At 45.3% G+C, this 57,671-nt stretch carries 42 protein-coding genes, 3 tRNA genes and 6 rRNA genes (1 of these 51 only partly in view); 15 read left to right on the top strand and 36 right to left on the bottom strand.

The annotated features are described in order from the left end of the window. Window positions 1-443: 443 nt before the first annotated feature. Complete coding sequence (locus OCW38_RS00505; RefSeq protein WP_010438737.1) at window positions 444-818, bottom strand: hypothetical protein; 375 nt, start codon at window positions 816-818, stop codon at window positions 444-446. A 244-nt stretch (window positions 819-1,062) separates the two neighbouring features. On the opposite strand from OCW38_RS00505, the gene OCW38_RS00500 reads away from it, so the two are divergent. Beyond that, window positions 1,063-1,392, top strand: coding sequence for a DUF2500 domain-containing protein (locus OCW38_RS00500; RefSeq protein WP_261894756.1), 330 nt, complete (start codon window positions 1,063-1,065; stop codon window positions 1,390-1,392). 74 nt (window positions 1,393-1,466) lie between these two features. Here OCW38_RS00500 and OCW38_RS00495 read toward each other — a convergent pair whose 3' ends face one another. From OCW38_RS00495 to rhtB, 7 genes are all read right to left on the bottom strand, one after another. Then, a complete protein-coding gene (locus tag OCW38_RS00495) occupies window positions 1,467-2,480 on the bottom strand; it encodes an acyltransferase (protein WP_010438741.1) in 1,014 nt (337 codons plus the stop codon). Between the two features lie 169 nt (window positions 2,481-2,649). Continuing rightward, entirely contained in the window at window positions 2,650-3,870 is a 1,221-nt protein-coding gene (gene arsJ, locus OCW38_RS00490) for an organoarsenical effux MFS transporter ArsJ (RefSeq protein WP_010438743.1), read from the bottom strand. 97 nt (window positions 3,871-3,967) lie between these two features. Then, window positions 3,968-4,477, bottom strand: coding sequence for a cyclin-dependent kinase inhibitor 3 family protein (locus tag OCW38_RS00485; protein WP_016784001.1), 510 nt, complete (start codon window positions 4,475-4,477; stop codon window positions 3,968-3,970). Between the two features lie 23 nt (window positions 4,478-4,500). Next, window positions 4,501-5,502, bottom strand: a complete 1,002-nt coding sequence (locus OCW38_RS00480) for an ArsJ-associated glyceraldehyde-3-phosphate dehydrogenase (RefSeq protein WP_016768437.1) — start codon at window positions 5,500-5,502, stop codon at window positions 4,501-4,503. Between the two features lie 41 nt (window positions 5,503-5,543). After that, on the bottom strand, window positions 5,544-5,885 hold the full coding sequence (locus OCW38_RS00475) for a metalloregulator ArsR/SmtB family transcription factor (protein WP_010438748.1): 342 nt from the start codon (window positions 5,883-5,885) through the stop codon (window positions 5,544-5,546). A gap of 99 nt (window positions 5,886-5,984) precedes the next feature. After that, window positions 5,985-7,205 (bottom strand): EAL and HDOD domain-containing protein, encoded by a 1,221-nt coding sequence (locus tag OCW38_RS00470; protein ID WP_010438750.1) that lies wholly within the window; start codon window positions 7,203-7,205, stop codon window positions 5,985-5,987. A 45-nt stretch (window positions 7,206-7,250) separates the two neighbouring features. Further along, window positions 7,251-7,868, bottom strand: a complete 618-nt coding sequence (rhtB, locus tag OCW38_RS00465; RefSeq protein ID WP_016787982.1) for a homoserine/homoserine lactone efflux protein — start codon at window positions 7,866-7,868, stop codon at window positions 7,251-7,253. An 81-nt stretch (window positions 7,869-7,949) separates the two neighbouring features. Here rhtB and OCW38_RS00460 point away from each other — a divergent pair, with 81 nt between their 5' ends. From OCW38_RS00460 to OCW38_RS00450, 3 genes are all read left to right on the top strand, one after another. Continuing rightward, window positions 7,950-8,930, top strand: a complete 981-nt coding sequence (locus OCW38_RS00460; RefSeq protein WP_016784003.1) for an alpha/beta fold hydrolase — start codon at window positions 7,950-7,952, stop codon at window positions 8,928-8,930. A 186-nt stretch (window positions 8,931-9,116) separates the two neighbouring features. Further along, complete coding sequence (locus OCW38_RS00455; RefSeq protein ID WP_010438760.1) at window positions 9,117-9,944, top strand: Cof-type HAD-IIB family hydrolase; 828 nt, start codon at window positions 9,117-9,119, stop codon at window positions 9,942-9,944. Between the two features lie 143 nt (window positions 9,945-10,087). Continuing rightward, entirely contained in the window at window positions 10,088-11,425 is a 1,338-nt protein-coding gene (locus OCW38_RS00450; protein ID WP_261893540.1) for an IS4 family transposase, read from the top strand. Window positions 11,426-11,482: 57 nt separating this feature from the next. On the opposite strand, the gene OCW38_RS00445 is transcribed toward OCW38_RS00450, so the two are convergent. Then, window positions 11,483-11,950 carry an EVE domain-containing protein gene (locus tag OCW38_RS00445; protein WP_102297034.1) on the bottom strand — a complete coding sequence of 156 codons (468 nt, stop codon included), beginning with the start codon at window positions 11,948-11,950 and terminating at the stop codon, window positions 11,483-11,485. Between the two features lie 39 nt (window positions 11,951-11,989). Between OCW38_RS00445 and OCW38_RS00440 the strand changes: the two genes are divergently transcribed. Further along, window positions 11,990-13,534 (top strand): COG3650 family protein, encoded by a 1,545-nt coding sequence (locus OCW38_RS00440; protein ID WP_016793355.1) that lies wholly within the window; start codon window positions 11,990-11,992, stop codon window positions 13,532-13,534. A 2-nt stretch (window positions 13,535-13,536) separates the two neighbouring features. Beyond that, window positions 13,537-14,133, top strand: a complete 597-nt coding sequence (locus OCW38_RS00435) for a tRNA-uridine aminocarboxypropyltransferase (protein ID WP_010438769.1) — start codon at window positions 13,537-13,539, stop codon at window positions 14,131-14,133. Window positions 14,134-14,265: 132 nt separating this feature from the next. Here OCW38_RS00435 and OCW38_RS00430 read toward each other — a convergent pair whose 3' ends face one another. The 8 genes from OCW38_RS00430 to lptM all read right to left on the bottom strand — a co-directional run bounded on the left by OCW38_RS00430 (window position 14,266) and on the right by lptM (window position 24,237). After that, window positions 14,266-16,746 (bottom strand): bifunctional diguanylate cyclase/phosphodiesterase, encoded by a 2,481-nt coding sequence (locus OCW38_RS00430; RefSeq protein ID WP_016790200.1) that lies wholly within the window; start codon window positions 16,744-16,746, stop codon window positions 14,266-14,268. 192 nt (window positions 16,747-16,938) lie between these two features. Then, window positions 16,939-19,437, bottom strand: coding sequence for a bifunctional diguanylate cyclase/phosphodiesterase (locus OCW38_RS00425; RefSeq protein WP_016768431.1), 2,499 nt, complete (start codon window positions 19,435-19,437; stop codon window positions 16,939-16,941). A gap of 168 nt (window positions 19,438-19,605) precedes the next feature. Beyond that, window positions 19,606-20,322, bottom strand: coding sequence for a 5-amino-6-(5-phospho-D-ribitylamino)uracil phosphatase YigB (gene yigB / locus OCW38_RS00420; protein WP_016768430.1), 717 nt, complete (start codon window positions 20,320-20,322; stop codon window positions 19,606-19,608). 15 nt (window positions 20,323-20,337) lie between these two features. Further along, window positions 20,338-21,270 carry a tyrosine recombinase XerC gene (gene xerC / locus OCW38_RS00415; RefSeq protein WP_010438782.1) on the bottom strand — a complete coding sequence of 311 codons (933 nt, stop codon included), beginning with the start codon at window positions 21,268-21,270 and terminating at the stop codon, window positions 20,338-20,340. Further along, complete coding sequence (locus OCW38_RS00410; protein ID WP_010438784.1) at window positions 21,239-21,937, bottom strand: DUF484 family protein; 699 nt, start codon at window positions 21,935-21,937, stop codon at window positions 21,239-21,241. The genes xerC and OCW38_RS00410 overlap by 32 nt, the downstream gene beginning before the upstream one ends. A 45-nt stretch (window positions 21,938-21,982) precedes the next feature. After that, window positions 21,983-22,813, bottom strand: a complete 831-nt coding sequence (gene dapF / locus OCW38_RS00405) for a diaminopimelate epimerase (protein ID WP_016784009.1) — start codon at window positions 22,811-22,813, stop codon at window positions 21,983-21,985. Between the two features lie 11 nt (window positions 22,814-22,824). Further along, the gene (gene lysA, locus OCW38_RS00400; RefSeq protein ID WP_261894747.1) at window positions 22,825-24,078 is read right to left on the bottom strand and encodes a diaminopimelate decarboxylase; all 1,254 of its coding nucleotides are present in this window, start codon (window positions 24,076-24,078) and stop codon (window positions 22,825-22,827) included. A gap of 42 nt (window positions 24,079-24,120) precedes the next feature. After that, the gene (gene lptM / locus OCW38_RS23095) at window positions 24,121-24,237 is read right to left on the bottom strand and encodes an LPS translocon maturation chaperone LptM (protein ID WP_022570868.1); all 117 of its coding nucleotides are present in this window, start codon (window positions 24,235-24,237) and stop codon (window positions 24,121-24,123) included. Between the two features lie 75 nt (window positions 24,238-24,312). Between lptM and cyaY the strand changes: the two genes are divergently transcribed. Continuing rightward, a complete protein-coding gene (gene cyaY / locus OCW38_RS00390; RefSeq protein WP_010438796.1) occupies window positions 24,313-24,627 on the top strand; it encodes an iron donor protein CyaY in 315 nt (104 codons plus the stop codon). Window positions 24,628-24,695: 68 nt separating this feature from the next. On the opposite strand, the gene OCW38_RS00385 is transcribed toward cyaY, so the two are convergent. Next, on the bottom strand, window positions 24,696-27,224 hold the full coding sequence (locus OCW38_RS00385; RefSeq protein WP_010438799.1) for a class I adenylate cyclase: 2,529 nt from the start codon (window positions 27,222-27,224) through the stop codon (window positions 24,696-24,698). A 344-nt stretch (window positions 27,225-27,568) separates the two neighbouring features. On the opposite strand from OCW38_RS00385, the gene hemC reads away from it, so the two are divergent. Genes hemC through OCW38_RS00365 form a run of 4 tightly spaced genes read left to right on the top strand, consistent with a single transcriptional unit; the run spans window position 27,569 to window position 31,665 of the window. Then, on the top strand, window positions 27,569-28,507 hold the full coding sequence (hemC, locus tag OCW38_RS00380) for a hydroxymethylbilane synthase (RefSeq protein WP_010438801.1): 939 nt from the start codon (window positions 27,569-27,571) through the stop codon (window positions 28,505-28,507). A 2-nt stretch (window positions 28,508-28,509) separates the two neighbouring features. Continuing rightward, the gene (locus OCW38_RS00375; protein WP_010438803.1) at window positions 28,510-29,238 is read left to right on the top strand and encodes a uroporphyrinogen-III synthase; all 729 of its coding nucleotides are present in this window, start codon (window positions 28,510-28,512) and stop codon (window positions 29,236-29,238) included. Between the two features lie 19 nt (window positions 29,239-29,257). Next, window positions 29,258-30,484: a uroporphyrinogen-III C-methyltransferase gene (locus OCW38_RS00370; protein WP_010438805.1), complete on the top strand. Its 1,227-nt coding sequence runs from the start codon at window positions 29,258-29,260 to the stop codon at window positions 30,482-30,484. Then, window positions 30,484-31,665 (top strand): heme biosynthesis protein HemY, encoded by a 1,182-nt coding sequence (locus tag OCW38_RS00365; RefSeq protein ID WP_010438807.1) that lies wholly within the window; start codon window positions 30,484-30,486, stop codon window positions 31,663-31,665. The genes OCW38_RS00370 and OCW38_RS00365 overlap by 1 nt, the downstream gene beginning before the upstream one ends. A gap of 672 nt (window positions 31,666-32,337) precedes the next feature. Here OCW38_RS00365 and OCW38_RS00360 read toward each other — a convergent pair. The 15 genes from OCW38_RS00360 to trxA form a co-directional block, all read right to left on the bottom strand. Then, window positions 32,338-32,414, bottom strand: a tRNA-Asp gene (locus tag OCW38_RS00360). Between the two features lie 67 nt (window positions 32,415-32,481). Continuing rightward, a 5S ribosomal RNA gene (gene rrf / locus OCW38_RS00355) occupies window positions 32,482-32,597 on the bottom strand. A 127-nt stretch (window positions 32,598-32,724) separates the two neighbouring features. Next, window positions 32,725-35,618, bottom strand: a 23S ribosomal RNA gene (locus tag OCW38_RS00350). A 348-nt stretch (window positions 35,619-35,966) separates the two neighbouring features. Beyond that, a tRNA-Ala gene (locus OCW38_RS00345) sits at window positions 35,967-36,042 on the bottom strand. Between the two features lie 14 nt (window positions 36,043-36,056). Continuing rightward, window positions 36,057-36,133, bottom strand: a tRNA-Ile gene (locus OCW38_RS00340). A 66-nt stretch (window positions 36,134-36,199) separates the two neighbouring features. Then, window positions 36,200-37,754, bottom strand: a 16S ribosomal RNA gene (locus OCW38_RS00335). A 440-nt stretch (window positions 37,755-38,194) separates the two neighbouring features. Beyond that, window positions 38,195-38,310, bottom strand: a 5S ribosomal RNA gene (rrf, locus tag OCW38_RS00330). A 100-nt stretch (window positions 38,311-38,410) separates the two neighbouring features. After that, a 23S ribosomal RNA gene (locus tag OCW38_RS00325) occupies window positions 38,411-41,304 on the bottom strand. A 388-nt stretch (window positions 41,305-41,692) separates the two neighbouring features. Continuing rightward, window positions 41,693-43,247: ribosomal RNA gene (locus tag OCW38_RS00320) — 16S ribosomal RNA — on the bottom strand. The 16S, 23S and 5S rRNA genes sit together here with 3 tRNA genes alongside, the layout of an rRNA operon. 552 nt (window positions 43,248-43,799) lie before the next feature. Beyond that, window positions 43,800-44,513: an NAD(P)H-flavin reductase gene (fre, locus tag OCW38_RS00315; protein ID WP_010440710.1), complete on the bottom strand. Its 714-nt coding sequence runs from the start codon at window positions 44,511-44,513 to the stop codon at window positions 43,800-43,802. Between the two features lie 20 nt (window positions 44,514-44,533). Beyond that, on the bottom strand, window positions 44,534-44,803 hold the full coding sequence (locus OCW38_RS00310; RefSeq protein WP_016767813.1) for a 2Fe-2S iron-sulfur cluster-binding protein: 270 nt from the start codon (window positions 44,801-44,803) through the stop codon (window positions 44,534-44,536). After that, on the bottom strand, window positions 44,800-46,641 hold the full coding sequence (gene ubiD / locus OCW38_RS00305) for a 4-hydroxy-3-polyprenylbenzoate decarboxylase (RefSeq protein ID WP_261894743.1): 1,842 nt from the start codon (window positions 46,639-46,641) through the stop codon (window positions 44,800-44,802). Before ubiD ends, OCW38_RS00310 begins: the two co-directional genes overlap by 4 nt. Before the next feature lie 98 nt (window positions 46,642-46,739). Then, window positions 46,740-47,735 carry a hypothetical protein gene (locus tag OCW38_RS00300; protein WP_010440704.1) on the bottom strand — a complete coding sequence of 332 codons (996 nt, stop codon included), beginning with the start codon at window positions 47,733-47,735 and terminating at the stop codon, window positions 46,740-46,742. 110 nt (window positions 47,736-47,845) lie between these two features. After that, a complete protein-coding gene (gene rho / locus OCW38_RS00295; RefSeq protein WP_010440702.1) occupies window positions 47,846-49,105 on the bottom strand; it encodes a transcription termination factor Rho in 1,260 nt (419 codons plus the stop codon). Window positions 49,106-49,307: 202 nt separating this feature from the next. After that, window positions 49,308-49,634: a thioredoxin TrxA gene (gene trxA / locus OCW38_RS00290; protein WP_010440700.1), complete on the bottom strand. Its 327-nt coding sequence runs from the start codon at window positions 49,632-49,634 to the stop codon at window positions 49,308-49,310. 111 nt (window positions 49,635-49,745) lie between these two features. On the opposite strand from trxA, the gene rhlB reads away from it, so the two are divergent. Both rhlB and gppA read left to right on the top strand, forming a co-directional pair. Continuing rightward, window positions 49,746-51,056, top strand: a complete 1,311-nt coding sequence (rhlB, locus tag OCW38_RS00285) for an ATP-dependent RNA helicase RhlB (RefSeq protein WP_010440697.1) — start codon at window positions 49,746-49,748, stop codon at window positions 51,054-51,056. 6 nt (window positions 51,057-51,062) lie between these two features. Further along, window positions 51,063-52,556: a guanosine-5'-triphosphate,3'-diphosphate diphosphatase gene (gene gppA / locus OCW38_RS00280; RefSeq protein ID WP_261894740.1), complete on the top strand. Its 1,494-nt coding sequence runs from the start codon at window positions 51,063-51,065 to the stop codon at window positions 52,554-52,556. A gap of 102 nt (window positions 52,557-52,658) precedes the next feature. Here the strand turns inward: gppA and OCW38_RS00275 are convergent, their stop codons facing one another. The 3 genes from OCW38_RS00275 to recQ all read right to left on the bottom strand — a co-directional run bounded on the left by OCW38_RS00275 (window position 52,659) and on the right by recQ (window position 55,839). Then, on the bottom strand, window positions 52,659-53,330 hold the full coding sequence (locus OCW38_RS00275) for a 7-cyano-7-deazaguanine/7-aminomethyl-7-deazaguanine transporter (protein WP_102297791.1): 672 nt from the start codon (window positions 53,328-53,330) through the stop codon (window positions 52,659-52,661). A gap of 278 nt (window positions 53,331-53,608) precedes the next feature. Continuing rightward, window positions 53,609-53,920, bottom strand: coding sequence for a DUF3630 family protein (locus OCW38_RS00270; protein ID WP_010440691.1), 312 nt, complete (start codon window positions 53,918-53,920; stop codon window positions 53,609-53,611). Window positions 53,921-54,000: 80 nt separating this feature from the next. Beyond that, a complete protein-coding gene (gene recQ / locus OCW38_RS00265; protein WP_010440689.1) occupies window positions 54,001-55,839 on the bottom strand; it encodes an ATP-dependent DNA helicase RecQ in 1,839 nt (612 codons plus the stop codon). A gap of 179 nt (window positions 55,840-56,018) precedes the next feature. On the opposite strand from recQ, the gene rarD reads away from it, so the two are divergent. Then, window positions 56,019-56,933 carry an EamA family transporter RarD gene (gene rarD, locus OCW38_RS00260; protein ID WP_010440687.1) on the top strand — a complete coding sequence of 305 codons (915 nt, stop codon included), beginning with the start codon at window positions 56,019-56,021 and terminating at the stop codon, window positions 56,931-56,933. An 80-nt stretch (window positions 56,934-57,013) separates the two neighbouring features. Then, on the top strand, window positions 57,014-57,671 hold the 5' portion of the coding sequence (locus OCW38_RS00255) for a helix-turn-helix transcriptional regulator (protein ID WP_010440685.1). The gene runs 137 nt beyond the window's last position; 658 of the gene's 795 nt are visible here — the first part of the coding sequence; its start codon is at window positions 57,014-57,016; its stop codon lies off the right edge, out of view.

Here is a 57,671-nt window from a genome sequence, read left to right as displayed (position 1 = left end):
AACACAGCCAAAAACAACCTGGACATACCCAACCCCTATTAATACAGTTTAACAACTTTTAACAATATCAATTACACAATACACCACAACAAAAACAACAACTTAAATGTAATAAGAACAAACATGAATCACAACGAACAAAATAAGAACACACCAAAAAATACAGTTAAATCGAGATTTACAACTTAAAAACTGGCACTTTTCTTCTACTTTTAAAGCTTTCGAAAGTAATACTTGATCTAAAGCCATAAGTAGTGCTATTCTTTTAAACATAGCGAGAGACAACCAAATTTAGGAGTAGTGTTATGATTTCATCTTCGCAAAGACAAGGACTTGTAATGATCGCGGTAGTTGTAGGTCTAATGACACTACCGATGATGTACTAAGCAAGTTACAGATAAAAAAAGGGACGCCATGAGCGTCCCTTTTTTTGTTCAGATTTTTCACTTCGAAAACAAATGTAATGTTAATACATCCCAGTTCGCATAATAGAAACCAGCAGCAGCCAAAGTCATTACCATCATCAGTAAGATCGCAACTCGCCAAATAAAACGACCGCTACGAGGTGTCAGTTCCTTCTCACAGTCGTTACACATCATTATAAATTTTTGCTGGTCTTCCAGCTGAGCCTCATGTTCATTCACTACCTTGTTACGACACGTTGCGATATAACGCAGCTTGATTACCATATCGTGCGGTAGCCTTTCTTCACAGCTTGTTACAAGCTCATGCAATCCTTCGCCTTCAGCGTGATATTGAAGTCTCAATAATTTTTCTATATTGCGAGTTCTATTCACCACTTTTTCAATATCGGTCATCTTGGCCCTCCCACTCCACACTATAATTCTAGTCGAGCATTTCCTTATTCTTATACAAAATCATTGTTATTTACGAGAGAAAGAGACAATAAATAACAACGCTTTATCCCAAACTAGCCATTAAATGTGATATCAGCCGAAAAATAATCAGCTTGGCTTACAACACTTCACGAATAACGGCTTCAAACACATATCCCTATTGCTTGAAAGACTAGAATAACCATCACGACTACATGGAGGTTATATGCCTAATTCACTCTTTTTTGCCATCTTTGCACTCGCCGGTCTAGCAGCTTGGGTATTTCTTGGTTTCTATCGAAAACACACGCAAGGTGAAAATGCGCCAGAAAAGAAAGTGAATGCCACTGTGTTAGACAAACAATCCATCGATCTTCCTGACGCCGAACCGGGCCAAGAAGATCAAGAATACTGGATTTACGTTCAACGTGGGGTTGTTGGTCCGAAGCGAGAATTCCAAGTCGGTATCCACTATTTCCACGCACTTAATCCTGGTGATAAAGGAACCTTAACTTACCAAGGCGATAAATTTTTGCACTTTGCTTTGAAACGCTAGTCATAAACCGCCTCAACCATCTGTCATCAAAGCAAGCCAAGCACAGTTCGCAAGAATAGCCTTAGTACTAATCGCTAAGGTAAAAGCCAACGTGTCTTCTCTGACTTAGATACTAACCAGCTCATCCATAAAGCCCCTGCACCACTAACCACGATCCATAATGGAATCACCCAAGCAGGATGTCCTTGGAACCAACCGAACTCTTTCATTGGCCACAAAAAGATAGGATGCAGCAGGTAAATACCTAAACTGTGTTTACTGATAAAACCAACCACTTGATTGCTCTTATCAGATAAACCCTCTCCGTAATAACGACACAGCATGAACACCATGCTTGCAGCTAATACCGTATTCAATGTTTTGTAAGATAACCAACGACCTACCGTGTATTCCTCAGCTATCAGGCTTGCATCAACCACCATGTAGACCGTGGTTAGTAATGCTAACCCACCAAGTAAAACACTCACACCGACCGTCACCTTGTTAAGCGGAACGATTTTATACAGCATATACCCCAAAGGTAGGTACCCAGTGTAAAGCCACAGCTCGTGACTCCATGGGCCATCTATCCTGAGTAAGAACAACAAAGTGGTAAATAGCCACACTGCAGTGAAACCATAAACCGCTTTGTCCCCATACTTTCTAACCATGATCTGTAAGAAAGGAATCACAAAGTAGAGCGGGATAAAGTAATAGAAGAAACCAAGATGGTAGTACGTGTAGTGATGGTAACTATTGAGCAAAATATCCCAACTCACATCAGCATCAAAACCCATCGCAGACCAACCAGATAGGTAGGTATAGAAAAGCGACCAGACAATGAAAGGGATCAGTACCTTGCCCAATCGACGCTTAAGGTAGTATTTCGCATCAAACGGGCGTTGGTCACTGAGCATCAGGGCACCAGTAATCAAGATGAACACCGGCACCGCCCAGCGGCTGAAACTGTTCACCGTGATGGCGGTAAGCCATTCGCCGAAAGGAATGGTGTTCAATTCATTACGATAAGGAGCCAAAACATGAATCGCGATAACCGCTACGGCCGCGACACATCGTGCTAAATCAAAAAAGAGAATTCGCTGCTTCATGTAAATGCCTGATTAATATTCAATCATTCTACTATAGCAATAAAAAAGCTGACCGGAATAAATACCAAGTCAGCTTAGTGTTAAAGGAGAGGCTTATCGCGAATTAAGTTCATTCGACTTTAGGCTATACAAGCCTCGCTCTTACGACTAAGGCTCATGCGGCTGAAGCTTATGCCGCTGAGATTTGTGGCACTTTCGGTAAACGCAAAGAGATCAGTGTCGTTATCGCTAAGAACGCGAAGGAGACCCAAAGACACGCAGACAAGCCGGCCATTTGGAAAACCAAGCCTGATAATATCGTACCAATCAAACGGCCCATCGCATTCGCCATGTAGTAGAAGCCGACATCAAGCGACACACCATCGCCTTTCGCATAACTCACAATCAAGTATGAGTGCAATGATGAGTTCACCGCGAAAACGGCACCAAACACCATCAAGCCACCGATGATCACTAACTCTGGTTGCCAGCCAATTTGCACCGCATAGGCAATACCAGCGGTCACAATAGCCAACGCCCCCGCCCACAATAGCGCTGCATGGCCATCAGGTACCTTACCTTGCGCTTTACCGGTAATCTTTGGTGCAATGCCCTGTACAAAGCCGTAAGCGATGGTCCAAGCCGCTAAGAAGCCACCAACCCATGAGTGATCCCAACCAAACACGCTGCCTAGATAAATCGGCAGAGCAATCACAAACCACACATCACGAGCACCAAATAGGAACATACGTGCAGCCGATAAGATATTGATGGATTCAGATTTGGAGAAAATCTGTTTGAACTTGGGTTTAGTTTTCGCTTTCCCCATGTCCGCTTCTAAGCTCACCAAACTGCCAATGAAGACCAATGTCAGCACAGCAGCCATCGCGAGCACAGCGTACTGGAAACCAATCATCGAAAGCAGTAAACCACCGATAAAGAACCCGGCACCTTTCAGTGCATTCTTAGATCCGGTTAGAACCGCAATCCACTTATAAAGCGCACCTTGCTGTTCATCAGGGACTAAAGTTTTGATTGAGCTCTTGGCACTCATCTTATTGAGGTCTTTAGCGATACCAGACAACGCCTGCGCCGCCATTACCCAAGGGATGGTCAACATTGCGCTTGGCACCGCGAGCATACTCAAGGCGACAACCTGCATCCCTAAGCCGATATTCATGGTTTTATTGAGGCCAAGACGCGCCCCTAACCAACCACCGATTAGGTTAGTCACTACACCAAAGAATTCATAAAAAAGGAACAGTGAGGCGATCTCTAACGAACTGTAGCCAAGGTCATAGAAATACAGAACCACCAGCATACGAAGTGCACCATCCGTAATGGTGAAATTCCAATAGTTGAATGTCACCAACATATATTGGCGAACGCTCTTACTTAGGTTTGAAAACATAATGCTATCTCTGCAATCTAAACAAAAAGAGCTTTTGGATCATGATAAGTTCAACACTCCAGATACCAAAAGCTCCTTGTATAACAACCATGGCTTATTAGCCGTTCGCTACGCCATTAATGTACTCAATCTGGATCGGTTTAGTGAAGGCGCCCGGACGAAGTGATTGTACTTCTTGAACAATCTTACTCAGATCCCAACTCTTCTCTAACAGCAAGTGTGCAGCAAGCAAGCCAGTACGGCCAGAACCGCCCATGCAGTGCATTGCTACCTTGCCGCCGTTATCCACCACTTGGTGTAGCGCAGGGCTAGCCGCCTGCCATTTCGCAGCAAAATCAGCACCCGGAGCACAATCGTCTTCGATTTCGATTTGGAACCACTGCATGCCTAGTACTTGCGCTTTCTCGCCTAGCTCAGATACGTTCTTGCTCGCCAGTTCTTCACTGTCTAGAGCCGTCACAATCGCTTCCACGCCTTGTGCTTTCAGTTGCGCTAGAGATGCATCTAAGTCAGCACCTTTGGTACCTGGACATGGAGTAAGCACTAACGCACCAGTTTCTAAATCTAGTTGCCATGTTGGATGTACTTGAGAGTTTGTCATCGTCATCTATCTCTTAAAAATCTTGTAAATTAAGCCAGACCAACAGTACGAACTAGCTCAGCAGTACGTGTTGCGTAGCCCATCTCGTTGTCGTACCAAGCGTAAATCTTGACCATGCGCTTACCCACTAACATAGTTGATAGTGCATCCACGATGGTTGAGCGTTGGTCACCTTTGTAATCGATAGAAACCAGTGGACGCTCTTCAAAACCAAGAATGCCTTTAAGTTCATTCTCAGACGCTTCTTTCAGCATCGCGTTAACATCTTCGGCTGTGGTGTCTTGCTTCACTTCAAAGATGATATCTGTCAGAGAAGCATTCGCTAGTGGTACACGAACCGCGTGGCCGTTGATGCGGTTTTCAAGCTCTGGGAAGATCTCAACAATCGCTTTAGCGCTGCCTGTCGTTGTCGGGATAAGACTCATACCACATGCACGAGCACGACGTAGGTCTTTGTGCGGCGCATCTAATATAGTTTGTGTATTGGTTAGATCGTGAATAGTGGTAAAGGCTGCGTTCTCGATGCCTAACTTCTCGTTAATCACCTTCACAACAGGCGCAAGACAGTTAGTAGTACAAGATGCAGCTGTCACAATCTTATGTACCGCTGGATCGAAGATAGCGTCATTTACACCAACTACGATGTTGGCGACACCGTCTTCTTTCACTGGAGCCGATACCACAACACGCTTCACGCCTTGCTCAAGGTATTTATTAAGGAAAGAGGTTTTACGGTGAACACCAGTCGCTTCAAGAACAACATCACAACCTGACCAATCAACAGCATCAATATCGCGCTCTTGAGTCGTCTTGATACGCTGTCCATTGACGATCATCTCATCGCCTTCAACATTCACTGCGTGGTTCCAGCGGCCTTGAACAGAATCAAACTCAAGCAAGTGAGCCAATGTCGATGTATCGCCAGCAACATCGTTAATCTGAACAAACTCTAGCTCAGCCCAATCGAATGCGGCACGAAGTGCTAAACGGCCGATACGGCCAAAACCATTAATACCTACTTTAACTGTCATTGTGTGTTCTCTCAGTCAGTGGTGAATCTAAAAATATTCAATTAAACGCAACATTGAGGGCGTGAAGTTATTGCTTCTAAACGCTCAATATCTTGCTGGTATTCCGTTTTCAAACAGTTCGATGCGATAAGGTCATCAATTAACTTGAGCATCCAACCGGGTAAATCTTGTGACAGACGATAAAACACCCACTGCCCTTGGCGAACATCCGTCAAAATACCATTTGAGCGCAACTGCGCTAGGTGACGGGAAATCTTTGGCTGACTTTCTTGTAATGCTTGAGTCAACTCACCAACAGAAAGGCATTCATTGCGCACAATCAGCATTAAGCAACGCACTCGCGTTTCATCAGACAGTAATTTAAAAAATTGGTGAGGAAGCATAATTACATACTCATATATGGATATGCATATATCTTAATTATAAAAAAACGCACGTCAAGGCGTGCGTTTCAATTGTCATTAAAGTTTAACAAAGATAAATCAAAGCTGGTTAGTAACGGTATGGCTCCAGCGTCGCGCTTCGGTAAGCTCTGTTTTTACTTGCTCGACATTAAGTCCTAGATCAGCGCAATGCTCATCAATTTGTTGCCAATCTGCATGCTCAAAACTCTCTTCAAGTGCCAGTAGAGTCCCGTATGGCCCTTCTCTTCGAAGCAAAGCAACCTTGATACTTTTACACAACGGCAACTGCTCTACAAGATTCTCTAACGACAGATCAAGCAGCGCATCAAGCAATGAAAACAAACCAATCATAAACGCCTGCTCAGTGTGCCCTGCAAATGCTTGGTAACGAGACATGCGCTGGCAAAATTGAGCACGCTGTAAAGACAGGCCATACAACTCTTTTGGTTTTTTATCAGAGACATAAGATGCCACCGCCAACGAGACAAACATTTTCAGTTTCTCTTGCCCCAGATACACTAAGGCCTGACGGAACGAAGAAATAGTCACCTCAAGACGAGGCGACATGGTGTTTACAAACCGCAGTAACTTATAAGATAAAGCAACATCTTTCGCGACAATGCTTTCAACACGTTGGAAGTCGACGTCCGGTTTACACACCTCTTGAAATAACTCCATGGCAATCACTTGCTCTGGGCTAATATACTTGGTCTTGATGATTTGCGGTTTACTAAAGAAGTAGCCTTGGAAGAACTTAAAACCGGCCTCTTTCGCTTGCTTGAATTCTTGTTCGGTTTCAACGCGTTCAGCAAGAAAGCTAAACTTCTTCCCTTGATGGGCTTTAACCAAATCACACGCCTCATCCAAACCCATTTGCATGATGTCGAGCTTAACGATGTGCGTATATCTCAGGAAGCGTTCCCATTCAGGCGTCGATGTAAAATCATCAAGAGCAATCATGTAGCCAGCTTGGTAAAGCTCTTTTACCGCATCTAATAACTCATCGGTTGGTTTACAGGTCTCGAGGATCTCTACCACCACCTTGTCTTTCGGTAAACTTAAAGGAAGTCGACGAATCAGGCTTTGGTATGGGAAATTGATAAAGCAGCGCGAAGATGAGATCGAAGGGTTAAGCCCTACCGACAAAAAGTTTTCAACAATCAGACGATACGTTGCTCGATTAGACTCAATATGCGCTGGATAGGCATTCCTCTCTCCATCGCGAAACAACAGCTCATAACCGAGCGTGTTCTTGTTACGATTTAAGATAGGTTGTCGAGCAACGTACGTAGCGGTCATTTATTGATAACTCTAATTGATTTAACTATAACTCTATTACTTTCATTAAGCTTTGGCAGCAGCTAGCAAAGCGCCGCAACCCATGAACATACCACCAAATATTTTATTTATCTTACCCATTATGCGATCAGAGCGAATAAAACGTCCCATTTGTGAAGCTAATGAGGTGTAACCCAACATAACAACGCTATCAATGAATACCGTTGTCACACCGAGGACTAACAGTTGTGGTGCTTGAGGTTGTGTCGGGTCGATAAACTGAGGAAACAGAGCCACTAAAAACACGATAGATTTCGGGTTAGTTAGATTAATAAGCACAGCATTTCTAAGTAACTTACTACTCGATAGCGTAGAGCTCTCTTCTGAAGCCACCAAGTTAGAGTTATCACGCCATTTTTGAATGCCCAACCAAACCAGGTAAACTACACCAACCCATTTGATAATGGTGAATGCCAGCGCTGATTTTGCCACTAATGCACCGATACCCGCCCCCACCAACAAAATGTGGAATGCAAGGCCAAGCTGTAAGCCTGCGATCGACGCAAGTGACTTCTTAGTGCCATAACTAAGTCCATTACTGATCGAGTTAACGGTACCTGAGCCCGGAGCCAAACTAAACAATATCGCAGTGACGACATAAGCAAGCCAAACATGAGTATCCATTTGCATTTCCTTACTAGTTCTTTAATCTAACAACATTAGTAGCAATAAAGCTCTCACATGCATCAGTTCAGGTAATTTCCCATGGAAAACCACAGTGAAGCCCCGTTTTCTTACACGCAAGAACCTCAGTTCGAACAAGCGATTAAACACCCTATCCCCACCCTTTGGCAACAACGAAAAGATGGGTATCTAACAACATCTGGCAAAAAGAAGCTGTACTGGTGTAGCTTAACCTCACCAACGCACACCAAAGCCATTGTTATTTCAAATGGCCGCATTGAATGTTGCTTGAAATACCAAGAACTCTTTTATGATTTCTATCAGCAAGGCTATGACGTTTATTCATTTGACCACCAAGGTCAAGGCCAGTCTGAACGCATGGTAACAGACTCTGACATTGGTCACATTCATGAGTTTGATGATTACGTTTCAGATATGTCTGACGTCATTGCCAGTTTTGATCTAAGCCGATATTCCAATCGCTACCTGCTCGCACACTCAATGGGTAGCACTATAGCTACTCGATACTTGCAAACTCATCCAGCTCACCCGTTTGACAAAGTCACCCTGTGCGCTCCAATGTTTGGTATCAACACCGAGTGGTATTTTAAACCTATCGCGATGCTCGTTGGACAAGCGTTAACGGCTTTTCACGCTAAACCAACGTATGCTCCGGGCCAACAGGCCTATTATTCAAAGCCTTTTGAAAACAACCTACTAAGCCACAGTAAGGTGCGTTATCAGTGGTTTCGTTGCCTGTATGACGGCTCCCCCTCTTTGCAGGTTGGCGGACCAAGCACACGCTGGGTATGGCAAGGGTTAATGGCCGCTAAACAGGCGATACAACAAACTCGTCAAATAAAAATCCCGCTGTTATTGATTCAGGCAGGGGAAGAAAAAATTGTCAGTAACGATGCTCAAGTAAAATTCATCAATAAATTGAAGAAAACCAACTCAGATTGCATGTTTAAGGTCATTGAAGGATCTAGGCATGAAGTATTGTTTGAACAAGATGAATACCGTAATCAAACACTAGACGCCATCAATCAATTCTTTGCTTAACGAGGACGATTAAGAGGGCAAGCCTTTAAGAATTGAGGTGCTAAAGAGGAAGAGAAGTAGGCGAGCTTTGCCCTCTTTTCTTACGCAAATTTGGCATACAATTTCCAAGTACAGATATTGTAGTTAAAGAGAATACTAGCGTTAGCTAGTGTCGATTTTAGTTAAGCATTTTGCAATGAGGGTTAAATGACTATTCCTGCACTAAAAGATTCCGTGAAAATTGTTGCCTCCGATTTAGATGGTACGCTGTTAGCGCCAAACCATCAGCTCAGCGACTTTACTAAGCAGACACTCACGAAGTTACATGGACAAGGTTATACCTTTATCTTCGCTACTGGCCGACACCATGTTGATGTTGCAGGCATTCGTAAACAAACAGGCATCCCCGCTTACATGATCACCTCGAACGGCGCGCGTGTGCATGATCAAGACGACAACCTGATGTATGCCAAAAACCTGCCAGTGGATCTTGTACAAAGCGTAGTTGATGTTCTCAAACAAGACCCTGAGATCTTTATTCATATCTACATGAACGACGAATGGTTGCTAAACCGTGAAGACGAAACCATGAAGAATTTCCACGATCAAACTGGTTTTACATACCGACTGTATGACGTCGACAATGCGCCGACCGAAGGCATTGCTAAAATCTTCTGTACTCACCCAAATCAAGAACATGAACACCTTGTTCCGTTCGAAGATAAATTGAACGAGCAGTTTGGTGACAAGCTGAATATCGCATTCTCAACGCCTTGGTGTTTAGAAGTGATGGCAGCAGAAGTGTCTAAGGGTGATGCGCTACAAGCCGTTGCACAATCTATAGACCTAGAACTTGAGAACTGTATTGCCTTTGGTGATGGCATGAACGATGTCGAACTCCTTTCAATGGCTGGAAAAGGCTTAGTGATGGGTACATCGCATGAGAAGGTCCTCAAAGCTTTGCCACACAATGAAGTGATTGGCAGCAACGCCGACGATGCGGTTGCACACTACTTAGAAAAACATCTGCTCTAACCTTGTCTCGTCGAAGCCATCTTAATAAATAAAAAGGCAGCCAACTGGCTAACACTGATCATTTAAGCATTTTCCTGATCAGTTGAACGATCCTGCAGATGGTTGACAATACCCTTAAGCACTTCTGTTTAAGGGTATTTTTTATGCTGTCACACTGGTTAATCGATGTTGACGATTTTGCTAATCCAGAATCTCTTTCTTTGTTCCAAAAAGACCTTCCGCTAGATTGGATAAACCAAGCTTTATCTGAAACGAACAAAGCGAGTATGCGTCGTAGAAAGTTACCTGCCGAACTTGTTGTATGGTTAGTCGTTGGTATTGGTCTCTATCGAGATAGACCGATTACCGATGTACTCGATAAACTCGACCTCAAATTGTCTAACTCATTGGGTGAGTCTATTGCACCTAGTGCGATTCCCCAGGCGAGAAAGCGCCTCACCGCTAAACCTTTAGAGTCATTATTCTCAATCACAGCAAAGCACTGGACACAGTCGGAAGATGCGGGTGATAAATGGAATGGTTTGAGCCTATTTTCAATTGATGGCACACAGTTTAGAACGCACGATAACCCAAGCTTAGCTGAGCATTATCAATATGTTTACTACCGAAAAGACAGGCACACTGAATATCCAATCGTTCGAATGTGCGCACTCACATCCCTACGGAGTCGACTTATTCATGATGTGGCTTTTGGGGAAAGTTCTAAAGGTGAAATTAGCTATGCAAAAGATTTAATTTCATCAGCTGTCCCGAATTCATTGACCATTTTTGACCGTTGCTACCTGAGCGCAGAGCTTATGCTTAACTGGCAACGAGAGCATGGGACAAGTCACTGGATGACGCCCATAAAGTCGAATGTGAAGTATGAAACCATCGAGCAACTCGATGATGATGGGCGAGATCTGATTGTAGAGATGAAAGTCTCTCCACAAGCTAGAAAGCAAGACCCGAGCCTCCCGGAAACGTGGAAAGCGAGGCTGGCTCTATACCCCGATGATGGTGAACAACAACCCAATCATATACAAGGGCTGCTGACTTCTCTAACAGATAGAAAATACAGTTTAAAATCATTATTAGACGTGTACTTCGAAAGGTGGGAAATCGAGAAGAGTTATGGCGAGATTAAGCATGACATGCTTGAAGATGAAATTCTGCTCCGCAGTCAATCTGTAGAGGGTGTAAAGCAAGAGGTATGGGGTATCCTTATCGCGTATAACTTAATCCGTCTGGAGATTAGCCGAATAGCAAAAGAGGCAGAAGTCTCACCACTTAGGATAAGCTTTACGATGGCACTTCGAGATATTCAAGATGAGCTAATGTGGTGTGCTATCGCTTCTCCAGGTTCTATTCCCAAAAAGCTGCGAGCTATGAGAGAGCGAGTGAAACGTTATATTTTGCCCGAAAAACAAAAACGGCCCAAAGGTAGGACCGTTCGTTTTAGTAAGACTCGCTACACTGTGCGATCTAAACACCTTAAATGATAGGTGTTGGCCAACTGGCTGCCTTTTTGAACCTTACGTAAAAAGCTCTCTCTAATGCTATCGAGAATCTAGCACTTCTTTGCTTAAGATTGCCTGCCACTCTTGTTCGGTAACCGGCATGATAGATAAGCGATTACCGCGCTTCACCAATGACATCTCTGATAGTTCAGGCATGGCTTTAAGCGTTGCTAAGGGAATCAAGCGTTCAGTCACTCGAACAAACTCGACATCCACCATTATCCAGCGCGGGTTATCTGGTGAAGACTTAGGATCGTAGTAATCACTCTCTGGGTCGAACTGAAAGTGGTCTGGGTAGGCTTCTCTGGTTACTTTGGCGATCCCTGCTACGCCAACTTTCTTACATGATGAATGGTATATCATCACTAGGTCTCCAAGCTTAACTTCATCGCGCATCATGTTTCGAGCCTGATAGTTGCGTACACCCTCCCAACAAGAGGTTTTTTGTACTCTCAGAGTCTGAATAGAAAAGGTGTCAGGTTCTGTTTTAAATAACCAATATGCCATAATAAATCCAATTAACGGTTGCTCCGAGGAAGATATAACATGAAGGTAATAAAAAACCCAGTGACATGGCTAGTCGCATTCGCTCTACAAGGCTGTGTCACAGCGCCAGATGTCCCCCAAAAGCCAGAACTACCACCAGCAACCTTGGATGAGCCACTGAGCATCCAACCGCAAACCTTCATCATGCGTGGTCAGGTTGTGGTTGGCCATGAAAGCCGAACCTTCACTCCTTGCGGTAGCCAACAACAATACTGGTTAGATTTATCACCAGAATTAGCACTGGAAGCTCAAGGGCTAGCAACCCGACCTTACCAAGCTTTATATGGCGAGCTGATTGGATACCTAACTGTGCCGAGCCAAACGGGTTATAACGCAGATTTCACGGCACGTTTCGTGGTTGATCAAGTGAATATCCTAACCGCAGAAAACCCTAACCGTTGTGACCAACCCCTACGTTCAACACGCGTATTTGGCAATGAACCTTTCTGGTCCGCAGCCTTCGATAAAGACCAACTCAAATACGCTCAGATGGGCGAAGAACCACAACGCCTAAATATTGAATCAAGCCGCACCACACCAAACAGTCGTGATTACCAATTAGAAGGTAAAACGGCGCAAGGAAAACTCAATCTCAAAAAAGAAAGCTGTAGCGATGGCATGAGCGACTCAATCTACGGCTTGGAAGCCAAGCTCAATCTCAATGACAGTAGCTACAGTGGCTGTGCGACATTATCAAATCAAGATCCAACGCTGAACTGGAGCGGGCTCTACTTCGCAAGTTCAACGAAGAACACAGGGTTCTCTATCAACCTTGAACTCAACGATGATCACAGCGCTGTGACCACATACTCGTACAGCAATGGCGACCCTTCAATTGTTGAACAAGGCTTCTGGCAGCAACTGAACCAAAATCAAGTACAAGTGGTAATGACTCGCCACCAGCAACAATACTTAATCTCTGAACGTATCTTCACGCTCGACAACGGCAAGCTGGTCGCTGAAAAAGAGAAAGTAGGCAACGTTGTCTACCCGATTGCCAATGGCGGTTTGGTGTTATTTGAAGCCAAGAGTGAACAGGCGCAAGTAAACACGACCACGGCCGTGGATCTAACCGCAAAACAGGTTAACTCGAGCGATCAACTTGATCAAAAAGTCGACCAAGCGATCCGTGAGTATTTCAAGATCAATAACACCTCACCGGACAACACTAAGTATCGTTGGCTGACTTACGATCTTAACGGTGACGGTAAAGAAGAGTTACTCGCTCAACTCAACTGGTGTGGCTCTGGAGGCTGTACTTTACTCATTTTTGAAAACCATCAAGACAACTGGCGTTTCAACAGCCGGGTAACATTGGTCAAAGGGGATATCCGCCTTGGCAAATCACAAAGCCACGGCTGGCACGATCTTATCTTCAATGTCAGCGGAGGTGGGGCAACACCGGCGAAACATACACTGTCTTACTCTGGTGTCAGCTACCCACTTAACCCAAGCGTAGCGCCAGTCGCAGATAATGCTAATATCAGCGATGTGGTTTTGTTCGCGGATGGTATCTCACCAGCAAAAATCGGAGTTAAGTTATAAACATGAGTAACCAACAAGCTTGTGGTGGTTGTGGTTTTACTCACCAATGCGTTTGTCATTTAATACCAAGTATTAAGAGCCAAGTCGACCTTGTACTGTTGACTCACGAGAATGAGTTTTCGCGAGACACTAATACAGGGAAACTGCTGCAACAATCGCTTGAGAAGTGCGAGGCGTTCGTGTGGCAACGAAAGACACCACCTGCCGATCTAATGGCATTACTTGAAGATGAAACACGACAGCCTTTTCTATTGTTTCCAAGTGATAAAAGCATCGAATGTCAGCAAGCCGTGTCATCTGTAGCTGGAGATCGTAAGCCGCTATTCATTATTTTGGATGGAACATGGCAAGAAGCGAAGAAAATACTCAACAAGAGTGTTTGGTTACAAGCGATTCCACAAGCTCACCTCAACATTACCAGTGAATCCTCATACACTCTGCGCCGCAACCAAGACAGTGGTCATTTGTGTACCTGTGAGGTTGGCGTTGAACTGCTCAAGGCATTAGGTGAAGAAGAGCAAGCGCGACAGATTGATGACTATTTCCAACATTATCTAAAAGTATTCCAAGCCGATAAGTGTGGCCACTCACTCAAATAGTTGAGTGCAGATGCTGGAGATAAATAGCTAAAAACAAAGGGTGAGCCATAAGCTCACCCTTTTTACATCGCACTTTAGTTTTTGAACCAATGAGTGTTTCACGTGAAACGATCGGCTACGTCAATCGCCCCATCAAAACAGACGCTTGGGTTCACCAAAATGATACCCCTGCAAGTAATCAACCCCCATATCCTCTGCTATTCGACATACCTGTTCATTATGTACGAACTCCGCTACCGTCTTAGCGTTTAAGATATGACACAGACTGACGAGTTGTTGAGCTATTTTGCGTTGCTTCTTATCTTTATCGATATTGCGAATCAAGCTGCCATCGAGCTTTATCACTTGTGGTTCCAGTTTCAATATTTCATCGATGTTCGAATAGCCAGAACCAAAGTCATCGACAATGATATTCACCCCAAGATCGCGAAAGTGATTACACACCTCGATCAAGCGACCGTAATCCTGAATTTGCTCAGTTTCTAACACCTCTAAACCAATACGCTGTGGGTGGCTAATTTTTTTGATGGCTTGCTCAAGGTGTAAAATGGTTTTCTCATTGCTGAAATCTTGTGGCGCTAAGTTAATTGAGAACGAATCGGTTCTCTGGCTCATGAAATCAAAGGTGCGCGTTATCATTTGGCGACTTAAGCGTGTATAGAGGTGGGTACCCTCAATAATAGGTAAGAACTTACCCGGTGCGATCAGCTGGCCATCTTCTTCGATTCGAACCAAGCACTCGTAGCTTTCTAATTGATGACTATGTGCCGACACAATGGGTTGCGAGCAAGCAACAATATTTTGGTTGAGCACCGCGCGGCTGACACACGATAGCCAACCGAGTTGTTCTTGGCGATGCTTCTCTAATTGGATTAACGCCTTAGCACTCACCAGATGTTTATTCTGACTCACCGCGCTGCGTCGAGCTTCAATCGCTTTCAGTAATAAATCATCAATGGAGGTCGTAGGGAAATCGCGACGACTCGCGACACCAGCACAGACTGAAACCGAAAGATAATCGATATCCGGTAACCCCATTGGCTCAAAGTTGACATGCTCGGTTTGATCTGCAAATTCAGAGAAACGCTGGTGGATTTGCTCTTGACTAGCCCAACTGTCAAAAACCACGGCCCACTCGCCAATGCCAATACTATAAAGTTGGCAACTCTCATCAAAGAACTTCAAAAGTGCTTTTTGAAGGTATTCACTCAAATCATGCAGAAGCTTATCACCTACTCGATAACCGTACTTCTCATTGATTTGACCAAAGGTGGTGACCTTCAGCGTTAATAAATGGCTATAAAAACTCATTGTCGACAATGCTTCACGCAGAACACTTCGATTGGGTAAGCCAGTACGGCGATCAATTCGGTAGCTCGCAGTCAATGCAGTCGCTTGCTGTTGAATCTTACTGGCCATACTGTTGTTCATATCATCGACATCAAGCAGTGCGTTTCGAATCAGTGAAAATAGCGGGGATATATTGGTTGCTGGTTGTGTTTCGAGTGGCAACGCAGCCTTACCTTCCCCTTCTCTTAGGGCGAGATAAGTTAAGCTATGATGCAAGATTCTTTGTTGACCCGTATCTTGATAAAGCTCGCCCATACAATAAACACCGTAAGTATCCGCCAGCTTTTGGAAAACCTCTACCTCTTGGTTACCATCGATAAAGTCGATTCGAGAAGTGCAGTTATAGATAAAGAGCTGTTCTGGTTTATGTGAGGCAATTTGTTGAACGCCAAGCCTAACTTGCTCTAAAGTCAATGAGGGGTGGTCATAACAAAATCTGACCTCATCGCCCACCTGAAACTGACCACTGAACTCTATCTCTCCGCACTCCATGACCTCAAGTGGCAGGTGAATATTTTGCTCTTTTGGGTCGCCAACCATCAAAGGGAAGTTGTGCAACTGTTCAAAAGGGACCTCCAGACCATCAGCAAGGTAACGATTATAAAGATCACGAATCGGCATTCCATCCAATTCTGCTAACCGATTATCTTGAGCGCCCGTCACTCGAAAGGTTCGACCGATTGGATTCCACTCAGTGTAATAACCTTTGGTAATGGCAAGCTTTGAGCTGTGCAACGCCACCATCACATAGGCATTTTCATAACAGACACCATTGAGCATTACCCATCGGCCCCCCTCTGTAATGGTAGAGGCACCACCACAAATAGGTAATGAGTATCTCGATTGCTCAAACGCTGCAAACAGAGCTCGGTTGTTTATCTGCAAGCGATCTGCGAAACAGATGATACTTTGAGTTTCGGCATGACACTGCAGTTGCTCCGCCATCATTCCACTATCGAGTAGAGGCTGCTCACTGTACTCCACAATACCGCAAGTGTAAGACGTCGCGTCAAAGCGAGTGACAATAAGATAAAGGCCTTGATGCAGGATGACACCTTGGCTGATGTAGTGGTTTGCACTACAACCAATGAGTTTGGCGTTGGGGAAAATCGATTTAATCACTTGGCAGGCAGCCAAAACCGAACCTTTCTCGAAAGAAGAAAACACCTGAATCAGCAAACTTTCATGTTTATGAAAATCTATCTTGTCCAATTCATGTTGGGTTTGTTCTATGTCTTGTATCAGGAGAGAGGTCGACTGCATATTCACATTAATCGTTACGTTAATGATTCGTCATTGTGCTTAGTATAAATACAGCTTGCACGGAATAATTACGATCGTCGTACTAATAATGTGACGTTAGTTAAACATCATTCATTTCAATAAAACCAGGCGGTGAGCTGTGATTGCGCGCCGTTCAATAGATATATCGTATAACAGCCTGACCTTTGTATTTTAAAACAATCGCTTAGGCTCACCAAAGTGATAACCTTGTAGGTAGTCGACACCCATTTGCTCCGCGATATCACAAACCTGTTGGTTATGAACAAATTCAGCGACTGTTTTAGCATTAAACACCTGACATAAACGCACCAGTTGAGAGGTGATATTTCTCTGTTTTTCGTCCTTATCAATGTTGCGAATCAAACTGCCGTCCAACTTAATGACTTGCGGTTCAAGCTTGATGATTTCATCAATATTGGAATAGCCTGAGCCAAAGTCATCGACAATGATTCTCGTCCCTAGAGCACGGAAGTGATCACATACCTCAATCATTCGGCCATAGTCTTTAATCTGCTCTGATTCTAAAACCTCTAAACCAAGTCGAGTCGGATCATTCATACCGCTAATCGCCGCCTCAAGAACCTCAAGCGTCTTATCGCTCAATAAATCTTGCGGGGATAGATTGATAGAGAACGAGCTCTGCTTATCCGCCATATAACCGATGGTGCTTTTAATCATATGTCGGCTAAGACGAGTATAAAGATGCGTATCAGCAATGATAGGTAAGAACTTACCAGGAGGGATAATCGAGCCATCTGATTCCATGATTCTGACCAAGCACTCTTGAGCGATCATTTCATGAGTCCCCGCCGCTACAATAGGTTGTGAGTAGGTAATTATGTTCTGATCTAAGATCGCTCGGCTTACACAACTCAACCAACCAAGTTGCTCCTTACGATCTTCTTCGCTGACTTGAATATTCTTAGCATTAGTAATGTGAGTATTATTTCGCACACCATAACGACGAGCTTCAATGGCCTTTAATAAGATCTGATCACCGCTGTCGCTTAAGAAATCACAACGGCTCGCAAAACCACCGCATAACGATACTGAGAGATAATCAATATCAGTGAGTCCATAGGGTTCAAAGTTGGTGTGTTCGATATCATCAGCGAACTCGACGAAACGTTGCTCTATCTTTGTACTATCAACACTTGCATTAAAGATGATAGCCCACTCACCAACACCAATACTGAACAGCTCTACCTTTACCTTGGATTCCTTAACCACGCGAAGGTGCAATCGCTCTACAAAGTAATTAGAGAGATCCTGTAATAACTGATCCCCTACTTGGTAGCCATATTTCTCGTTCACTTGGTGGAAATTGGTCAGTTTGAGCGTCAACAGGTGCTCAGTGAAGAGAATCATATTGAGGCGTTCTTTTAATACAATGCGATTAGGCAGCCCGGTACGAGAGTCAATACGATAACTTTCCGTTAAACGACGTGCCTGTTGATGAAGTTTTTCCTCCATCTGAATATTCATGCGATCGAGATCAGCAACGGCATTTCTTACTAAATTAAGCAATGGTGATACTGTAGAGTCACGCTGATAACCCCCACAGCGAAACTCATCGATCTCGTCCGACTCTCTCATCGCAATATAAGTAAGACTATGATGAAGTATCTCTTGGCGATCTTCATTGCGATATAGCTCACCCATGCAGTATGCTCCGCACGTATTCACGATTCCTTCGAATGGCTTCAGTTCAAGTTTACTATCGATGAATTCAAGTCGAGAGACGCAGTTATAGATAATCACAGACTCAGGCTGATGGATGGCCAGCATCTCGGCACCGTGGCGCACCTTTTCCGCGGTCAAAGAGGGGTGGTTATAACAAAACTGCGCCTCTTCACCGACATGCCAAGGGCTATCAAACTCTATACTGCCATCATCATTAATACGTAGCGGCGTTGAGATACCCTTCTTTCTGCCAAGTTCTCGATAAAGTGGAAAGCTCATCAGTTGACTAAAGGGAAGATCTTTTCCATCGGCAAGGTAATGTTTGAAAACCTCGATGGCAGGCTTATCATTTAATGCATATAAGCGATGACCCTCAGCGCGCGTTACTCGCAGCTTCATCCCGATCGGGTTCCACTCAGAATAAGCATCTGACCAAACTTTTAATTTAGGGTTACTCAAAGCAACAGCGACACAAGCGTGCTGATAAATTTCTTCGTTGTGCATCACCCAACGACCAAATTCATTCTCATGACATAACCCACCAGCCACCGGCAAAGCGTAAGGCAGATTCTCAAAGGCGTTATAGATAGGGTAATCACGACCTTCAACCTGATCACATAGACTGATCACGGTCTTGGTATCTTCAGATAGGTTTAACTGAGCAGTTAACGCTTGGCTGTCATGACTAGGGTTGCCAGTAAAAGGCTGAACAGCAGTAGATAAACGAGTTTCGTTAAATTCACTGATAATGATTAACGTACACGTACTTTCAAGGCAGTTGTCACAAATAACATGGCGTGCACTTTGCCCAATTAGCGTCGCACGATTTAAACGCTTTAAGGCAATACTCGCGATTCCACGAGCGACATCAGAAGATTGAGCAGAAAAGAGCTGGATAAGGTATTGTTTGTTGTCACTCCACTCTCGCAGATTAAATTGAGACTTAAATAACTCCTCAGTATTTGCGAGAAATGTAAATGTTTGCATGCCAACCCTTGTTCAAAATCGAGTGAATTGAATAACCCGCAACCTCTGCTTGACTGAAATGAATCTATAAAAATAGCCGCCAATTATCCTAGCCTAAACCGGCTTTTAATGGCGCCTACTGTAACAATTCATTATCATAAATGCGACACGATAAGCTTATAGTGGCGATTAAATGAGTCGCATAAGGTCGCTGAGCTGATCTATTTCAACATCAGGTAACACACTTGCCTTAGAAGATAGATATAAATTGGAACCCGTATCATTAAACCAGCATGCTTGGAAGCCATTTCGCTTCGCCCCATAGACGTCAGTTCTGAGATGATCACCAACATGAAGGATATTCTCAGCATCGAACCCTAAGTACTGCTGAGCGGTATCAAACATATCAGGGTAAGGCTTTGCTTTACCGTCAGGACCAGCTTTGAGGATTAACTGAAAGTACTGTCCTAACCCTATTTTATGCGGATCGACGTTACCATTAGTAATCGCAACGAGCGAAATACGCTGGCTGAGTTCTGTCATCACTCGGTGTGTTTCTTGAGGCACATCGACTTGATTACGCAACCACAAGGCATGCTCAATACCCTCTCGAGCCGCTTGTTCTGCTTGCCGCAGAGAATAGCCCAATTGCAGCAAACCAATTTTAATCTGAGTTTCACGCCACACAGTGACATCATGTTTTAAGGTTGGATTTTCAGATGCGACTTGCTGCTTGATGCCCTGCCACTCTTCGAGCGATAAAGAAGCCGACACTGGGTGCTTTTGATAAAGCCACTGTGCCATCTCCTTCTCAACCTTCATGATCACAGGCCAGTTGTCATACAAGGTGTCATCTAAGTCAAAGGTCATGGCTTTGATGGGCTTTAACCCTCGATAAATTCGCATAGTAAACCCTTTAATCTAATCTCTATTCTTCTTACGAGCTCTCGGATGAGCCTGATCATAAGCTTGTGCCAGGTGCTGGAAATCTAAGTGGGTATACACTTGGGTCGTCGAGATATTTTCATGTCCAAGTAACTCTTGAACTGCGCGAAGATTTTGGCTCGACTCAAGCACATGTGTTGCAAAAGAGTGACGCAATTTATGTGGGCTAATGTGACTCGCGACGGATTGCTTCTTACCCCACTCTTCCATACGCTTTTGTACGCTGCGATGAGAGATACGGGTCCCTAGTTTTGACACAAACAGGGCGGTTTCACCCGGTGAAGCCAATTCACCACGAACTTTAAGCCATTTATCGACCCACTCTTTAGCTAAACCAGAAAACGGCGCTTTACGTTCTTTGTCACCTTTACCAATCACTCGGATTTCACCCTGCCGGCCTAATACATCTTTAAGGTTGATTCCGACTAATTCAGCGAGTCGCAAGCCTGCACCATACATCACTTCCATCATCGCTCGATCACGAATCGATAATGGGTCATCTCCGTTCACTTCAAGCAGTTGACCCACTTCATCAACATCGAGGTTCTTAGGTAAAGGGCGTTGTTTACGTGGAGCTGAAACCCCTTTTGCTGGGTTAGCGTTCATTTCACCACGTAACACAAGGAAATCAAAGAAGCTGCGCAGTGAAGATAAGCGCGTCGCAATACTGCTCGCCTTCATTCCCTCTCGCATGCCTTTACTGGCAAGTTGTCTTACCCACGCCGCATCGACTTGGCCCCAGTCTTTTAGGCCAAGAGTTACTAAATGAGCGGCCATGGTTTCAAGCTGTTGTTTGTAATTACGTTGGGTGTGTAGGCTGAGTCCCTTCTCGCTTCTGAGATATTCATAGAAGCGAGAAAGTGGCTTTTGAAGGCTGCTAGGAAGAGGTGTTTTGGGCTCTAGGCTCATTATTTATCTGCCAAGGTAAGGTATCCGCCAAATGAGCTACTACCAGCGCTAAATGGCGTAAAAAGAGCGTGTCCATATGGGGTTGGAAATGTCCGCCATCTTCACTAGAAAAGGCGAGCAAACCCAATGGAGACAGCTTAGCGAGCGGTAGTACTACATAAGAGCCTAGCTCTGGAACGGGAAAATCACCAAACAAATCGTGTCTGTCGGTTTTTCTCAAACGCCCTAAGTAAGCATCTTTACCATTGAAATGGTTAAGTGAGAACTTAGAGTAACGCTCTTCATTGAGCTGATAAAAACCTGATTGCGAAAGGATTCGAACATGAGCCTTAAGCCCTAGATCTAACGCTTTTTGCTCAACAGCTTTTATCACCTGCATGAAGTCACTGCATTTCAGCACCTGCGCTTGCAGATCCATAAATTCATAGAAGGTCTTATCGTTATTTGCAGCCAACGACATCAAACCGGTGATCTCTTCTTCGAGCTCTTCGATTCTGTGGCGTTGGCGTTTTAGCTGAACCTCAACCAGAGAAACAGCCCCCTGCTCAACGTTATTGATAGCAAGGCGATCAACCAAATCTTTCCTGTCTTGAAAAAAATCTGGGTTATCACGTAAATATTCCGCGACCACTTCTGCGGTGAGTGCGTCGGCTTCAACGTAAGACAAAACCTATCCTTTATGTTTTATGAATCGATGAGTGATGAATCGTTCTTAGCAAGAAAGTTGACCATCAAACACATGCGTTGCAGGGCCAGTCATAAACAAAGGCTTACCCGGACCTTGCCAGCTGATCTGTAAATCACCTCCAGGCAGACGAACTTTCACATTCTCAGCCAATAAGCCTTGAGTGATACCAACCGCAACGGCGCCACATGCACCGCTACCGCATGCTTGAGTTTCACCCGCACCACGTTCGTAAACACGCAAACGAATTTCATCACGGCTGATCACTTGCATAAAGCCAGCATTCACTCGCTCTGGGAAACGCTCATGCGATTCAAGAAGTGGGCCCAAGGTGTCTACGTCAGCGGTATCAACATCATCAACAACGGTAACCACATGTGGATTACCCATGCTAACGGCACCACAGAATAAAGTGTGGGCATCCGTTCTTAAGATGTATGTCTTCTCTGACTGTTTCGCCTTGAATGGAATCTTGCCTGGTTCGAACTCAGGAACACCCATGTTTACGGTGATCTGGTCATTGTCTTCAATCTTAAGAACCATTTTACCTTTCTTAGTGCTTACGTTGATGCTGTACTTATTCGTTAAGCCTTTCATGCGAACGAATCGTGCAAAACAACGAGCACCATTGCCACACTGCTCCACTTCACTGCCATCCGCATTGAATATGCGGTAATGGAAGTCAGTTTCTGGGTCATAAGGAGCCTCAACCACAAGTAGCTGATCAAACCCCACACCAGTGTGACGATCCGCCAAACGACGGATCAAATCTGGAGAAAAGAAAATATTTTGAGTAATGCAGTCCACGACCATGAAATCATTGCCCAAACCATGCATTTTAGAAAAATGGAAGTGCATAACGCTTAAAATTACTCCGGAAGAATGTTTTCAAGTTCCCACAAACTCGTAAGCTCTTCACGCTGACGAACCAAGTGAGTTTTATCGCCATCCACCATCACTTCAGCCGCACGCGAACGAGTGTTGTAGTTAGATGACATCGCGAAGCCATAAGCACCAGCTGAACGAACTGCTAGTAGGTCGCCTTCTTCGAGAACAAGGTCACGATCTTTACCTAAGAAGTCACCCGTTTCACAGATCGGACCAACCAAGTCGTAAGTCACGGCTTCACCCTGACGAGGGCTGACTGGCACAATATCTTGCCAAGCTTGATAAAGTGCTGGGCGCATCAGGTCGCTCATTGCCGCATCGATGATGGCAAAGTTCTTATGCTCTGTTGGCTTGAGGAACTCGACTTTCGTCAATAATACACCAGCGTTAGCAGCAATCGCTCTTCCAGGCTCGAAAATCAGCTCTAGATCAGAATGATTGTCTAAGCGAGCCAATAAAGCTTTTGCGTAATCTGAAGGCTGTGGTGGTAATTCATCACGATAAACCACACCAAGGCCGCCGCCGACATCAAGGTGTTTGATGTTAATCCCATCAGAACGCAGCTGATCAATCAGCGCGAGCAGGCGATCAGTGGCATCGATAAAAGGTTCGATATCGGTTAACTGAGAACCGATGTGACAATCAATACCATGGATAGACAAGTTATCGAGTGTTTTTGCAAAAGCATAGACGGCAGGGGCACGGTCGAACGCAATACCAAACTTGTTGTCACGCAGACCTGTAGAAATGTAAGGGTGAGTGTTCGCATCAACGTCTGGGTTGATACGCAGAGAAATCGGCGCTTTAACACCAAGTTCACCTGCCACTTTATTTAGTCGCTCTAGTTCTGGCTCAGACTCTACATTGAAACACTTAATGTTTAACTCAAGCGCACGCTTCATTTCTGCGGCTGTCTTACCAACACCAGAGAACACAACTTTAGCTGGATCGCCACCTGCAGCAACCACACGCTCTAACTCACCACCAGAAACAATATCAAAACCAGAGCCCAAACGAGCCAAAGTATTCAATACGCCGAGGTTTGAGTTAGCTTTAACGGCATAACACACTAAGTGTGGGTGCTCACCAACCGATGAATCAAACGCATTCCAGTGGCGTTCTAATGTTGCACGAGAATATACATACAGCGGCGTACCATATTGCTCTGCTAGTTGTGAAAGTGCGACGTCCTCAGCCCAAAGCTGGCCATCTTCCTGATAGTTGAAGTAATCCAAAGTTCTTATCCCTTATAAATAACGATTTCTGCGTGTTTTCACTTATTGTGGTTGTTCGGTCTGTTGAACATCTTCAGGATCGTACAACGGACCCGTTTGACCACAACCAGAAAGTCCAATAACGGACACCATAAACAGAGCGGTAATTAATTTTTTCATTTTGCATATCGTGATTATTAACTCAATGCCCCCTATAATCGCACCACACTCAGGAAAAGCAATAGGATAGAAAGGATGAACGATACTGAATTTCATCAACTGGTCGATATACAGATGCAAAACATCGAAGAAGCTATCGATGAATCAGAGGCAGATGTTGATTACGAAGTGACTGGTAACGTGATGACACTAGAGTTTGAAAACCGCAGCCAAATTATTATCAACCGCCAAGAACCAATGCGTGAAATCTGGTTAGCCTCTAAATCTGGTGGCTTTCACTTCAAGTTAATTGATGACAAATGGACATGCTCAAAAACAGGCATGGAATTGTTTGAGATGGTGAAAGAAGAATGCGTGAAACATGCAGGTGAAGAGATCAATTGGGTCTAATCATTTGTAAGCGAAAGGAAAAAGGAGTGAATCAATCACTCCTTTTTAATATCTGTCGGCTCAAAAACTTAGATATTGACTATCTTCGAGCTACGAGAAGACAAAGTAGCATCGTTACGATAAGGCACGACATAAGAGTTGCCTTCTTCCGGATGAACAATTTGATAGTACTGAGGTAGATTGAAATTAATCAACCTAGAGGACACCTTCGTTTCATCTTTTACTGAAGTGTAGAAAGAGTTCACGCTTGCGATCATCTCATCTTTTTCACCACTGTATTGGTGGTACACCTCAACTTGATTCGATTCATCCAATACATAAATATTGAAGCCTTTATCCGTGTCTTCAAAAAAGAACTGGATTAAACCCTCACTAGCAAAACCATCAACCACTTCGGGTAATTGATACTCTTGCTCTTTATCTAGCATCTGTAAAGGCGAGCCCTTCAGCTTGTTGGTTGAAATACTACGATAGAAATCAACCGAGTTTTCCAGCATCTGTACCGAGACACCACGACGTTCAAAGAACAGACCAAACATTTTGTTAGCTAAACGGATAGCCTTAAAACGACGACGCTTTTCAGGCTCAATCGGTTTCAATCGCAAATCAATGCACTCAGCCAACAACTGATACACCATGTTACGCATCACACCACGTAGGTTTTTGCTGTAACAGAACACATCAACTGATTCTGGCGGTAAAGCATCTTGGTGCATTTTACCCAGTACAGTTTTAAGGGCGTCCAACATCGCGGTATCACCTTGAAAATGAAGCGTACGCACTTCATGCCAAGAATTACGATAAACCAGATCAACACTCCCAACCAAGCTCTTACCTTCTTCACCAAAACTGAAGATATCGGCATTCTTAAGATCAAGCTTCAATTCACGAGGACTCAACTCAGAAGTCGGATCATTCTCAAAGTTGATGAACATCGCCAGCTGGCTTATTTCACATGGACTGGCCAGCGCTTGCATGCTTGGGCGGCGCTTACGCAAAGAAAAAGTATTTCTCAGGTCACTGACCATTTGATAGAACTTATCAATATCAATATGAGCATCACGAACAACAGAATGTAAACGAGTCGATTCGGTAATCAAACCATTAAAGAATGACCAAGCAACCAACTTACTCAAGTACTCATGATGCTCTAAAGATGGCTGACCAAGAATGCGGTGTGCAATCAATGGTTGTTTATACAAGTACCAGCCCGCTTTGTTCGCCTGGCCTTGGCGCACCTCAATAAAACTCAAATCCGATTCATGTAAATCAGGGGAAATTTGAGGGTTCAATAGCGTCACTTTGCCAGGTAAAACTTCAAACGCAGCATAGAGCTTGCGAGCTAAAATACTGATGTCTTGTGGGCTGATAGCTGAAGTAATGTCATTGCGACGTGCAAATTGAATCAGGTTACGGTAGCTCAACATCAAGGCATCAAGCAGTGCATGGTGCACCACTTTAACTTGCTCAACTTTCCAGTTACGGCGGTTGTCGAGCTCAGCGATCGTTTCATGTCCCCAATTCCAAGATTTAGTCATCTCGGTCAAGGCTTCACGACGCCATGCAACAGAACCATTACCTGCTTCGCGCGACAACTTTTCGTGGGTCTTGAGGTAGAAACAACGTCTAACTAAATCCAATCGAGTATGGTCGTTAATGCGTTCTAAATAGCGCGTTACCTTCTCAAGCATCAGATAATAGCTATCCATGCCGTAAAGATCAGGTTCGTCCGCAAAGAAGCGACGCTTGGTATCAATGCTAAGCAGTTGAGTATGTGGGTACTCCCATGAATAAGCTTCTAACAGAATAGCCTTCAAAACCGATTTATACGGTGAGTCGATACTCTTATAAAGTTGCCATAGGTTTGAACCAAAGTACTCTTCGGCAGGAATGCGATTCAACTTACCAAAGTCGATCCACTGCGAGCAATCAAGATAACCATCCTGACATAAACCTTGAACATATTGGTCGTAACACTCCTCCATTTCTGGTGGAATGATCTGCCATAACAAACGCTGGCCAGCCAAACGAACTGCAGAGCGATAAAACTCATCAAGTAATAGCAAATGTTGTGAAGAACCACAGTTATCGCCAGTCATCTCTTCAGAATGATTTGAACGAAAACGTTCTCCATCCATTAAGAAGAAGTTTGCTTCAACCCCTAAGGTTTCAGCCCAATCGGTAATAAGCAAACATTTGTTAGTCAGGCTATCGCGCGATGCACCGTCCATATCTGGAGAAACACAAACCCAGATATCGAGGTCGCTTGAGGTACTTTGGCCAATAGAAGAAGTGCTACCCATGGTGTAAAGACCAAGAATTGCAGGTTCAGCCGCTTTGGTCAGCTTGCCACCAAGTGTTAATTCAGTATCTGAGACAAATTGCTTTTGGAATGAGTTAAGCGTGAAGCTATGAATTCCAAAAGGAACTTGCTGGTCGTAATAACCAGGCATCATGGGATGATTGAAATGAAGCAGTGTGGGAATAAGGTTAAAAACTCGCTGACCTTGGACATTCATCAACGCCAACGCACGATCAATGCGCTGCTGATTTAGATTGTCTAATCGTTGAATCAAAGTCTGAGTGTAAGCCTGCAAGGTAAGTCCTTGGTTTGAGATTAAATGCACTTCTGTTTAGTTACTGAACGAAAGGAGCAACAAAACGTGATCAATTTAACACTTTTACCCCTAATGGTAAAGCAAAGGAGCTTGTCATGCTGGCCAATTCTTTAATGACAAAAAGTTAAACTCACGGCGCCGTAGTGTCCTCTGTATTGACTATTTCTAATAATAGCCCATGTTTCAAATGAGATACCAATCACACTATTTTGGTGAACTAGTGAAAATCCCTCAGCTATAAAAGGGGGAAGCGATCAAACAGTAAGAATTTTCGCCTCACAATGGTAGGATTAGGTTATTACAGAACCTATATCGGAAACACCATGACAAATTCAGCACCAATCCGTATCGCAACCAGAAAAAGCCCTCTTGCCCTTTGGCAGGCATACTTTGTAAGGGATGCACTGCAAGCTGCTCACCCTGGTTTAGAGGTTGAGTTGGTAACTATGGTGACCAAAGGTGACATCATCCTAGACACTCCTCTTGCGAAAGTAGGTGGTAAAGGGTTGTTCGTTAAAGAACTCGAAGTAGCCATGCTAGAAGGTCGTGCTGACCTAGCGGTTCACTCAATGAAAGATGTGCCTGTCGACTTCCCTGAAGGTCTAGGTCTGGTGACGATTTGTGAACGTGAAGATCCTCGTGACGCTTTCGTATCAAACACATACAACAACATTGATGAATTGCCACAAGGCGCTGTCGTTGGTACGTGCAGCCTGCGTCGTCAATGTCAGCTACTGGAATACCGCCCTGACTTGATCATCAAAGAACTACGCGGCAACGTAGGAACTCGTCTAGGTAAACTCGATGACGGCCAATACGATGCTATCGTCCTAGCGGCAGCTGGTCTTAAGCGACTAGAGCTAGAAGAGCGTATCCGTAGCTTTATCGAACCAGAGCAGTCTTTACCAGCAGTGGGCCAAGGCGCTGTCGGTATTGAATGCCGTCTTGATGATGAACGTCTAATTAAGCTTCTTGAACCACTAAACCACAAAGATACCGCTGATCGCGTGCTATGCGAACGTGCAATGAACCTTACCCTAGAAGGTGGTTGTCAGGTTCCTATTGGCAGCTACTCACTACTAGATGGCGATAATATCTGGCTACGTGCGTTAGTTGGCGAACCGGATGGTTCTAAAATGGTTCGTGGTGAGATCTCTGGCCTTCGCAAAGATGCAGAAGCACTTGGCGTTACTCTGGCAAATCAATTGCTGGATGACGGTGCGAGAGAAATCTTAACCAAACTATACGCAGACCAAGATTAGCCATGACAGTGTTGGTAACTCGTCCCGGCCCAGAGGGACAATCGCTTTGCCAACAACTAGCGGATGAAGGGATTCAAGCAATCCACCATCCGCTTATTCGCATCGTTGATAATCCACCCTCATCGAATTTAAGCACCCTGCTTAAGAACAGCGATATTATCATCGCCGTCAGCTATCACGCTGTGACCGCGGCCCAAAACATCCTTTCTAAAACTGCATCTATTTGGCCATCTTCGCCGCTTTATCTTGGCGTTGGTCAAAAAACTGCGCACGTTTTAAGCAAAGTCTGTAAACAAAAAGTAAACTATCCTCAAGTTAGTGATAGTGAACATCTTCTTAAACTTACTGAACTTAATGATGTAAATAATAAATCCATTTTGATACTGCGTGGTAATGGTGGACGCGAGCTCATTAGAGACTCTTTACTTAACAGAGGCGCACAAGTCTCTTATTGTGAGACCTACCGTAGAGAATATATTCCTATTAGCGACCACAATACCTATCAAGCATGGATAAACGAAAAAACATCCAAAGTTGTCATCACTAGTCAGGAGCAATTGGAATATCTCCGCTCAATTACTCCTGATGAGTATTTGGCTTGGCTTTCAACAAGACAACTATTTGTCCCAAGCCAGCGCATAGTGGAACGAGCACAACAACTCGGTTTCGCTGACGTAACTAATACTCACAGTGCTACGAACCAAATATTACTGGCTGCTCTCCGGCCTTAGCTAGAAACAGGAAATAAGCATGACAAGCAAAAAAAATAACGAGCATATTGAACCTGAAAAGAAACAAGAGACTCAGACAGTAGTTGTTGAAAACGAAAAAGCTGAATCTGAAGAGACAAAACAGCCAGAAGATAAGCTTGATGGCTCAGTGTCAAATGTAGCTCAAAATGATGAGACTCAAGCAGAGCACCAAGAGCAAATAGAAAAAGCCGAGAAACAAGGTAAGCGCGGTGTCAAATTAGGCGCAATTGCGATCGCTATTTCTATTATTTTCAGTGGCGGTATCGCATTTCAAATGCAGCAAAAGAGTGCTGAATACTCGGCGGAAATTGCAGCCCTACAAGTTGAACTGAAAAATACTCAGTCTGCAGTAAATAAAGATCTCCAAACTATCAAGCAAGAGACCATCCAAGAAGCATCACATGCAGTAGAGAAAACTCAGGTAGTGCAATCCCAACAGCAAAAGAGCATTCAAAGCCTTCAACTAGCCGTTGCTGATGTAAAAGGCCGTCGCCCTAATGACTGGTTACTTGCCGAAGCCGATTACCTTGTGAAACTTGCTGGCCGCAAGTTGTTTCTCGAACATGATGCCGTTAGCGCAACCAAACTCATGGAAAGTGCCGATCAACGTATCGCAGCGTTAAATGACCCTAGCTTAGTATCTCTCCGTCAATCAATGACTAATGACATTACCAAGCTTCGTACGATCCCTCTGATCGATCGTGATGGCCTAGTATTGCGAATTACAAGTCTTCAACAACAAGTCGACCACCTACCGCTTGCCAATGCAATCCTGCCTGAGGCTGCCGTTGTTAAGAAAAAAGCGGTATCAGGTGATATTAATGATTGGCAAAACAACCTAATGACGTCGATGAAAGACTTCTCAGAAAACTTTATTACGTTTCGTAGCCGTGATGGCGAAGTAATACCACTACTGTCTCCAGAACAACACTTCTACCTACGTGAAAACATTAAAGGCAAACTCGAAACCGCTATTCGTGCTGTGTACAAAGAACAAGGTGATGTTTATAACGCAGCGCTTAAAACGGCTAACGAATGGTCGACGGCTTACCTAAACCAAGACAACCAGTCGGTAATCGAGTTTGAGAAGGCTATCAAACAGTTAAGCGAACAAAACATCTCTGTAAAATACCCAGTGAAACTTGAGTCTCAAAATGAGTTGTCAGATGTAATACGCGAACGTCTGCGTCGTGAAATGACCGTTATGACCACGGAGGAAAAATAATGATTCGTTGGATTTTTCTTTTTCTCATACTGGGTGCAGGTCTGTTTGTTGGTACCCAGTTCTCAGGTCAACAAGGTTATGTATTGATCTCGATTGCTAATAAGACTATCGAGATGAGTGTAACGACCCTGGTTATTTTTGTGATTGCTCTTTTAGCCGCTTTATTCGGCCTAGAGTACCTATTTAAAAAGCTAATTTACGCAAGCTCAACAACTTGGAACTGGTTCAGCGTACGCAAGCTAAAACGCTCTCGTCGTTATACCAATGAAGGAATCATCAAACTTCTGGAAGGTGACTGGAAAGGCGCAGAGAAAAAAGTGACTCGTTGGGCTAACCATCACGACATGCCTCTGCTTTGTTATTTAGTCGCATCTCAAGCTGCTCATGAACAAGGTAATACCAGTGACCGTGATAAGTATATCGAACTTGCTAGCCAACAAGAGGACTCTCTACTAGCCGTTGAGCTAACTAAAGCAAAACAACAGATCAGTGAGTCGAACTACGAAGCCGCATTCGATACACTTTCTACCCTAAAAGGCTCCTACCCAAACAACACGGCTGTACTTGGCCTACTAAAAGCCACTTACACGCAGCTTAAACTCTGGCAGCCATTACTAGAGTTAACGCCTAAGCTAGCTAAAAACAAGCTTCTTACGGCTGATGAGCAAGTTGAGTTAGAACAGAAAGCTCAGTGTGGTTTGCTTCACGATGTCGCACAACAACAAGGCAGCGAAGGTTTAATCAGCCATTGGAATAGGCTTTCTAGAAAACAGAAACAAAGCTCACACTTAGTGTCATGTTTTGTTAAACAACTGATAGCTCGTAAAGCTGACTCAGAAGCGTTCACAGTGATTAAAGAGAACATTGCGAAGAATGGTTCAAATGAGCTTTACATGCTTTTACCTGAGCTTAACCTGGCCGATCACCACCCAATAGTAGTGATGTTAGAACGTGCTATCAGTAAGGATGATAGCAATGCTGAAGCGCATAGCGCATTAGCTCAATTCTACCTCAGAGAACAGAAATGGGCGGAAGCACAAAACCATTTTGAAAAGGCATTGGCACTTCGCTCAAACGTATCAGATTACGGATACCTATCCGACGCGTTAGAAAAACAGAACTTAACGAAAGCAGCCCACGAAGTTTCTCGTAAAGCTCTGACTTTAGTTCAACCATCTTAAGCTAATAATAACTAACACGAAGCCGATGCCTAGCATCGGCTTTTTTGTATCTTCTGTTTATCCCAAGATCGCCTCTACACTATCTATAAACCACCTCCCTACACACCCAAAATAACCAAAACAAGTATTATTCAATAGAGGCACCTAAACACACGGAAAGCTACTTTAGCTGTGTCTCGGTTTTTTTGAGCAAGCTCTTTAAAAGAGATTCAAGAAGCTTAGTTGATGAAGTGATACCTATACCCCCACAGTGAATGACGTTCATTTCGAGAGTAACAGAAGATGTTTAAAGATATTTACCAGTAAATTCAAACCACGGTAAGTTAGCCATTAAGTAACTATCCATATCCAGCTATAGAACGTTAAAAGCTTGTTATTTTTATCGACGCTCAGCTTAATAATAAGTAAGCCGTTCTTAGACACTCTGAAAGGTTAACCAATGAAAGGTCATGATCAGCGAACAACACTTCGACAGAACTCGGAAACGAATATTCAAACTCATACGTCGTAAACGACGAAAGCCTAGTCGTCAGACTAGGCTTTCTAATATGTGCCGGCATAGCGTTAAGTGCAGGGGCTCGATGCCTTTACCGCACCCATACAATCTAAAAGCAAAACACTTTCTTCAAATGTAAAAAAGCCCTGCTATTACTAGCAGGGCTTTCTAATAAGTGGCGGAGTGGACGGGACTCGAACCCGCGACCCCCGGCGTGACAGGCCGGTATTCTAACCAACTGAACTACCACTCCGCAGTGGTCAACTCACTAAGTGAGCGTCCATATCTCCAGGTTGGTCAACCTAAAGATTTAATTTAAAGCCTGGCGATGTCCTACTCTCACATGGGGAAGCCCCACACTACCATCGGCGCTATTGTGTTTCACTTCTGAGTTCGGCATGGAATCAGGTGGGTCCACAATGCTATGGTCGCCAAGCAAATTTTGTTTAATTGACGCGTTAGCGACAATTAATAATTCGGAAAACTGATTTAAAAGTTATGTCTCTTCAAACGCATTCAAGGTCTGTCTTTCTATTGAGTCCACAAAACCCCTTGGGTGTTGTATGGTTAAGCCTCACGGGCAATTAGTACAGGTTAGCTCAATGCCTCGCAGCACTTACACACCCTGCCTATCAACGTCGTAGTCTACGACAACCCTTTAGGACACTTATAGTGCCAGGGAAAACTCATCTCAAGGCTCGCTTCCCGCTTAGATGCTTTCAGCGGTTATCGATTCCGAACTTAGCTACCGGGCAATGCCATTGGCATGACAACCCGAACACCAGAGGTTCGTCCACTCCGGTCCTCTCGTACTAGGAGCAGCCCCTTTCAATTTTCCAACGCCCACGGCAGATAGGGACCGAACTGTCTCACGACGTTCTAAACCCAGCTCGCGTACCACTTTAAATGGCGAACAGCCATACCCTTGGGACCGACTTCAGCCCCAGGATGTGATGAGCCGACATCGAGGTGCCAAACACCGCCGTCGATATGAACTCTTGGGCGGTATCAGCCTGTTATCCCCGGAGTACCTTTTATCCGTTGAGCGATGGCCCTTCCATTCAGAACCACCGGATCACTATGACCTGCTTTCGCACCTGCTCGAATTGTCATTCTCGCAGTCAAGCGGGCTTATGCCATTGCACTAACCACACGATGTCCAACCGTGTTTAGCCCACCTTCGTGCTCCTCCGTTACTCTTTGGGAGGAGACCGCCCCAGTCAAACTACCCACCAGGCACTGTCCGTAATCCCGATTCAGGGACCAACGTTAGAACATCAAAACTACAAGGGTGGTATTTCAAGGACGACTCCATCACATCTAGCGACGCAATTTCATAGTCTCCCACCTATCCTACACATGTAGGTTCAATGTTCAGTGCCAAGCTGTAGTAAAGGTTCACGGGGTCTTTCCGTCTAGCCGCGGGTACACTGCATCTTCACAGCGATTTCAATTTCACTGAGTCTCGGGTGGAGACAGCGTGGCCATCATTACGCCATTCGTGCAGGTCGGAACTTACCCGACAAGGAATTTCGCTACCTTAGGACCGTTATAGTTACGGCCGCCGTTTACCGGGGCTTCGATCAAGAGCTTCGACCGAAGTCTAACCCCATCAATTAACCTTCCGGCACCGGGCAGGCGTCACACCGTATACGTCATCTTACGATTTTGCACAGTGCTGTGTTTTTAATAAACAGTTGCAGCCACCTGGTATCTGCGACTCTCGTCTGCTCCATCCGCAAGGGACTTCACTGATAAGAGCGTACCTTCTCCCGAAGTTACGGTACCATTTTGCCTAGTTCCTTCACCCGAGTTCTCTCAAGCGCCTTGGTATTCTCTACCCGACCACCTGTGTCGGTTTGGGGTACGATTCCTTACAATCTGAAGCTTAGAGGCTTTTCCTGGAAGCATGGCATCAATGACTTCACTACCGTAGTAGCTCGACATCGTATCTCAGCGTTAGTAGCGGTCCGGATTTACCTAAACCACCCGCCTACATACTTGAACCTGGACAACCGTCGCCAGGCCCACCTAGCCTTCTCCGTCCCCCCATCGCAATTGTAAGAAGTACGGGAATATTAACCCGTTTCCCATCGACTACGCCTTTCGGCCTCGCCTTAGGAGTCGACTTACCCTGCCCCGATTAACGTTGGACAGGAACCCTTGGTCTTCCGGCGAGGGAGTTTTTCACTCCCTTTATCGTTACTCATGTCAGCATTCGCACTTCTGATACCTCCAGCAGCCCTTACAGACCACCTTCAACGGCTTACAGAACGCTCCCCTACCCCACATACCCTAAGGTACGTAGCCGCAGCTTCGGTGTATAGCTTAGCCCCGTTACATCTTCCGCGCAGGCCGACTCGACCAGTGAGCTATTACGCTTTCTTTAAATGATGGCTGCTTCTAAGCCAACATCCTGGCTGTCTGAGCCTTCCCACATCGTTTCCCACTTAGCTATACTTTGGGACCTTAGCTGGCGGTCTGGGTTGTTTCCCTCTCCACGACGGACGTTAGCACCCGCCGTGTGTCTCCCGGATAGTACTTACTGGTATTCGGAGTTTGCAAAGGGTTGGTAAGTCGGGATGACCCCCTAGCCTTAACAGTGCTCTACCCCCAGTAGTATTCGTCCGAGGCGCTACCTAAATAGCTTTCGGGGAGAACCAGCTATCTCCAGGTTTGATTGGCCTTTCACCCCTAGCCACAAGTCATCCGCTAATTTTTCAACATTAGTCGGTTCGGTCCTCCAGTTGATGTTACTCAACCTTCAACCTGCCCATGGCTAGATCACCTGGTTTCGGGTCTAATCCTAGCAACTGTACGCCCAGTTAAGACTCGGTTTCCCTACGGCTCCCCTAAACGGTTAACCTTGCTACTAAAATTAAGTCGCTGACCCATTATACAAAAGGTACGCAGTCACACCACGAAGGTGCTCCTACTGCTTGTACGTACACGGTTTCAGGTTCTATTTCACTCCCCTCACAGGGGTTCTTTTCGCCTTTCCCTCACGGTACTGGTTCACTATCGGTCAGTCAGTAGTATTTAGCCTTGGAGGATGGTCCCCCCATATTCAGACAGGATATCACGTGTCCCGCCCTACTCGTTTTCACTGATTATGATGTGTCGGTTACGGGGCTATCACCCTTTGTTGCGAGACTTTCCAGACTCTTCACCTGCATCATTAAAAGCTTAAGGGCTAATCCAATTTCGCTCGCCGCTACTTTCGGAATCTCGGTTGATTTCTCTTCCTCGGGGTACTTAGATGTTTCAGTTCCCCCGGTTTGCCTCCTGTTGCTATGTATTCACAACAGGATACGTGCTTATGCACGTGGGTTTCCCCATTCAGGAATCCCAGACTCAAAAGGTTATTACTACCTAATCTGGGCTTATCGCAAGTTATTACGCCTTTCATCGCCTCTGACTGCCAAGGCATCCACCGTGTACGCTTAGTCACTTAACCATACAACCCGAAAGGGTTTCTATTTGCTTTCACTTTAAAAAATGAAGACAAATAAGCGTATGGCAACTAACCAAGGTTTTTGGTTGTCATCAAGAAGGGTTAATTCTTGATAACTGTTTGCCGGACTCAATTGTGATTCAAACAAGTTTGAATCGAATACAAGACACTTGAATGTGTTTGTTGTGTTTATACCGTTCTTATTAAATAAGAGCAGATAAACATTGAGAACTTTTAAATTTGATTGAATTACTCGTAAGTAATCAATCAGTCAGCTTTCCAAATTGTTAAAGAGCTTGATTCAATAAAATGAACCATTTTTAAAGACTCTCTTAAGAGAATACTTAAAGATGGTGGAGCTATGCGGGATCGAACCGCAGACCTCCTGCGTGCAAGGCAGGCGCTCTCCCAGCTGAGCTATAGCCCCATCTAGGTCGATATTGGTGGGTCTGAGTGGACTTGAACCACCGACCTCCCGCTTATCAGGCGAGCGCTCTAACCAGCTGAGCTACAGACCCAATATCGTCTCTTAACTTTTCTAAACCTAATCAATCTGTGTGGACACTCATCGTGGTATCTTCGTATAAGGAGGTGATCCAGCCCCAGGTTCCCCTAGGGCTACCTTGTTACGACTTCACCCCAGTCATGAACCACAAAGTGGTGAGCGTCCTCCCCGAAAGGTTAAACTACCCACTTCTTTTGCAGCCCACTCCCATGGTGTGACGGGCGGTGTGTACAAGGCCCGGGAACGTATTCACCGTGACATTCTGATTCACGATTACTAGCGATTCCGACTTCATGGAGTCGAGTTGCAGACTCCAATCCGGACTACGACGCACTTTTTGGGATTCGCTCACTATCGCTAGCTTGCTGCCCTCTGTATGCGCCATTGTAGCACGTGTGTAGCCCTACTCGTAAGGGCCATGATGACTTGACGTCGTCCCCACCTTCCTCCGGTTTATCACCGGCAGTCTCCCTGGAGTTCCCGACATGACTCGCTGGCAAACAAGGATAAGGGTTGCGCTCGTTGCGGGACTTAACCCAACATTTCACAACACGAGCTGACGACAGCCATGCAGCACCTGTCTCAGAGCTCCCGAAGGCACACCTGCGTCTCCGCTGGCTTCTCTGGATGTCAAGAGTAGGTAAGGTTCTTCGCGTTGCATCGAATTAAACCACATGCTCCACCGCTTGTGCGGGCCCCCGTCAATTCATTTGAGTTTTAATCTTGCGACCGTACTCCCCAGGCGGTCTACTTAACGCGTTAGCTCCGAAAGCCACGGCTCAAGGCCACAACCTCCAAGTAGACATCGTTTACGGCGTGGACTACCAGGGTATCTAATCCTGTTTGCTCCCCACGCTTTCGCATCTGAGTGTCAGTATCTGTCCAGGGGGCCGCCTTCGCCACTGGTATTCCTTCAGATCTCTACGCATTTCACCGCTACACCTGAAATTCTACCCCCCTCTACAGTACTCTAGTTCACCAGTTTCAAATGCAGTTCCGAGGTTGAGCCCCGGGCTTTCACATCTGACTTAATGAACCACCTGCATGCGCTTTACGCCCAGTAATTCCGATTAACGCTCGCACCCTCCGTATTACCGCGGCTGCTGGCACGGAGTTAGCCGGTGCTTCTTCTGTTGCTAACGTCAAGATGCGCAGCTATTAACTACACACCCTTCCTCACAACTGAAAGTACTTTACAACCCGAAGGCCTTCTTCATACACGCGGCATGGCTGCATCAGGCTTTCGCCCATTGTGCAATATTCCCCACTGCTGCCTCCCGTAGGAGTCTGGACCGTGTCTCAGTTCCAGTGTGGCTGATCATCCTCTCAGACCAGCTAGGGATCGTCGCCTTGGTGAGCCATTACCTCACCAACTAGCTAATCCCACCTAGGCATATCTTGACGCGAGAGGCCCGAAGGTCCCCCTCTTTGGCCCGTAGGCATCATGCGGTATTAGCCATCGTTTCCAATGGTTATCCCCCACATCAAGGCAATTTCCTAGGCATTACTCACCCGTCCGCCGCTCGACGCCCATTAACGCACCCGAAGGATTGTTAGTGTCGTTTCCGCTCGACTTGCATGTGTTAGGCCTGCCGCCAGCGTTCAATCTGAGCCATGATCAAACTCTTCAATTTAAGATTTTGTGACTCAACGAATACTGACTTCAAAACTAATATTCATTGCTCTTTCGAAAAAGATTGATGAACATGTAATTCTAAAGCTATTACCATTCCAACAGAATGGTAATGAATTGACTGTGCCGAATAATTTCTTTCTACAAGAGAAAGTAGTTAAACGTATTGGTCACTCAGTTCATTGAAATCATTGTGTTACCGAAGTAACTGTTTTATCCAAAGGATAAAACGTTTTGATATTCATCAACGAGTGCCCACACAGATTGATAGGTTTAAATTGTTAAAGAGCTTGTTCTCTAAAAAGAGAACGCTTTCAGTGCCTTAGCACTTAAGCAGGACGCGTATAATACGCTTTCCACTTTGAAAGTCAACATAAAATACTAAGAAAACTTAGAACTCTATGGTGACTTGTCTATTAAATAGACAAAGTCGAAATTAAAGCCTGGCGATGTCCTACTCTCACATGGGGAAGCCCCACACTACCATCGGCGCTATTGTGTTTCACTTCTGAGTTCGGCATGGAATCAGGTGGGTCCACAATGCTATGGTCGCCAAGCAAATTTTAAAATTCGGAAAACTGTATTTAAAAGTTATGTCTCTTCAAACGCATTCAAGGTCTGTCTTTCTTTGAGTCCACAAAACCCCTTGGGTGTTGTATGGTTAAGCCTCACGGGCAATTAGTACAGGTTAGCTCAATGCCTCGCAGCACTTACACACCCTGCCTATCAACGTCGTAGTCTACGACAACCCTTTAGGACACTTATAGTGCCAGGGAAAACTCATCTCAAGGCTCGCTTCCCGCTTAGATGCTTTCAGCGGTTATCGATTCCGAACTTAGCTACCGGGCAATGCCATTGGCATGACAACCCGAACACCAGAGGTTCGTCCACTCCGGTCCTCTCGTACTAGGAGCAGCCCCTTTCAATTTTCCAACGCCCACGGCAGATAGGGACCGAACTGTCTCACGACGTTCTAAACCCAGCTCGCGTACCACTTTAAATGGCGAACAGCCATACCCTTGGGACCGACTTCAGCCCCAGGATGTGATGAGCCGACATCGAGGTGCCAAACACCGCCGTCGATATGAACTCTTGGGCGGTATCAGCCTGTTATCCCCGGAGTACCTTTTATCCGTTGAGCGATGGCCCTTCCATTCAGAACCACCGGATCACTATGACCTGCTTTCGCACCTGCTCGAATTGTCATTCTCGCAGTCAAGCGGGCTTATGCCATTGCACTAACCACACGATGTCCAACCGTGTTTAGCCCACCTTCGTGCTCCTCCGTTACTCTTTGGGAGGAGACCGCCCCAGTCAAACTACCCACCAGGCACTGTCCGTAATCCCGATTCAGGGACCAACGTTAGAACATCAAAACTACAAGGGTGGTATTTCAAGGACGACTCCATCACATCTAGCGACGCAATTTCATAGTCTCCCACCTATCCTACACATGTAGGTTCAATGTTCAGTGCCAAGCTGTAGTAAAGGTTCACGGGGTCTTTCCGTCTAGCCGCGGGTACACTGCATCTTCACAGCGATTTCAATTTCACTGAGTCTCGGGTGGAGACAGCGTGGCCATCATTACGCCATTCGTGCAGGTCGGAACTTACCCGACAAGGAATTTCGCTACCTTAGGACCGTTATAGTTACGGCCGCCGTTTACCGGGGCTTCGATCAAGAGCTTCGACCGAAGTCTAACCCCATCAATTAACCTTCCGGCACCGGGCAGGCGTCACACCGTATACGTCATCTTACGATTTTGCACAGTGCTGTGTTTTTAATAAACAGTTGCAGCCACCTGGTATCTGCGACTCTCGTCTGCTCCATCCGCAAGGGACTTCACTGATAAGAGCGTACCTTCTCCCGAAGTTACGGTACCATTTTGCCTAGTTCCTTCACCCGAGTTCTCTCAAGCGCCTTGGTATTCTCTACCCGACCACCTGTGTCGGTTTGGGGTACGATTCCTTACAATCTGAAGCTTAGAGGCTTTTCCTGGAAGCATGGCATCAATGACTTCACTACCGTAGTAGCTCGACATCGTATCTCAGCGTTAGTAGCGGTCCGGATTTACCTAAACCACCCGCCTACATACTTGAACCTGGACAACCGTCGCCAGGCCCACCTAGCCTTCTCCGTCCCCCCATCGCAATTGTAAGAAGTACGGGAATATTAACCCGTTTCCCATCGACTACGCCTTTCGGCCTCGCCTTAGGAGTCGACTTACCCTGCCCCGATTAACGTTGGACAGGAACCCTTGGTCTTCCGGCGAGGGAGTTTTTCACTCCCTTTATCGTTACTCATGTCAGCATTCGCACTTCTGATACCTCCAGCAGCCCTTACAGACCACCTTCAACGGCTTACAGAACGCTCCCCTACCCCACATACCCTAAGGTACGTAGCCGCAGCTTCGGTGTATAGCTTAGCCCCGTTACATCTTCCGCGCAGGCCGACTCGACCAGTGAGCTATTACGCTTTCTTTAAATGATGGCTGCTTCTAAGCCAACATCCTGGCTGTCTGAGCCTTCCCACATCGTTTCCCACTTAGCTATACTTTGGGACCTTAGCTGGCGGTCTGGGTTGTTTCCCTCTCCACGACGGACGTTAGCACCCGCCGTGTGTCTCCCGGATAGTACTTACTGGTATTCGGAGTTTGCAAAGGGTTGGTAAGTCGGGATGACCCCCTAGCCTTAACAGTGCTCTACCCCCAGTAGTATTCGTCCGAGGCGCTACCTAAATAGCTTTCGGGGAGAACCAGCTATCTCCAGGTTTGATTGGCCTTTCACCCCTAGCCACAAGTCATCCGCTAATTTTTCAACATTAGTCGGTTCGGTCCTCCAGTTGATGTTACTCAACCTTCAACCTGCCCATGGCTAGATCACCTGGTTTCGGGTCTAATCCTAGCAACTGTACGCCCAGTTAAGACTCGGTTTCCCTACGGCTCCCCTAAACGGTTAACCTTGCTACTAAAATTAAGTCGCTGACCCATTATACAAAAGGTACGCAGTCACACCACGAAGGTGCTCCTACTGCTTGTACGTACACGGTTTCAGGTTCTATTTCACTCCCCTCACAGGGGTTCTTTTCGCCTTTCCCTCACGGTACTGGTTCACTATCGGTCAGTCAGTAGTATTTAGCCTTGGAGGATGGTCCCCCCATATTCAGACAGGATATCACGTGTCCCGCCCTACTCGTTTTCACTGATTATGATGTGTCGGTTACGGGGCTATCACCCTTTGTTGCGAGACTTTCCAGACTCTTCACCTGCATCATTAAAAGCTTAAGGGCTAATCCAATTTCGCTCGCCGCTACTTTCGGAATCTCGGTTGATTTCTCTTCCTCGGGGTACTTAGATGTTTCAGTTCCCCCGGTTTGCCTCCTGTTGCTATGTATTCACAACAGGATACTTACTTATGTAAGTGGGTTTCCCCATTCAGGAATCCCAGACTCAAAAGGTTATTACTACCTAATCTGGGCTTATCGCAAGTTATTACGCCTTTCATCGCCTCTGACTGCCAAGGCATCCACCGTGTACGCTTAGTCACTTAACCATACAACCCGAAAGGGTTTCTATTTGCTTTCACTTTAAAAAATGAAGACAAATAAGCGTATGGCAACTAACCAAGGTTTTTGGTTGTCATCAAGAAGGGTTAATTCTTGATAACTGTTTGCCGGACTCAATTGTGATTCAAACAAGTTTGAATCGAATACAAGACACTTGAATGTGTTTGTTGTGTTTATCTAATGAAAGATAAACATTGAGAACTTTTAAATTTGATTGAATTACTCGTAAGTAAATCAATCAGTCAGCTTTCCAAATTGTTAAAGAGCATAAAGCAAAAAGCTTTAATCAATAACTTACGTTATTAATTAAAGCTCTGGCTTTAACTAAATCTAAACCATCAATCTGTGTGGACACTCATCGTAAGTATCTTCGTATAAGGAGGTGATCCAGCCCCAGGTTCCCCTAGGGCTACCTTGTTACGACTTCACCCCAGTCATGAACCACAAAGTGGTGAGCGTCCTCCCCGAAAGGTTAAACTACCCACTTCTTTTGCAGCCCACTCCCATGGTGTGACGGGCGGTGTGTACAAGGCCCGGGAACGTATTCACCGTGACATTCTGATTCACGATTACTAGCGATTCCGACTTCATGGAGTCGAGTTGCAGACTCCAATCCGGACTACGACGCACTTTTTGGGATTCGCTCACTATCGCTAGCTTGCTGCCCTCTGTATGCGCCATTGTAGCACGTGTGTAGCCCTACTCGTAAGGGCCATGATGACTTGACGTCGTCCCCACCTTCCTCCGGTTTATCACCGGCAGTCTCCCTGGAGTTCCCGACATGACTCGCTGGCAAACAAGGATAAGGGTTGCGCTCGTTGCGGGACTTAACCCAACATTTCACAACACGAGCTGACGACAGCCATGCAGCACCTGTCTCAGAGCTCCCGAAGGCACACCTGCGTCTCCGCTGGCTTCTCTGGATGTCAAGAGTAGGTAAGGTTCTTCGCGTTGCATCGAATTAAACCACATGCTCCACCGCTTGTGCGGGCCCCCGTCAATTCATTTGAGTTTTAATCTTGCGACCGTACTCCCCAGGCGGTCTACTTAACGCGTTAGCTCCGAAAGCCACGGCTCAAGGCCACAACCTCCAAGTAGACATCGTTTACGGCGTGGACTACCAGGGTATCTAATCCTGTTTGCTCCCCACGCTTTCGCATCTGAGTGTCAGTATCTGTCCAGGGGGCCGCCTTCGCCACTGGTATTCCTTCAGATCTCTACGCATTTCACCGCTACACCTGAAATTCTACCCCCCTCTACAGTACTCTAGTTCACCAGTTTCAAATGCAGTTCCGAGGTTGAGCCCCGGGCTTTCACATCTGACTTAATGAACCACCTGCATGCGCTTTACGCCCAGTAATTCCGATTAACGCTCGCACCCTCCGTATTACCGCGGCTGCTGGCACGGAGTTAGCCGGTGCTTCTTCTGTTGCTAACGTCAAGATGCGCAGCTATTAACTACACACCCTTCCTCACAACTGAAAGTACTTTACAACCCGAAGGCCTTCTTCATACACGCGGCATGGCTGCATCAGGCTTTCGCCCATTGTGCAATATTCCCCACTGCTGCCTCCCGTAGGAGTCTGGACCGTGTCTCAGTTCCAGTGTGGCTGATCATCCTCTCAGACCAGCTAGGGATCGTCGCCTTGGTGAGCCATTACCTCACCAACTAGCTAATCCCACCTAGGCATATCTTGACGCGAGAGGCCCGAAGGTCCCCCTCTTTGGCCCGTAGGCATCATGCGGTATTAGCCATCGTTTCCAATGGTTATCCCCCACATCAAGGCAATTTCCTAGGCATTACTCACCCGTCCGCCGCTCGACGCCCATTAACGCACCCGAAGGATTGTTAGTGTCGTTTCCGCTCGACTTGCATGTGTTAGGCCTGCCGCCAGCGTTCAATCTGAGCCATGATCAAACTCTTCAATTTAAGATTTTGTGACTCAACGAATACTGACTTCAAAACTACTATGTAATTTTAAAGCTATTACCATTCCAACAGAATGGTAATGAATTGACTGTGCCGAATAACTACAAGTAGTTAAACGTATTGGTCACTCAGTTCATTGAAATCAAGTTTGTTACCGAAGTAACTGTTTTATCCAAAAGGATAAAACGTTTTGATATTCATCAACGAGTGCCCACACAGATTGATAGGTTTAAATTGTTAAAGAGCTTTACTTCTCAAGCGCTCCTTTTAAGTAAGGTGCCTCTCGAAGTGGACGGCCATTCTAGCGAATTAACATTCAGTGTCAAACACTTTTTGAAAATTAATTTTTTGTCGCTTTCCGTCTTACTGATTCTTGCTGAAGCCTTGTGGCGTCTGCCGTCTCAGTGGTGTCGCATTATAGGGAACCCTCTCAGCTTAGCAACTACTTTTTCATAAAAAATTAATAAATAGGGGTTAACTGCCTAATAGTTCACCTAAACGTAAAAAAGAGAGCATTTCTGCTCTCTTTTTACTCAAAATCTAAAGGTATTGTTAGATAAACGCGTAAGCATCAGCGTACATATGGTCGCGCTTTGCGTCTTTGTTTTGAGTAAATAAGTCTCTTGCTGCACCCGCCATTTCAAAACGGCCTGCAATATAGATATCGAAATCAGCTAATGATTCGAAGCTTTGCGTAATAGCTTCAAGCACATTACCTGTTTGACCATGCCAAACCTCAGGAGCTTGTTCTACAACAGGTACAAAGTGTACGTTGCTATGTTTTTCTGCAATATCGACTAACTCTTCTTTCGCATATAACTGGCACTCATCTTTTGCGCCCCAGTATAAGTGAATCTCTTTCTTGCTGTTTTGTGCAATACAGTGATCAAGAATCGAACGTACATAGCTGAAACCAGTACCACCAGCAATCAATAATAGAGGACGTTCGCTTTCTTCTTTAACCCACGCGTTACCGTGAGGAGCATCAATAGCAATATCACCATCTTCAGATTGTGCTTTTTTCATCGCCTCAACAACTTCTAACGCGTAAGCATTGTGCTCAGCAGCACCAATGTGTAACTCAAGCTCGCCTTCATGGCGACAAGGGCTACTTGCAATCGAAAATGGGCGCTTGTCTTTTTCACCCATTTCAACCATCAAGTATTGTCCCGCTTTAAAAGCGACCGGTGTTTCTGGGTGAAGTAGGATTTGGTAAGTGTTACAAGCCAAAGGCTCGATAGATTTCACTTTACATTTAATAGTCATGTTCTTCCTCTCACTAACCCTTAATCGGCAAAGGTTAGAACTAAATTACTTTCTGCAAATGCTTGGCAAGCAAAAATCCAACCTTGTAACTGCTCTTTCTCTGTGAGCATGGGTTCAAGGTGGTAACTCACTTGGCCTTCTAATTTTTTGCACATACACATCGCGCATGCGCCAACTTGGCAACGATTCGGGAAATTGATATTGCTGTTGAGCGCAGCATCCAAGATCGTTTGCCCTTTTCCTACTGTGAAACTGATGTTTTCTGGATATAAGACTACTTGGTAGCTCATGAAATTCCTAGCTGTTCCCAAATGCTATCAATCTTTTTGACGAGCCCAGGATCTTTTGTAATTGGCACCCCCCACTCACGAAGGCATTCACCTTCCCATTTATTAGTCGCATCTAGACCCATTTTTGAGTGTCCAGTTTCATTCTGTAGGAACAATGTATCTCTGGCCGGGTCCATTCTTGTGGTCACCGCCCAAATGATGTCATTCCAATCACTCACGTTGACATCACCATCACACACGATAACAAATTTATTCTCATCAAATTGAGACCAAACCGCTTCCATGATTTTCTTACCGTTACCTGCAGCTTGCTTATCAATAGACACGACAACCATGCTGGCGTTGTCGTTCTGTAGATGAATATCAATAATTTCAGGGTGAGCCTTAGTTAACTCAGCCAGGCTACCTTCGATATGTTCACTACTTACAGGCGCAGATTCAACGTCTGGCGATAATGCTAACTCCGCATCCCACTTCTTGGTGATGTCTAAGCCCATCTTAGAACCCAATCCAACCACTGGAGACGCAAAATCTAACGAGTCGATCGGTGTGTTCTCTATCATCAAGCTATCGCGTGACGGATCCATATATTTACACATCGCAGCGGTTACTTGAGACCAATCACGTGCGTTCACATCCTCATCGCACACCAATACAAATTTGGTGTACATGAATTGACGCAAGAAAGACCATACACCCATCATCACTCGCTTAGCGTGACCTGGGTATTGCTTCTTCATTGTCACTACCGCCATTCGGTACGAACAACCTTCAGGCGGCAGGTAGAAATCTTCGATCTCAGGGAACTGCTTTTGAAGAATAGGAACAAACACTTCATTTAGTGCAACACCCAATACCGCTGGCTCATCAGGCGGACGGCCAGTATACGTGCTGTGATAAATAGGGTTCTCGCGCATGGTTACATGAGTAATCGTAAATACGTGGTGCTTTTCTTTCTCGTTGTAGTAACCCGTGTGGTCTCCGTATGGGCCTTCGTCCGCGAACTCATTCGGGTCGATGTAGCCTTCCATTACGATTTCCGCACTTGCTGGTACCTCTAGGTTATTACTGATTGATTTAACGACCTCAGTTTTACTACCACGCAGCAATCCTGCAAATGCGTATTCCGATAAGGTATCTGGTACTGGTGTCACCGCGCCAAGAATGGTGGCAGGGTCTGCGCCAAATGCTACAGATATCGGAAATGGTTTACCTGGGTTGGTTTCCATCCAATCGCGTAGATCAAGCGCACCACCACGATGGGCTAACCAACGCATGATGATTTTGTTTTTACCGATCTTTTGCTGGCGATAGATACCTAAGTTTTGGCGTTTTTTATTTGGACCACGAGTAACCGTTAAACCCCATGTTAGCAATGGCGCGACATCGTCGGCCCAGCAACTCATCACAGGAATTTTATCTAGGTCGACCTCATTACCTTGCCAAACCACTTGTTGGCAAGCCGCTTTGCGAAGGCGTTTAGCCGGCATGTTTAAGACTTGCTTAAACACTGGCAGCTTATCAAGAGCGTCTTTAAAGCCTTTTGGGGGCTCAGGCTCTTTTAGGTAAGCAAGCAACTTGCCCACTTCACGCAGTTCTTTTACTTCCTGACGACCCATACCAATAGCCACACGGTTAGGTGTACCAAATAGGTTAGTCAAAACAGGCATGTCATAGCCTACAGGATTTTCAAACAAAAGAGCCGGGCCACCAGCACGTAGAGTACGGTCGCTAATCTCGGTCATTTCGTAGTCTGGATCGACAGGGTGAGAAATGCGTTTCAACTGACCAATACTTTCAAGATGGTCGATAAAATCACGTAAATCTTTAAAACTCATAGGACTTCTACATGCTGATTATTCTGCGCTCAGTATATCAAAAAGGGTGACGCTGAGATCCCCCTTTTTAATGTGGTTATTGAGAGGCAAAATCCACTTTACGGTAATGCTTGCTCGATCAAAGAGCTCTTCACCTGAGGGTTATCATTGACGAGGTCTTGCAACCAGCGAGTGTGACCTTGTTTGGCCAGTTCACGCGCGACTAATGGCGCTTCATCGGCAATCGCCATCCGAGAGACAAGGAACTGCTTCACTTCTTCTGATAACGGATTAACCTTGGTAAGCAAAGTTATCGCCTCATCTTTCAAGCGCGGATTCTTAGTCGCCGCCATTACCTGTTCAAGCGCGAACGTTTGTTTAGTTTCAGCAAGGCGCACTAGTTCGGCTTGACTATGATAATCGGCCTTCATTCGCCATAGAATCTTGTAGACCTCCGGGTCTTCGCTGACTTGCGCTAACCGAACCACCACCTCTGTAGAAGGTAACCAACTAACAATAGAAGATGCGGTGAGTTGCTTAGTCAGATAATCAACCGCTTCAGGTGACAAACTATCTAGCTCTCTTATTAACAGAGCCTCTCGCGTTTGAACTTGATGCTCAGGGCCAGATAGCCACTCTTTTAGGTCGAGCTCTTGTTTTTCTGCATCTAACACAAATACCAATGTTGTTTGGTCTTGGTGCCACTGTTTGATTAATCGATTAGCAATCGAAGGGTAATTAAAGGCAGGTACCGTGAACTCATATCCATCACCACGCTCTAAAACTTGGTAAGTCGGCGTGAGATCAAGTTGTTGCTCGATGAAGATAGACATCTTAGGAGTGAGTGCAATTTTTTGTTGCTCAATCTTCTTCAAAAGTTGGTAACGAGCTACCTCTTGCTGAGGAAATGTCAGACGCTCAAGCGCGAAACGTAACGAATTGACTTCATCACGCACAACAAGCTCGAGTAATTCAGCAGTTTTCAGTTTTACTTGATCATTCTCAAGCCAAGACTCAACTGTAAGTGGAGACATCTCGGTGGCATAGCTCATACCAACCGGTGAAAATAACAGTGAAGTAGACAGGAGTAATGATGACAACAGTCCATGTTGCATTTTAACTTCCTTTTAACACTTTTGGTCATTCTGCAAGCTAGCGCTGTAAAATGCAAATAAAAAGCGCCACCCGAAGGCAGCGCTTTTTGATAACTATAAACCCGTCAAGGTTACTGACGGCGCATTGCGTCAAAGAACTCATCGTTCGTTTTAGTCATTGCTAGCTTGTCGATAAGGAATTCCATCGCGTCGATTTCGCCCATTGGGTGAACAATCTTACGCAGGATCCACATCTTCTGTAATTCATCGTTCTTAGTAAGAAGCTCTTCACGACGAGTACCAGAGCGGTTGAAATCAATCGCTGGGAATACGCGTTTTTCCGCAATCTTACGGTTAAGGTGCAGTTCCATGTTACCTGTACCTTTGAACTCTTCGTAGATAACTTCATCCATCTTAGAACCAGTATCAACCAGTGCTGTTGCGATGATAGTTAAGCTACCGCCTTCTTCTACGTTACGTGCCGCACCAAAGAAGCGCTTTGGACGATGTAGAGCATTCGCATCAACACCACCAGTAAGAACTTTACCAGATGAAGGAATCACGGTGTTGTAAGCACGAGCGAGACGAGTGATTGAGTCCAGTAGGATAACCACGTCTTTCTTGTGTTCAACAAGGCGCTTCGCCTTCTCGATTACCATTTCTGCTACTTGTACGTGGCGAGATGCTGGCTCATCGAAAGTCGATGCAATTACTTCACCTTTAACTAGGCGCTGCATTTCTGTTACTTCTTCTGGACGCTCATCGATAAGTAGAACCATTAGTTCACACTCTGGATGGTTGCGAGCAATGCTTTGAGCGATATTTTGCAGCAGCATTGTTTTACCCGCTTTAGGCGGAGCAACAATCAGACCACGCTGACCTTTACCAATTGGTGAAGCAAGGTCAAGGATTCGGGCTGTGATATCTTCAGTCGCACCATTACCAGCTTCCATCACCATACGTTCGTTGGCATGAAGAGGAGTAAGGTTTTCAAAAAGGATTTTGTTACGTGCGTTGTCTGGCTTGTCGTAGTTAACCGTGTTTACTTTAAGTAGTGCAAAGTAACGCTCGCCATCTTTAGGTGGGCGGATTTTACCGCCAATAGAATCACCTGTGCGAAGGTTAAAACGACGAATCTGGCTTGGTGATACATAAATATCATCTGGCCCAGCAAGGTATGAGCTGTCGCCGCTACGCAGGAAACCAAAACCGTCTTGAAGAATTTCTAGAACACCATCACCAAAGATGTCTTCACCACTTTTTGCATGCGCTTTAAGGATGGAGAAGATAATGTCTTGTTTTCTTAAGCGAGCTTGATTTTCAAGACCTAGGCTTTCGCTAAGTTTAACAAGTTCAGACACTGGTCTGTTCTTCAGTTCAGTAAGATTCATAGTGGTGGAAGTTTGTTTAGTCAAAATAGGATCTGTTTTCTTAAGTTAAGAAGGATTTGGTCACGCAGGATCGACCAAGAAGAGAAATTCGTTCAATTAACGTGCGATAAATTAGCACTAAAACTAAGACTAGTCCATAGCTTAGAAAAAACAAAACCGCGCATTTGTTAACTGCGCGGTTTCTTTTCAAATGCTCACCTAATTAAAGGTTAGCGTCTAGGAACTCTTTAAGTTGAGTTTTAGACAATGCACCAACTTTAGTTGCTGCTACGCCACCATCTTTGAAAAGAAGTAGCGTTGGAATACCGCGAATACCAAATTTTGGTGGAGTTCCTGCGTTTTGGTCGATATTTAATTTACCGATAGTGAGCTTGCCTTCGTACTCGTCTGCGATTTCATCAAGAATCGGAGCAATCATCTTACAAGGACCACACCATTCAGCCCAAAAATCAACAAGAACCGGGCCTGCAGCATTGATCACATCGTTATCAAAACCGTCATCAGTTAGCTGCAAAATCTTATCACTCATCTTCCACTCCAATGTATTTTTTAGAACTGGTTGGATGATAACCAGTAAATAGATGCCCTATTGGAATGTATTTACTTTCGTATTGCAAGCTTAAGCTGATATTCTATAGCAATGAAAAAGACGCATATCACAGAGCAAAAGTTCGCCGACTTGGATTTACTCCCGCAAGTCATTGAAGGATTGGAGAAAAAAGGGTTCGATTACTGTACCCCTATCCAAGCCTTGGCGCTCCCGGTACTGCTCACCGGCCAAGACATTGCAGGCCAGGCCCAAACGGGTACTGGTAAAACGCTTGCGTTTCTTACTGCTACTTTTAATCACCTGCTAAAAACACCTGAGCATGAAGGGCGCAAGCCTAACCAGCCACGTGCGATTATTATGGCACCAACACGTGAACTCGCGATTCAGATCTACAACGATGCTGACTCTCTGGTTGAAAGCACAGGTATCAAAGCAGCACTTGCTTACGGTGGCGAAAGCTACGACAAGCAACTAGGTAAGATCGAAGAAGGCGCAGATATCTTAATTGGTACAACTGGCCGTATCATCGATTTCTACAAGCAGAAGGTATTTAACCTTAACCATATTCAAGCTGTTGTTCTTGACGAAGCTGATCGCATGTTCGATCTTGGTTTCATCAAAGACATCCGCTTCTTGTTCCGCCGTATGCCTGAGCCAAAAGATCGCCTGAACATGCTGTTCTCTGCGACGCTGTCTTACCGCGTACAAGAGCTAGCGTTCGAACACATGCACAACCCAGAGCATGTTGTTGTTGAGCCAGAGCGCAAAACAGGTCACCGCATTCAGGAAGAGCTTTTCTACCCTTCTAACGAACATAAGATGGCCCTTCTACAAACGTTAATCGAAGAAGAATGGCCAGATCGCGCAATCATCTTCGCTAACACGAAGCACAAATGTGAATCAGTTTGGGGTCACTTGGCTGCCGATGGTCATCGTGTTGGTCTACTAACAGGTGATGTTCCACAGAAGAAACGTGAAAAGATTCTTGAACAGTTCACTAAAGGTGATGTTGACCTACTTGTAGCAACCGATGTTGCAGCACGTGGCTTACACATTCCTCAAGTAACACACGTATTCAACTTTGACCTGCCAGACGATTGCGAAGATTACGTTCACCGTATCGGCCGTACAGGTCGTGCTGGTGAAAGCGGTCATTCGATCAGCTTTGCTTGTGAAGATTACGCAATCAACTTGCCACCAATCGAAGAATACATCGAGCACGCTATTCCAATGTCTGACTACGATGCTTCTGCACTACTAGAAGATCTACCGGCACCATTGCGTTTACGTACACGTAACCCGCAACAACGTCGCTCAAACAACAATGGTCCACGTAACGGTAACCGTAAACCAAACCAGAACCGTCGCCCACGCCAACCGCGTCATAACAAGGAAGCTTAGTCGCTTATGAGCCAAACAGTGTCATCCCCGCTTTACGCTGCAATCGACCTCGGGTCGAACAGTTTTCATATGCTCGTTGTGCGCCATATCGATGGCAGCGTGCAAACCATGGCTAAGATTAAGCGTAAAGTTCGTTTAGCCGCAGGCTTAGATGAAAATAACGCACTTAGTAAAGAAGCGATGCAGCGAGGCTGGGACTGTTTGAGTCTCTTTGCAGAGCGACTGCAAGACATTCCTAAAGAAAATATCCGCATTGTAGGTACCGCGACCCTGCGTACAGCGACCAATGTGGGTATCTTTCTAGAGAAAGCGAACCAGATCCTTGGTTACGATATCAATGTTATCTCTGGTGAAGAAGAAGCTGCGACTATCTATAAAGGCGTAGCACACACTTCTGGTGGCAGTGGTCGCCGACTAGTTGTTGACATTGGTGGCGCGAGTACCGAGATGATCATCGGTGAAGGCTTCTCAGCGAAAGCATTAACTAGCCTGAAGATGGGCTGTGTTACTTGGCTTGAGCGTCATTTTAAAGATCGCCAATTAACCGCAACCAACTTTGACAACGCCATTGAAGCGGCTAAATCTACGCTGGCACCAATCCTTGATAGCTACACGGATATAGGATGGGATGTGTGTGTTGGTGCAAGTGGCACAGTTCAAGCTTTGCAAGAAATCATGTTGGCACAAGGCATGGATGAGGTCATCACTCACGCCAAGCTTAAACGCCTACAAAAACAAGCAATGGCAGCAGAGCGACTCGAAGAGCTAGAGATTGAAGGGTTAACCCTTGAACGCGCACTTGTATTCCCGAGTGGCCTATCGATTCTAATTGCTATTTTTGAGCTGCTTGAGATTGATTCAATGACACTCGCCGGCGGTGCACTCCGTGAAGGCCTTGCTTATGAGATGGTTGACGAGTTACGCCAAGAAGATATTAGGGCTCGTACGGTAGCTAGCGTTCAGTCTCGCTATCAAATGGACGTCACTTACGGTGAGCAAGTTGCATCGTTAGCACAATATCTATTTGAACAAGCGGGCGCTGAGGAATGGGTATCAGAACCTCAAGCTGGTATCCTTTTGCAAACTGCAGCTAAACTGCACGAAATTGGTTTAACCATCGATTTAAAAAAAGGTGGCGAACACAGCGCATACTTACTACAAAACTTGGATTTGCCTGGTTTTACACGTGCACAGAAGCACTACCTCGGTGAACTCGTACGTCGCTACCGTGAGCAACTGACATCACTGCCAGAGCAACACGCCGTATCAGGTACTAGTAGCAAACGTATTTTACGTATTCTACGCTTAGCCATTTTGCTAACTCATCGCCGTAACCCTGACCTTGTCGCGCAAGTGAAGTTAACAGCACAAGATGACAAGCTAACATTAAATCTGTCCAAGCAATGGTTGGAGGCCAACCCTCTTACGGCTGCTGAGCTAGAAATTGAGTCGAACCGCCAAACTGATATTGGTTGGCCGCTCAATATAGAATGCCTGTGATATTAATTATCTGTCGCTAGAAATTAAAAAAGCCCAAGTTAGTTGACTAACTTGGGCTTTTTCTTACCGCTGCATTAATGCTTTGCGTTACAAATCTCAAACTTAAGCGTTAACACCTGTCGCTTTAAAGTCAGGGTTCACTGCGGTTAACTTCTTAACCACGTAATTAAGTAGCACACCGTACATAGGTACGAACAGACCTAAGCTGATGATAAGCTTGAAGCCATAATCGACCAATGCAATCTCAGTCCAGTGCTCAGCCATGAATGGATCTGGGCTTTGGTAGAAAGCAATCGCAAAGAACGCGATGGTATCGAGCGCGTTACCAAATAGCGTTGAACACGTTGGGGCTACCCACCACTGCTTCATTTGGCGTAAGCGGTTAAAAACATGCACATCCAAGATCTGACCCAGTAAATAAGCCATGAAGCTCGCCGCGGCGATACGTGCAACAAACAAGTTGAACTCACCTAATTGGCTAAAGCCTTGGAATGAACCTTCAAAGAACACCACAGACAATAAATAAGAAACGGCTAGTGCAGGCAACATCACTAAGAAAATGATTTTACGAGCAAGCTGCGCGCCAAAAATGCGTACTGTTAGGTCGGTCGCTAGGAAGATAAACGGGAAAGTGAAAGCACCCCAAGTGGTGTGCATACCGAAGACGGTAAAAGGTAGCTGAACCAGATAGTTGCTTGACGCAATAATCACCAAATGGAACAAAACTAATAGTGCTAGGGCTTTGCGCTGTTGCGCAAGGGTAAAGTTACTCATGCTGTACCTTTTTAGTTTGGTTTGGGGGTGAGGGAACCCAAATCGAGTCATTTCTTCGAATAAACCAAGAAAGCTCTTACCAATAATGTGAATTAAAAATGTATCTATAAATTGCTCTATTGAGCGGCGGGCGATTATACATTAATCAATATTGGCTGCAACGGTGAGAATAGACGCAAACGTTTATCCTCACATTTATTGGCGAATGACGTTAAAAGCTATGTTTTTTAAAGCGAGGTTTTTAGGTTCTATACCTAAAATTAGAAATGCGCTTGAAGTTAGAAGCCACGCTTGAAAAGCGTCGCGAGATAATCAAACTCTTCTCGGCTTTCTTCAGCGTTTAACGACTCAAACCAGATTGATTCACTGTAATGTTCAGACTTTAAAAACATTCGACAGTCTTCAAAATCGATCAACCAAGAATGCATGTCAGCGTCCCATTGCTTTTCTACAACAGAAGCGGACAGCAATGCCACCAGCTTTTCACCTAACACTTCGTAAGAATCAAAATCAAAACTTGGAGACGTAATCAATAAACGCCCTTCCTCAGCTAAATACTCTCTTAAGCCAAATTCTGTGTTTGTTGTCATGTCCCTATCAACCTTATTCTTTTTCTATGAACTAACCGTTCTTATAAGCTAAACGCTTCTGAAAACTAGCAATCAGCCAATTAGCCGTGGGTGGTAATGTGTTCTTGAATCAAATCTAAGAATGGATCAGCGTACTTATCGAGTTTGCGTTGACCGACACCATTCACTGCCAACATCTCTCCGTAAGATGTGGGTAGGATTTCGGCCATATCAATCAAGGTCGCATCACTGAAGACAACATAAGGTGGTAAGCCATCTTCATCAGCAATCGACTTACGCAGCTTACGCAGTTTGGCAAACAGCTTCTTATCGTAGTTCTTGCTACTTAACTTATCGGACTTAGCATTACGAACTGCGGTATCCAAACGAGGCACTGCCAACTCCAAAGACATTTCACCGCGTAACAGCGGGCGTGCTTCTTCGGTTAACTGCAAAGTCGAGTTACGAGTGATGTTCTGGAACAACAAGCCTTTGTGAATTAACTGACGGAAGATACTGATCCAGTAGTCGTGGCTGTGATCGCGACCAATACCGTAAGTAGACAACTTATCGTGACCATTATCGCGCACACGGATGTTCTGCATACCACGCATCACTTCAACCACGTAACCCATACCAAATGACTGATTTACGCGGTACACACAAGACAACGCCTTTTGCGCTTCTTGGGTCGCGTCAAAGTGTTTTGGTGGATCTAAGCAAATATCGCAGTTACCACATTGCTTCTCACGATATTCGCCAAAGTAATTAAGCAGAACCTGACGACGACAAGTTTGCGCTTCAGCAAAGGCACTCATCGCGTTCAGCTTGTGCATTTCAACTTGTTTCTGTGGGCCTTCTTCTTTCTCATCCAGCATGCGACGCAGCCACCCCATATCAGCAGGGTCAAACAGCATCATAGCTTCAGCAGGCAAGCCATCACGACCCGCACGGCCAGTCTCTTGATAGTAAGATTCGATGTTACGTGGAATATCAAAGTGCACCACAAAGCGTACATTGGGTTTATTGATACCCATACCAAACGCCACAGTCGCCACAACGATCTGAATATCATCGCGTTGGAAGGCCTCTTGCACATAAGCACGCTCATCAGTGTCCATTCCGGCATGATAACCCGCCGCACGAAGACCGTTATTGCACAGCTTCTCGGTCACCATTTCCACTTTTTTACGGCTACCACAGTAGATAATGCCGCAATTACCTTTCTGTGTTTCTAGGTAGCGAACCACCTGAGACACTGGCTTGTGTTTCTCTACAAGGTTGTAACGAATATTAGGACGATCGAAGCTGCCTAAATAAGTGTGCGGCTCCACCAACTGCAAACGCGAGATAATATCTTTGCGCGTCGCATCGTCAGCGGTTGCCGTTAGCGCCATATAAGGTACATGCGGGAAGTACTGTTTAAGTTGCCCCAATGATGCATATTCAGGGCGGAAGTCGTGTCCCCACTGAGAGATACAGTGCGCTTCATCGACTGCGATCATTGAAAGAGGAAGCCCTTGTAGACGCTCGATAAAGTCACGCATCAACACCCGCTCTGGCGAAACATAGACCATTTTCAATTGGCCTGAGTTCATGCGATTAAACACCGAGATTAGCTTTTCTCTTGGCATCGACGAGTTAATGCACTCAGCAGCGACGCCATTGGCCTTCAATTGGTCAACTTGGTCTTTCATTAGCGAGATCAGTGGTGAGATAACCAAAGTTAACCCTTCACGAACCAAGGCCGGAATTTGATAACACAGCGACTTACCGCCACCAGTTGGCATAATCACCAAGCTATCTTTGCCTTCAACGGCAAGATCGATGACCTCTTGCTGACCATCGCGAAAACTTTGATAACCAAAGACATCTTGTAAGATGTTTTGCGCATCATTCGCGGGAGTCGGTATTTGCTCAGCAATCAGAGTGGCGGTCATTGTGGTTCCTAATCGAGGTATAAAATCAGCCAGCATCATTCGCAAGCAAGGCGCACATTGTAGAGGGGAACGCTGGTGAATTAAACCGCAAATTGTTAGGTGAAAAGGGTTAACGCTCCTATACTGACCAACTCTCTTATAAATCTTATTAATAAGCACTCAATGCTAGAGAAAGTTGTATGACCCCTGAAGAACAACAACGTACTCGCCAAGGAATCTTGCTTGCCGTCGGCGCTTACACCATGTGGGGGATCGCCCCTATATATTTCAAATCTTTAAGTGACGTCTCCCCGCTAGAGATCCTTAGCCACCGTGTAGTTTGGTCTTTTTTCCTACTCGCTTTCTTACTGCATATTGGTCGCAGCTGGCGCAAGGTTCGTGACACCTTAACCTCAAAACCAAAAATGCTTTATTTGGTGGCGACTTCGATCTTGGTGGGTGCCAATTGGCTCATTTTTATCTGGGCGGTTAATTCCAATCATATGCTCGATGCCAGCTTAGGGTATTACATCAACCCACTGATTAACGTCTTGCTTGGGATGCTGTTCCTTGGCGAACGTTTACGCAGACTACAGTGGTGTGCGGTTGCGCTAGCGGCTGTCGGAGTCCTTATCCAATTGATAGCCTTTGGCTCAATTCCTATTGTCGCTATCGCATTAGCCTTTAGTTTTGGTTTCTACGGCTTGCTACGTAAGAAAGTTAGCTTAGAGGCACAAACAGGTTTGTTCATTGAAACCCTAGTAATGTTGCCTCTCGCTGCAACGTACTTACTGTTTATTGCCGATAGTCCAACCTCAGACTTATCAATGAACCCGATGCAGCTCAACCTATTACTGGTTGCTGCTGGTGTGATTACAACCATCCCTTTACTGTGTTTTACGGGTGCAGCTACGCGATTAAAACTATCGACACTGGGTTTCTTCCAGTACATCGGTCCAAGCTTAATGTTCTTATTGGCCGTGCTGATTTATGGTGAAGCCTTTACGTCAGACAAAGCTGTTACCTTTGCCTTTATTTGGGGGGCATTAGTGGTATTCAGCTTTGATGGTTTGAGTAACAACAAAAAGAACAAACAAGCTAAACAAAAGAACTGATCGTTTTTTACAAGACAACTGCGAGTGACGAAGATAAGCTTGGTTGAATTGATGACTATTTGACCAAGCTTTTTTGTACCATGGATAAAGTCCACTATTACTCTACACCGACAGAAGATATCAGCCTGATTAAAGCTCAATACCAAGAGTTCGCGTTTCAGCGTCACTATCATTTGGACTTTCACATTGGCTTAATAACAAAAGGCCAACAAAAGTTTGTCTATCAAGGTGCGAGTCACCATGTCGGAGCTGGCCAAGTTGTTATCATGCCGCCTGATGAGCTTCATGATGGGCACTCCAAACTCGATTCAGGTTATCAAGTCAGCGTATTTGCGATTTCTCCTCAATGGTTTCAAGATCTTGCCGATCCCAAGCTAAATGGTCATACATTAGGCTTTTCTGAGTTGATCCTCTCCGATCAAGCCGCTTTTTCACAATTGTGTAACCTACACCGTCTTTTAATAACTCAAAACGTCAGCCAACTCGCTCAAGACTGCTTACCTTTCGAAGGGTTTTCTACGATTGTCGATCGTTATGCAAAGTTTGGATCGAAAAGCGACATCAAACTGGGTAATCAATCGATTGATACGCTAAAAGACTATTTGATGGCGAATTTGGACCAGCCAGTTCGTTTAGAACAACTGTCAGACCTATGCGGCTTAACCACCACTCAGTTCCAACGCCACTTCAAAAATAAGATGGGTATCACTCCTTATGCTTGGCTAAGCCGTTTACGTA

This window comes from Vibrio cyclitrophicus, from assembly GCF_024347435.1.
GTDB lineage: Bacteria > Pseudomonadota > Gammaproteobacteria > Enterobacterales > Vibrionaceae > Vibrio > Vibrio cyclitrophicus.
Note: the sequence above shows the minus strand (reverse complement) of the source record. Positions and strands in the feature narration are given on the sequence as shown.

Coding starts and splice junctions, on each gene's coding strand:
- OCW38_RS00505 (WP_010438737.1), bottom strand. CDS start 818: ATGACCGATATTGAAAAAGTGGTGAATAGAACTCGCAATATAGAAAAA.
- OCW38_RS00500 (WP_261894756.1), top strand. CDS start 1,063: ATGCCTAATTCACTCTTTTTTGCCATCTTTGCACTCGCCGGTCTAGCA.
- OCW38_RS00495 (WP_010438741.1), bottom strand. CDS start 2,480: ATGAAGCAGCGAATTCTCTTTTTTGATTTAGCACGATGTGTCGCGGCC.
- arsJ (WP_010438743.1), bottom strand. CDS start 3,870: ATGTTTTCAAACCTAAGTAAGAGCGTTCGCCAATATATGTTGGTGACA.
- OCW38_RS00485 (WP_016784001.1), bottom strand. CDS start 4,477: ATGACGATGACAAACTCTCAAGTACATCCAACATGGCAACTAGATTTA.
- OCW38_RS00480 (WP_016768437.1), bottom strand. CDS start 5,502: ATGACAGTTAAAGTAGGTATTAATGGTTTTGGCCGTATCGGCCGTTTA.
- OCW38_RS00475 (WP_010438748.1), bottom strand. CDS start 5,885: ATGCTTCCTCACCAATTTTTTAAATTACTGTCTGATGAAACGCGAGTG.
- OCW38_RS00470 (WP_010438750.1), bottom strand. CDS start 7,205: ATGACCGCTACGTACGTTGCTCGACAACCTATCTTAAATCGTAACAAG.
- rhtB (WP_016787982.1), bottom strand. CDS start 7,868: ATGGATACTCATGTTTGGCTTGCTTATGTCGTCACTGCGATATTGTTT.
- OCW38_RS00460 (WP_016784003.1), top strand. CDS start 7,950: ATGGAAAACCACAGTGAAGCCCCGTTTTCTTACACGCAAGAACCTCAG.
- OCW38_RS00455 (WP_010438760.1), top strand. CDS start 9,117: ATGACTATTCCTGCACTAAAAGATTCCGTGAAAATTGTTGCCTCCGAT.
- OCW38_RS00450 (WP_261893540.1), top strand. CDS start 10,088: ATGCTGTCACACTGGTTAATCGATGTTGACGATTTTGCTAATCCAGAA.
- OCW38_RS00445 (WP_102297034.1), bottom strand. CDS start 11,950: ATGGCATATTGGTTATTTAAAACAGAACCTGACACCTTTTCTATTCAG.
- OCW38_RS00440 (WP_016793355.1), top strand. CDS start 11,990: ATGAAGGTAATAAAAAACCCAGTGACATGGCTAGTCGCATTCGCTCTA.
- OCW38_RS00435 (WP_010438769.1), top strand. CDS start 13,537: ATGAGTAACCAACAAGCTTGTGGTGGTTGTGGTTTTACTCACCAATGC.
- OCW38_RS00430 (WP_016790200.1), bottom strand. CDS start 16,746: ATGCAGTCGACCTCTCTCCTGATACAAGACATAGAACAAACCCAACAT.
- OCW38_RS00425 (WP_016768431.1), bottom strand. CDS start 19,437: ATGCAAACATTTACATTTCTCGCAAATACTGAGGAGTTATTTAAGTCT.
- yigB (WP_016768430.1), bottom strand. CDS start 20,322: ATGCGAATTTATCGAGGGTTAAAGCCCATCAAAGCCATGACCTTTGAC.
- xerC (WP_010438782.1), bottom strand. CDS start 21,270: ATGAGCCTAGAGCCCAAAACACCTCTTCCTAGCAGCCTTCAAAAGCCA.
- dapF (WP_016784009.1), bottom strand. CDS start 22,813: ATGCACTTCCATTTTTCTAAAATGCATGGTTTGGGCAATGATTTCATG.
- lptM (WP_022570868.1), bottom strand. CDS start 24,237: ATGAAAAAATTAATTACCGCTCTGTTTATGGTGTCCGTTATTGGACTT.
- cyaY (WP_010438796.1), top strand. CDS start 24,313: ATGAACGATACTGAATTTCATCAACTGGTCGATATACAGATGCAAAAC.
- hemC (WP_010438801.1), top strand. CDS start 27,569: ATGACAAATTCAGCACCAATCCGTATCGCAACCAGAAAAAGCCCTCTT.
- OCW38_RS00375 (WP_010438803.1), top strand. CDS start 28,510: ATGACAGTGTTGGTAACTCGTCCCGGCCCAGAGGGACAATCGCTTTGC.
- OCW38_RS00370 (WP_010438805.1), top strand. CDS start 29,258: ATGACAAGCAAAAAAAATAACGAGCATATTGAACCTGAAAAGAAACAA.
- OCW38_RS00365 (WP_010438807.1), top strand. CDS start 30,484: ATGATTCGTTGGATTTTTCTTTTTCTCATACTGGGTGCAGGTCTGTTT.
- fre (WP_010440710.1), bottom strand. CDS start 44,513: ATGACTATTAAATGTAAAGTGAAATCTATCGAGCCTTTGGCTTGTAAC.
- OCW38_RS00310 (WP_016767813.1), bottom strand. CDS start 44,803: ATGAGCTACCAAGTAGTCTTATATCCAGAAAACATCAGTTTCACAGTA.
- ubiD (WP_261894743.1), bottom strand. CDS start 46,641: ATGAGTTTTAAAGATTTACGTGATTTTATCGACCATCTTGAAAGTATT.
- OCW38_RS00300 (WP_010440704.1), bottom strand. CDS start 47,735: ATGCAACATGGACTGTTGTCATCATTACTCCTGTCTACTTCACTGTTA.
- rho (WP_010440702.1), bottom strand. CDS start 49,105: ATGAATCTTACTGAACTGAAGAACAGACCAGTGTCTGAACTTGTTAAA.
- trxA (WP_010440700.1), bottom strand. CDS start 49,634: ATGAGTGATAAGATTTTGCAGCTAACTGATGACGGTTTTGATAACGAT.
- rhlB (WP_010440697.1), top strand. CDS start 49,746: ATGAAAAAGACGCATATCACAGAGCAAAAGTTCGCCGACTTGGATTTA.
- gppA (WP_261894740.1), top strand. CDS start 51,063: ATGAGCCAAACAGTGTCATCCCCGCTTTACGCTGCAATCGACCTCGGG.
- OCW38_RS00275 (WP_102297791.1), bottom strand. CDS start 53,330: ATGAGTAACTTTACCCTTGCGCAACAGCGCAAAGCCCTAGCACTATTA.
- OCW38_RS00270 (WP_010440691.1), bottom strand. CDS start 53,920: ATGACAACAAACACAGAATTTGGCTTAAGAGAGTATTTAGCTGAGGAA.
- recQ (WP_010440689.1), bottom strand. CDS start 55,839: ATGACCGCCACTCTGATTGCTGAGCAAATACCGACTCCCGCGAATGAT.
- rarD (WP_010440687.1), top strand. CDS start 56,019: ATGACCCCTGAAGAACAACAACGTACTCGCCAAGGAATCTTGCTTGCC.